Source organism: Micromonospora sp. NPDC049274 (assembly GCF_040678875.1).
GTDB lineage: Bacteria > Actinomycetota > Actinomycetes > Mycobacteriales > Micromonosporaceae > Micromonospora.
In genome coordinates this window covers 521,816-577,045 of sequence record NZ_JBFAQS010000002.1, presented here as the reverse complement: position 1 = coordinate 577,045, position 55,230 = coordinate 521,816, and the positions used below count along the sequence as shown (strand labels likewise).

The 55,230-nt window shown below is 71.3% G+C and carries 55 protein-coding genes and 1 riboswitch (1 of these 56 running past the window's edge); of the genes, 42 read left to right on the top strand and 13 right to left on the bottom strand.

Annotated features, from left to right (window positions below):
• The 24 genes from rpmC to truA form a co-directional block, all read left to right on the top strand.
• Nucleotides 1–85, top strand: the final stretch of a protein-coding gene (rpmC, locus tag AB0K10_RS06280; protein WP_007465283.1) for a 50S ribosomal protein L29. 152 nt of this gene lie to the left of the window's left edge; the window shows 85 of its 237 coding nt (coding positions 153–237); its start codon lies off the left edge, out of view; it ends in the stop codon at nt 83–85.
• Nucleotides 82–360, top strand: coding sequence for a 30S ribosomal protein S17 (gene rpsQ, locus AB0K10_RS06275; RefSeq protein ID WP_030489590.1), 279 nt, complete (start codon nt 82–84; stop codon nt 358–360). The genes rpmC and rpsQ overlap by 4 nt, the downstream gene beginning before the upstream one ends.
• A 101-nt stretch (nt 361–461) precedes the next feature.
• Nucleotides 462–830 carry a 50S ribosomal protein L14 gene (rplN, locus tag AB0K10_RS06270; RefSeq protein WP_007073026.1) on the top strand — a complete coding sequence of 123 codons (369 nt, stop codon included), beginning with the start codon at nt 462–464 and terminating at the stop codon, nt 828–830.
• Complete coding sequence (gene rplX, locus AB0K10_RS06265) at nt 827–1,147, top strand: 50S ribosomal protein L24 (protein WP_355242147.1); 321 nt, start codon at nt 827–829, stop codon at nt 1,145–1,147. The genes rplN and rplX overlap by 4 nt, the downstream gene beginning before the upstream one ends.
• A complete protein-coding gene (rplE, locus tag AB0K10_RS06260; RefSeq protein ID WP_124776994.1) occupies nt 1,147–1,713 on the top strand; it encodes a 50S ribosomal protein L5 in 567 nt (188 codons plus the stop codon). The genes rplX and rplE overlap by 1 nt, the downstream gene beginning before the upstream one ends.
• Nucleotide 1,714: 1 nt before the next feature.
• Nucleotides 1,715–1,900: a type Z 30S ribosomal protein S14 gene (locus tag AB0K10_RS06255; protein ID WP_007465272.1), complete on the top strand. Its 186-nt coding sequence runs from the start codon at nt 1,715–1,717 to the stop codon at nt 1,898–1,900.
• A gap of 116 nt (nt 1,901–2,016) precedes the next feature.
• The gene (gene rpsH / locus AB0K10_RS06250; RefSeq protein WP_007465270.1) at nt 2,017–2,424 is read left to right on the top strand and encodes a 30S ribosomal protein S8; all 408 of its coding nucleotides are present in this window, start codon (nt 2,017–2,019) and stop codon (nt 2,422–2,424) included.
• A gap of 16 nt (nt 2,425–2,440) precedes the next feature.
• Nucleotides 2,441–2,983 carry a 50S ribosomal protein L6 gene (gene rplF, locus AB0K10_RS06245; RefSeq protein ID WP_007465267.1) on the top strand — a complete coding sequence of 181 codons (543 nt, stop codon included), beginning with the start codon at nt 2,441–2,443 and terminating at the stop codon, nt 2,981–2,983.
• Nucleotides 2,984–2,991: 8 nt separating this feature from the next.
• The gene (gene rplR, locus AB0K10_RS06240) at nt 2,992–3,369 is read left to right on the top strand and encodes a 50S ribosomal protein L18 (RefSeq protein WP_344355683.1); all 378 of its coding nucleotides are present in this window, start codon (nt 2,992–2,994) and stop codon (nt 3,367–3,369) included.
• Between the two features lie 34 nt (nt 3,370–3,403).
• Nucleotides 3,404–4,018, top strand: a complete 615-nt coding sequence (rpsE, locus tag AB0K10_RS06235) for a 30S ribosomal protein S5 (RefSeq protein WP_007465263.1) — start codon at nt 3,404–3,406, stop codon at nt 4,016–4,018.
• Nucleotides 4,018–4,200, top strand: a complete 183-nt coding sequence (gene rpmD, locus AB0K10_RS06230; RefSeq protein ID WP_007465262.1) for a 50S ribosomal protein L30 — start codon at nt 4,018–4,020, stop codon at nt 4,198–4,200. The genes rpsE and rpmD overlap by 1 nt, the downstream gene beginning before the upstream one ends.
• Nucleotides 4,200–4,643 (top strand): 50S ribosomal protein L15, encoded by a 444-nt coding sequence (gene rplO, locus AB0K10_RS06225; protein WP_007465260.1) that lies wholly within the window; start codon nt 4,200–4,202, stop codon nt 4,641–4,643. Before rpmD ends, rplO begins: the two co-directional genes overlap by 1 nt.
• A gap of 231 nt (nt 4,644–4,874) precedes the next feature.
• Nucleotides 4,875–6,203, top strand: a complete 1,329-nt coding sequence (gene secY, locus AB0K10_RS06220; protein WP_363680453.1) for a preprotein translocase subunit SecY — start codon at nt 4,875–4,877, stop codon at nt 6,201–6,203.
• Nucleotides 6,204–6,857: an adenylate kinase gene (locus tag AB0K10_RS06215; protein WP_007465256.1), complete on the top strand. Its 654-nt coding sequence runs from the start codon at nt 6,204–6,206 to the stop codon at nt 6,855–6,857.
• An 88-nt stretch (nt 6,858–6,945) separates the two neighbouring features.
• Nucleotides 6,946–7,791 carry a type I methionyl aminopeptidase gene (map, locus tag AB0K10_RS06210; protein ID WP_363680451.1) on the top strand — a complete coding sequence of 282 codons (846 nt, stop codon included), beginning with the start codon at nt 6,946–6,948 and terminating at the stop codon, nt 7,789–7,791.
• A 190-nt stretch (nt 7,792–7,981) separates the two neighbouring features.
• The gene (locus AB0K10_RS06205; protein WP_363680539.1) at nt 7,982–8,548 is read left to right on the top strand and encodes a DUF1707 domain-containing protein; all 567 of its coding nucleotides are present in this window, start codon (nt 7,982–7,984) and stop codon (nt 8,546–8,548) included.
• 377 nt (nt 8,549–8,925) lie between these two features.
• Complete coding sequence (gene infA / locus AB0K10_RS06200; protein WP_007073013.1) at nt 8,926–9,147, top strand: translation initiation factor IF-1; 222 nt, start codon at nt 8,926–8,928, stop codon at nt 9,145–9,147.
• Nucleotides 9,148–9,238: 91 nt separating this feature from the next.
• Nucleotides 9,239–9,352, top strand: coding sequence for a 50S ribosomal protein L36 (gene rpmJ / locus AB0K10_RS06195; RefSeq protein WP_088952025.1), 114 nt, complete (start codon nt 9,239–9,241; stop codon nt 9,350–9,352).
• 267 nt (nt 9,353–9,619) lie between these two features.
• Complete coding sequence (rpsM, locus tag AB0K10_RS06190; protein ID WP_007465236.1) at nt 9,620–10,000, top strand: 30S ribosomal protein S13; 381 nt, start codon at nt 9,620–9,622, stop codon at nt 9,998–10,000.
• An 18-nt stretch (nt 10,001–10,018) separates the two neighbouring features.
• The gene (gene rpsK / locus AB0K10_RS06185; protein ID WP_030329919.1) at nt 10,019–10,426 is read left to right on the top strand and encodes a 30S ribosomal protein S11; all 408 of its coding nucleotides are present in this window, start codon (nt 10,019–10,021) and stop codon (nt 10,424–10,426) included.
• Nucleotides 10,427–10,439: 13 nt separating this feature from the next.
• Complete coding sequence (gene rpsD / locus AB0K10_RS06180; protein ID WP_007465229.1) at nt 10,440–11,066, top strand: 30S ribosomal protein S4; 627 nt, start codon at nt 10,440–10,442, stop codon at nt 11,064–11,066.
• Nucleotides 11,067–11,164: 98 nt separating this feature from the next.
• Complete coding sequence (locus tag AB0K10_RS06175; protein ID WP_007465227.1) at nt 11,165–12,187, top strand: DNA-directed RNA polymerase subunit alpha; 1,023 nt, start codon at nt 11,165–11,167, stop codon at nt 12,185–12,187.
• Between the two features lie 34 nt (nt 12,188–12,221).
• Nucleotides 12,222–12,782, top strand: a complete 561-nt coding sequence (rplQ, locus tag AB0K10_RS06170; RefSeq protein ID WP_363680449.1) for a 50S ribosomal protein L17 — start codon at nt 12,222–12,224, stop codon at nt 12,780–12,782.
• Nucleotides 12,783–12,853: 71 nt separating this feature from the next.
• Complete coding sequence (gene truA, locus AB0K10_RS06165) at nt 12,854–13,684, top strand: tRNA pseudouridine(38-40) synthase TruA (protein ID WP_363680447.1); 831 nt, start codon at nt 12,854–12,856, stop codon at nt 13,682–13,684.
• 94 nt (nt 13,685–13,778) lie between these two features.
• Here truA and AB0K10_RS06160 read toward each other — a convergent pair whose 3' ends face one another.
• A complete protein-coding gene (locus AB0K10_RS06160; protein WP_363680445.1) occupies nt 13,779–14,879 on the bottom strand; it encodes a hypothetical protein in 1,101 nt (366 codons plus the stop codon).
• Nucleotides 14,880–14,981: 102 nt separating this feature from the next.
• Here AB0K10_RS06160 and AB0K10_RS06155 point away from each other — a divergent pair, with 102 nt between their 5' ends.
• The 3 genes from AB0K10_RS06155 to AB0K10_RS06145 are packed head-to-tail and all read left to right on the top strand — an operon-like array spanning nt 14,982 to nt 18,308.
• On the top strand, nt 14,982–15,587 hold the full coding sequence (locus AB0K10_RS06155) for a methyltransferase (protein ID WP_363680443.1): 606 nt from the start codon (nt 14,982–14,984) through the stop codon (nt 15,585–15,587).
• A 41-nt stretch (nt 15,588–15,628) separates the two neighbouring features.
• A complete protein-coding gene (locus tag AB0K10_RS06150; RefSeq protein ID WP_363680441.1) occupies nt 15,629–17,308 on the top strand; it encodes an ATP-binding cassette domain-containing protein in 1,680 nt (559 codons plus the stop codon).
• Nucleotides 17,309–17,345: 37 nt separating this feature from the next.
• On the top strand, nt 17,346–18,308 hold the full coding sequence (locus AB0K10_RS06145) for an aldo/keto reductase (protein ID WP_363680439.1): 963 nt from the start codon (nt 17,346–17,348) through the stop codon (nt 18,306–18,308).
• A 162-nt stretch (nt 18,309–18,470) separates the two neighbouring features.
• Here AB0K10_RS06145 and AB0K10_RS06140 read toward each other — a convergent pair whose 3' ends face one another.
• Together AB0K10_RS06140 and AB0K10_RS06135 are read right to left on the bottom strand one after the other, a co-directional pair.
• Nucleotides 18,471–19,010, bottom strand: a complete 540-nt coding sequence (locus tag AB0K10_RS06140; RefSeq protein ID WP_363680437.1) for a hypothetical protein — start codon at nt 19,008–19,010, stop codon at nt 18,471–18,473.
• A 66-nt stretch (nt 19,011–19,076) separates the two neighbouring features.
• Nucleotides 19,077–24,923 (bottom strand): ThuA domain-containing protein, encoded by a 5,847-nt coding sequence (locus tag AB0K10_RS06135; RefSeq protein ID WP_363680435.1) that lies wholly within the window; start codon nt 24,921–24,923, stop codon nt 19,077–19,079.
• Between the two features lie 290 nt (nt 24,924–25,213).
• Nucleotides 25,214–25,323: riboswitch (TPP riboswitch) on the top strand.
• Here AB0K10_RS06135 and thiE point away from each other — a divergent pair.
• The 7 genes from thiE (at nt 25,318) to thiC (ending at nt 31,437) form a co-directional block, all read left to right on the top strand.
• On the top strand, nt 25,318–25,941 hold the full coding sequence (gene thiE, locus AB0K10_RS06130; RefSeq protein WP_363680433.1) for a thiamine phosphate synthase: 624 nt from the start codon (nt 25,318–25,320) through the stop codon (nt 25,939–25,941). Its footprint overlaps the riboswitch before it by 6 nt.
• Entirely contained in the window at nt 25,938–27,227 is a 1,290-nt protein-coding gene (gene thiO, locus AB0K10_RS06125) for a glycine oxidase ThiO (RefSeq protein WP_363680432.1), read from the top strand. Before thiE ends, thiO begins: the two co-directional genes overlap by 4 nt.
• Nucleotides 27,218–27,418, top strand: coding sequence for a sulfur carrier protein ThiS (gene thiS / locus AB0K10_RS06120; protein ID WP_363680430.1), 201 nt, complete (start codon nt 27,218–27,220; stop codon nt 27,416–27,418). The genes thiO and thiS overlap by 10 nt, the downstream gene beginning before the upstream one ends.
• The gene (locus tag AB0K10_RS06115) at nt 27,415–28,194 is read left to right on the top strand and encodes a thiazole synthase (protein ID WP_363680428.1); all 780 of its coding nucleotides are present in this window, start codon (nt 27,415–27,417) and stop codon (nt 28,192–28,194) included. Before thiS ends, AB0K10_RS06115 begins: the two co-directional genes overlap by 4 nt.
• An 89-nt stretch (nt 28,195–28,283) precedes the next feature.
• Nucleotides 28,284–29,045 carry a thiamine phosphate synthase gene (locus AB0K10_RS06110; protein WP_363680537.1) on the top strand — a complete coding sequence of 254 codons (762 nt, stop codon included), beginning with the start codon at nt 28,284–28,286 and terminating at the stop codon, nt 29,043–29,045.
• Nucleotides 29,042–29,827 (top strand): bifunctional hydroxymethylpyrimidine kinase/phosphomethylpyrimidine kinase, encoded by a 786-nt coding sequence (gene thiD / locus AB0K10_RS06105; protein WP_363680426.1) that lies wholly within the window; start codon nt 29,042–29,044, stop codon nt 29,825–29,827. The genes AB0K10_RS06110 and thiD overlap by 4 nt, the downstream gene beginning before the upstream one ends.
• 17 nt (nt 29,828–29,844) lie before the next feature.
• Nucleotides 29,845–31,437 carry a phosphomethylpyrimidine synthase ThiC gene (thiC, locus tag AB0K10_RS06100; protein ID WP_363680424.1) on the top strand — a complete coding sequence of 531 codons (1,593 nt, stop codon included), beginning with the start codon at nt 29,845–29,847 and terminating at the stop codon, nt 31,435–31,437.
• 104 nt (nt 31,438–31,541) lie between these two features.
• Here thiC and AB0K10_RS06095 read toward each other — a convergent pair whose 3' ends face one another.
• The 4 genes from AB0K10_RS06095 to AB0K10_RS06080 all read right to left on the bottom strand — a co-directional run bounded on the left by AB0K10_RS06095 (nt 31,542) and on the right by AB0K10_RS06080 (nt 36,941).
• Nucleotides 31,542–34,820, bottom strand: a complete 3,279-nt coding sequence (locus AB0K10_RS06095; protein ID WP_363680422.1) for a hypothetical protein — start codon at nt 34,818–34,820, stop codon at nt 31,542–31,544.
• A gap of 77 nt (nt 34,821–34,897) precedes the next feature.
• A complete protein-coding gene (locus AB0K10_RS06090; protein ID WP_266246239.1) occupies nt 34,898–35,206 on the bottom strand; it encodes a cupin in 309 nt (102 codons plus the stop codon).
• Nucleotides 35,203–36,153, bottom strand: coding sequence for an LLM class F420-dependent oxidoreductase (locus AB0K10_RS06085; RefSeq protein ID WP_363680535.1), 951 nt, complete (start codon nt 36,151–36,153; stop codon nt 35,203–35,205). Before AB0K10_RS06085 ends, AB0K10_RS06090 begins: the two co-directional genes overlap by 4 nt.
• Nucleotides 36,154–36,155: 2 nt before the next feature.
• On the bottom strand, nt 36,156–36,941 hold the full coding sequence (locus tag AB0K10_RS06080; protein ID WP_363680419.1) for an ABC transporter ATP-binding protein: 786 nt from the start codon (nt 36,939–36,941) through the stop codon (nt 36,156–36,158).
• Nucleotides 36,942–37,212: 271 nt separating this feature from the next.
• Here AB0K10_RS06080 and AB0K10_RS06075 point away from each other — a divergent pair, with 271 nt between their 5' ends.
• Both AB0K10_RS06075 and AB0K10_RS06070 read left to right on the top strand, forming a co-directional pair.
• Complete coding sequence (locus tag AB0K10_RS06075) at nt 37,213–38,244, top strand: ABC transporter substrate-binding protein (protein ID WP_363680417.1); 1,032 nt, start codon at nt 37,213–37,215, stop codon at nt 38,242–38,244.
• Nucleotides 38,245–38,344: 100 nt separating this feature from the next.
• On the top strand, nt 38,345–39,205 hold the full coding sequence (locus AB0K10_RS06070; protein ID WP_363680415.1) for an ABC transporter permease: 861 nt from the start codon (nt 38,345–38,347) through the stop codon (nt 39,203–39,205).
• Nucleotides 39,206–39,391: 186 nt separating this feature from the next.
• On the opposite strand, the gene AB0K10_RS06065 is transcribed toward AB0K10_RS06070, so the two are convergent.
• Nucleotides 39,392–40,573 carry an ABC transporter substrate-binding protein gene (locus tag AB0K10_RS06065; RefSeq protein ID WP_363680413.1) on the bottom strand — a complete coding sequence of 394 codons (1,182 nt, stop codon included), beginning with the start codon at nt 40,571–40,573 and terminating at the stop codon, nt 39,392–39,394.
• A gap of 446 nt (nt 40,574–41,019) precedes the next feature.
• Between AB0K10_RS06065 and AB0K10_RS06060 the strand changes: the two genes are divergently transcribed.
• From AB0K10_RS06060 to AB0K10_RS06045, 4 genes are all read left to right on the top strand, one after another.
• A complete protein-coding gene (locus AB0K10_RS06060; RefSeq protein ID WP_363680411.1) occupies nt 41,020–44,232 on the top strand; it encodes a sensor histidine kinase in 3,213 nt (1,070 codons plus the stop codon).
• Nucleotides 44,229–44,636 (top strand): roadblock/LC7 domain-containing protein, encoded by a 408-nt coding sequence (locus AB0K10_RS06055; RefSeq protein ID WP_007465177.1) that lies wholly within the window; start codon nt 44,229–44,231, stop codon nt 44,634–44,636. Before AB0K10_RS06060 ends, AB0K10_RS06055 begins: the two co-directional genes overlap by 4 nt.
• 89 nt (nt 44,637–44,725) lie before the next feature.
• Nucleotides 44,726–45,091: a DUF742 domain-containing protein gene (locus tag AB0K10_RS06050; RefSeq protein WP_007465174.1), complete on the top strand. Its 366-nt coding sequence runs from the start codon at nt 44,726–44,728 to the stop codon at nt 45,089–45,091.
• Nucleotides 45,072–45,695 (top strand): ATP/GTP-binding protein, encoded by a 624-nt coding sequence (locus AB0K10_RS06045; RefSeq protein WP_363680409.1) that lies wholly within the window; start codon nt 45,072–45,074, stop codon nt 45,693–45,695. The genes AB0K10_RS06050 and AB0K10_RS06045 overlap by 20 nt, the downstream gene beginning before the upstream one ends.
• A 43-nt stretch (nt 45,696–45,738) precedes the next feature.
• On the opposite strand, the gene AB0K10_RS06040 is transcribed toward AB0K10_RS06045, so the two are convergent.
• The 5 genes from AB0K10_RS06040 to AB0K10_RS06020 are packed head-to-tail and all read right to left on the bottom strand — an operon-like array spanning nt 45,739 to nt 53,315.
• Nucleotides 45,739–46,827 (bottom strand): uroporphyrinogen-III synthase, encoded by a 1,089-nt coding sequence (locus tag AB0K10_RS06040; RefSeq protein ID WP_358141777.1) that lies wholly within the window; start codon nt 46,825–46,827, stop codon nt 45,739–45,741.
• Complete coding sequence (nirD, locus tag AB0K10_RS06035) at nt 46,827–47,174, bottom strand: nitrite reductase small subunit NirD (RefSeq protein ID WP_363680407.1); 348 nt, start codon at nt 47,172–47,174, stop codon at nt 46,827–46,829. The genes AB0K10_RS06040 and nirD overlap by 1 nt, the downstream gene beginning before the upstream one ends.
• Complete coding sequence (gene nirB, locus AB0K10_RS06030; RefSeq protein WP_363680405.1) at nt 47,171–49,705, bottom strand: nitrite reductase large subunit NirB; 2,535 nt, start codon at nt 49,703–49,705, stop codon at nt 47,171–47,173. Before nirB ends, nirD begins: the two co-directional genes overlap by 4 nt.
• Nucleotides 49,702–51,141: an FAD-dependent oxidoreductase gene (locus AB0K10_RS06025; RefSeq protein WP_363680403.1), complete on the bottom strand. Its 1,440-nt coding sequence runs from the start codon at nt 51,139–51,141 to the stop codon at nt 49,702–49,704. The genes nirB and AB0K10_RS06025 overlap by 4 nt, the downstream gene beginning before the upstream one ends.
• The gene (locus AB0K10_RS06020; protein ID WP_363680401.1) at nt 51,138–53,315 is read right to left on the bottom strand and encodes a molybdopterin oxidoreductase family protein; all 2,178 of its coding nucleotides are present in this window, start codon (nt 53,313–53,315) and stop codon (nt 51,138–51,140) included. Before AB0K10_RS06020 ends, AB0K10_RS06025 begins: the two co-directional genes overlap by 4 nt.
• A gap of 781 nt (nt 53,316–54,096) precedes the next feature.
• Between AB0K10_RS06020 and AB0K10_RS06015 the strand changes: the two genes are divergently transcribed.
• Together AB0K10_RS06015 and AB0K10_RS06010 are read left to right on the top strand one after the other, a co-directional pair.
• A complete protein-coding gene (locus AB0K10_RS06015; RefSeq protein ID WP_363680399.1) occupies nt 54,097–54,864 on the top strand; it encodes a helix-turn-helix transcriptional regulator in 768 nt (255 codons plus the stop codon).
• Nucleotides 54,855–55,052, top strand: coding sequence for a DUF397 domain-containing protein (locus AB0K10_RS06010; protein WP_363680397.1), 198 nt, complete (start codon nt 54,855–54,857; stop codon nt 55,050–55,052). The genes AB0K10_RS06015 and AB0K10_RS06010 overlap by 10 nt, the downstream gene beginning before the upstream one ends.
• The last annotated feature ends 178 nt before the right edge of the window (nt 55,053–55,230 follow it).

The following is a 55,230-nucleotide window of genomic DNA, read 5'->3' as shown; positions in this document are numbered from 1 at the left end:
TCGGGAGATCGCCCGGATCTACACGATCATGCGTGAGCGCGAGCTGGGGCTCTCGGCCGCGCCGACTGAGGTGACTGCATCATGACCGAAGAGACCGCCACCGCCGCCGCGCGGTCGCGCCGCAAGGTCCGCGAGGGCCTGGTGATCAGCGACAAGATGGACAAGACCGTCGTCGTCGAGGTCGAGGACCGGGTTCGGCACGCGCTGTACGGCAAGATCATGCGCCGTACGGCCAAGCTGAAGGTGCACGACGAGCAGAACGCCGCTGGCACCGGTGACCGGGTTCTCATCATGGAGACCCGGCCGCTGAGCGCCACCAAGCGTTGGCGGATCGTGGAGATCCTGGAAAAGGCCAAGTAGCGAAGGCTCGAGCTCGCCCGGCGATGCGTCGGGCGTAGGTTCCGCCAGGCTCCGGCCGGCCGCGACGGCGGCCGGAGAACCGGCAGACATAGGAGATAGACGTGATTCAGCAGGAGTCGCGACTGCGCGTCGCCGACAACACGGGTGCTCGGGAGATCCTCTGCATCCGGGTTCTCGGTGGCTCCGGTCGGCGCTACGCGAGCATCGGCGACGTCATCGTGGCCACGGTCAAGGACGCGATCCCGGGTGCCGGTGTGAAGAAGGGCGACGTCGTCAAGGCAGTCGTCGTTCGCACGGCCAAGGAGAAGCGGCGGCCGGACGGCTCGTACATCCGCTTCGACGAGAACGCCGCCGTCATCATCAAGGACGGTGGGGACCCGCGTGGAACCCGCATCTTCGGCCCGGTGGGCCGGGAGCTGCGGGACAAGCGGTTCATGAAGATCATTTCCCTCGCGCCGGAGGTGTTGTGACCGTGAAGGTCAAGAAGGGCGACACGGTCGTCGTCATCGCCGGCAAGGACAAGGGTGCCAAGGGTAAGGTCATCGCGGCCTACCCGCGGCAGGACAAGGTCCTGGTCGAGGGCGTGAACCGGGTCAAGAAGCACACCCGCATCAGCACCACCCAGCGTGGCGCCAAGACCGGCGGCATCGTCACCCAGGAGGCCCCGATCCACGTCTCGAACGTGCAGGTCCTGGACTCCGACGGCAAGCCGACCCGCGTCGGTTACCGCTTCGACGACAACGGCCAGAAGGTCCGCATCGCGCGTAGCACCGGTAAGGACCTGTGATGACCACGGCTACCGAAAAGACCCTGCCGCGCCTCAAGGAGCGGTACCGCAACGAGATCGTGGCCCAGCTGCGTGAGCAGAACAGCTACGGCAACCCTATGCAGGTGCCGCGGCTGGTCAAGATCGTCGTCAACATGGGTGTCGGCGAGGCTGCTCGCGACGCCAAGCTGATCGACGGCGCGGTCCGCGACCTCGCCACGATCACCGGCCAGAAGCCGCAGGTGCGGCGGGCGACCAAGTCCATCGCGCAGTTCAAGCTCCGCGAGGGCATGCCGATCGGCGCGAAGGTGACCCTCCGCGGCGACCGTATGTGGGAGTTCCTGGACCGGCTGCTGTCCATCGCGCTGCCGCGTATCCGCGACTTCCGCGGTCTGGACGGGCGCAAGCTCGACGGGCACGGCAACTACACGTTCGGTCTGACCGAGCAGTCGGTGTTCCACGAGATCGACCAGGACCGGATCGATCGCCAGCGGGGCATGGACATCACGGTGGTCACCACCGCTACGACCGACGACGAGGGCCGGGCGCTGCTCAAGCTCCTGGGCTTCCCGTTCAAGGAGAACTGAGATGGCCAAGAAGGCGCTGATCATCAAGGCGGCCGCGAAGCCGAAGTTCTCGGTTCGCGCGTACACCCGCTGCCAGCGGTGCGGGCGTCCGAAGGCGGTCTACCGCAAGTTCGGGCTCTGCCGGGTCTGCATCCGGGAGATGGCCCACCGCGGTGAGCTGCCGGGTGTGTCCAAGGCTTCCTGGTAAGGGCGACCGCGTCCCGGCTGTCAGCCGGGAACTCCTGCACCGATTAGGTATTGCTCTTCGCCGTAGGCCCGGGGCTGATGCCCCGGGAACCCCGGCGAGAAAGGCTGACGAAATCCATGACGATGACCGACCCGATCGCAGACATGCTCACGCGTCTGCGTAACGCCAACCAGGCGTACCACGATCAGGTGAAGATGCCCTACTCCAAGATCAAGGCGAACATCGCCGAGGTCCTGAAGGCCGAGGGTTACATCGCCACCTGGTCGGTCGAGGAGCCCGAGGAGGGTGCCGTCGGCAAGCGACTGGTCGTCGAGCTGAAGTATGGCCAGAACCGCGAGCGGAGCCTGGCCGGCATCAAGCGCGTGTCCAAGCCCGGTCTCCGGGTGTACGCCAAGTCGGACGGGCTCCCGCGGGTGCTCGGTGGGCTGGGCGTGGCGATCATTTCGACGTCCCAGGGGCTGCTGACCGACCGGCAGGCCCGCAAGCGGAGTGTTGGCGGGGAAGTCCTCGCCTTCGTCTGGTAACGGGAGACTGGTAGAAATGTCGCGAATTGGACGTAAGTCGATCCCGGTACCAGCCGGCGTCGACATCACGATCGACGGGCAGACCGTCAAGGTCAAGGGCCCGAAGGGCGAGCTGCAGCACACGATCGCCGACCCGATCACGGTCGAGCGCGCGGAGGACGGGCAGCTGAACGTCAACCGCCCGAACGACGAGCGCAAGGCCAAGGAGCTGCACGGCCTGAGCCGTACCCTGGTCGCCAACATGATCGTCGGCGTGACCGAGGGCTACCGCAAGAGCCTGGAGATCGCCGGCACCGGTTACCGGGTCACCGCCAAGGGTTCGGACCTCGAGTTCGCGCTCGGGTTCTCGCACCCGGTGGTCGTTCCCGCGCCGGCGGGCATCACCTTCACGGTGGAGCGGCCGACCCTGTTCCACGTGGCCGGCATCGACAAGCAGCAGGTCGGTGAGGTCGCCGCCAACATCCGGAAGATCCGTCCGCCGGAGCCCTACAAGGGCAAGGGCGTGAAGTACCAGGGCGAGGTCATCCGCCGCAAGGCTGGAAAGGCAGGTAAGAAGTGAGCGCCACGCTGCTCAAGCGCCGCCGCGGCGTCGCCGCCAAGCGCGCCGTTGGGCGTGCGCGTCGGCACTTCCGCGTCCGCAAGAACGTCAGCGGTACGGCCGAGCGTCCGCGCCTGGTCGTCACCCGTTCGCTGCGGCACATGGTTGCCCAGATCGTCGACGACACCAAGGGTCACACCCTGGCGTCGGCGTCGACCCTGGACTCCTCGCTGCGCGGTACGGAGGGCGACAAGAGCGCCCTCGCCGGCAAGGTGGGCGCCCTGCTCGCCGAGCGGGCGAAGGCCGCCGGCGTCTCCAAGGTCGTCTTCGACCGCGGTGGCAACCGGTACGCGGGGCGAGTCGCCGCGCTTGCCGACGCCGCCCGCGAAGCCGGGCTCGAGTTCTAACAAACCCCGTCACGAGAGATAAGGAAGGCTGCTGATGCCAGGTCAACAGCGCCGTGGCGGCGGGTCCGGTGGCAACGAGGGTGGTCGCCGCGACAACCGCCGTGAGGGCGGCCGCGGAAACGCGCCCGTCGAGAAGACCCCGCACCTTGAGCGGGTCGTCGCGATCAACCGCGTCGCCAAGGTCGTGAAGGGTGGTCGTCGCTTCAGCTTCACCGCCCTGGTGATCGTGGGCGACGGCGACGGCACGGTCGGCGTGGGCTACGGAAAGGCCAAGGAGGTGCCCGCGGCCATCGCCAAGGGTGTCGAGGAGGCCAAGAAGCACTTCTTCAAGGTTCCGCGGATCGGTCAGTCGATCCCGCACCCGGTGACGGGTGAGGACGCCGCTGGCGTCGTGCTGCTCAAGCCGGCCTCGGCCGGTACGGGTGTCATCGCCGGTGGTCCGGTGCGCGCCGTGCTGGAGTGCGCCGGGATCCACGACGTGCTCTCCAAGAGCCTCGGCTCGTCGAACCCGATCAACATCGTGCACGCCACCGTGGCGGCCCTGAAGGGGCTTGAGTCCCCCGAGCAGGTCGCGGCGCGTCGTGGCCTGCCGGTGGAGGACGTTGCGCCGGCCGCCATGCTGGCGTCGCGTGCGGGGGTGGCGCGCTGATGGCACGCCTGAAGGTCACCCAGCTCCGGTCCGGTATCGGGACCAAGCACAACCAGCGTGAGTCGCTGCGTTCGCTCGGTCTCAAGCGGATCAACGACGTGGTGGTCAAGGAGGACCGGCCCGAGATCCGCGGCATGATCTTCACTGTGAGCCACCTCGTGAAGGTCGAGGAGGTCGAGTAATGACGATCAAGGTGCACCACCTGCGCCCGGCACCCGGTTCCAAGACCGCGAAGACCCGTGTGGGTCGTGGTGAGGGTTCCAAGGGCAAGACCGCTGGTCGCGGTACGAAGGGCTCCAAGGCCCGCAAGAACATCTCGGCGGCGTTCGAGGGTGGGCAGATGCCCATCCACATGCGCCTTCCGAAGATGAAGGGCTTCAAGAACAAGTTCAAGGTGGTCTTCCAGGTTGTCAACCTGGACCGGCTCGCCGAGCTGTTCCCGAACGGTGGCCAGGTTGGCCCGCTCGAGCTGGTCGAGGCCGGCGCGGTCCGCAAGGGCCAGCCGGTCAAGGTCCTCGGCACCGGGGACCTTGGCGGGGTGGCGCTCCAGGTGTCGGCGCACGCGTTCAGCGCGTCGGCCAAGGAGAAGATCGCTGCCGCCGGTGGCTCCGCCACCGAGCTGTAAGGCGTACGACCTCGGCGCCCGTCGGTTGTGAGCAACTGGCGGGCGCCTAGGTCTGCCTGGGCCGTGTGCGCCCGGTAATATCGGATTCGGTTTATGTAGCCGGGCACACCTGCCCGGAGCGGGACAGGGCTGTTAGAGTCCCATCCCAGCCATGGATTGCGGGCACTCGCCCGTGATCCACCCCCACCCGCCAGGGATCACCGGCGGCCCGCCTCGCGCAGGAGGAAGAAGTTGCTGTCCGCCTTTCTCAGTGCGTTCCGTACGCCTGACCTGCGCAAGAAGCTGCTGTTCACAGTAGGCATCATCGCGGTCTACCGGCTGGGTGCCACGCTCCCCAGCCCGGGCGTCTCGTACGGCAACGTGCAGAAGTGCCTCGACTCCATCTCGGGTGACACGACGGGCCCGCTGAATCTGCTCAACCTCTTCTCCGGCGGGGCGCTGCTACAGCTCTCGGTCTTCGCGCTGGGCATCATGCCCTACATCACCGCGTCGATCATCCTGCAGCTGCTGACCGTCGTGATTCCGCGCCTGGAGCAGCTCCGCAAGGAGGGCCAGGCCGGTCAGGCGAAGATCACGCAGTACACCCGCTACCTGACCCTCGGTCTCGGCGTGCTGCAGGCCTCGGCGTTCGTGGCGCTGGCCCGCTCGGGTCAGCTGTTCCAGAACCGCTGCGACCAGTTCCCGATCATCCCCGAGAACACCGGCATCCCGGACTGGCTGACCCTGGCCGTCCTGGTGATCACCATGACCGCCGGCACCGGCATGGTCATGTGGCTCGGTGAGCTGATCACCGACCGGGGCGTCGGCAACGGCATGTCCGTTCTGATCTTCACCTCGATCGCGGCCCGGCTGCCCGGCGAGGGCTGGCAGATCAAGACCCAACAGGGCTGGGGCAAGTTCGCTCTCGTCATCGCGCTGGTTCTGGTGGTCATCACCGCGGTCACGTTCATCGAGCAGGCGCAGCGCCGGATCCCGGTGCAGTACGCCAAGCGGATGATCGGCCGGCGGATGTACGGCGGCACCTCGACCTACATCCCGCTGAAGGTCAACCAGGCGGGTGTCATCCCGGTCATCTTCGGCTCGTCGCTGCTCTACCTCCCGCAGTTGGCCCTGCAGTTCTTCGACCAGAACGATCCGGGCAAGGTCCAGGCGTGGATCCAGAACAACCTGGTCGCACCGAACAGCCCGATCTACATCTCGGTCTACTTCCTGCTGATCATCTTCTTCACGTACTTCTACGTCTCGATCACGTTCAACCCGACCGAGGTCGCGGACAACATGAAGAAGTACGGCGGGTTCGTGCCGGGTATCCGGCCGGGCAAGCCGACGGCCGACTACCTGGACTTCATCCTCAGCCGGATCACCCTGCCGGGCGCGCTCTACCTCGGCATCATCTCGATCCTGCCGAACTTCTTCTTCATCTGGCTGGACAGCCAGCAGTACCAGAACTTCCCGTTCGGTGGCACCGCTGTGCTCATCATGGTCGGCGTCGGTCTGGAGACCGTGAAGCAGATCGAGAGCCAACTCATGCAGCGGAACTACGAAGGGTTCCTGCGGTAGATGAGACTAGTTCTGGTTGGCCCGCCGGGTGCGGGTAAGGGCACGCAGGCAGAGTTCGTCGCCGCGCACCTGTCGGTACCCAAGATCTCGACCGGAGACATCTTCCGCTCGAACGTCACCCAGGGCACGCCGCTCGGCGTCGAGGCCAAGCGTTACATGGACGCAGGCGAGCTGGTTCCGGACGAGGTCACCATCAACATGGTCCGGGACCGGCTGGCCGAGCCCGACGCCAGCGAGGGCTTCCTGCTCGACGGCTTCCCGCGGACCACGCCGCAGGCCGCCGCTCTGGACAAGCTCCTCGCCGATCTGGGCACCGCCCTGGATCTGGTGTTGGAGCTGGTGGTCGACGACGACGAGGTGATCCGGCGGCTCTCCGGCAGGCGTACCTGCCGGGGTTGCGGCAAGATCTGGCACGTCGAGTTCGACGCCACCACCCGGCCGGGCATCTGTGACAGGTGTGGCGCCGAGCTGTTCCAGCGCGACGACGACAAGCCGGAGACCATCGCCACCCGCCTGCGGGAATACAGCGAGAAGACCGCGCCCCTGGTCGACTACTACGGCGCCCAGGGCAAGCTGGTGGGGATCGACGCCACCGGCCCGGTGGAGGACGTCACCACCAGGGCCATCGACGCACTGCGGTCGTACGGCGGCTGAGGTCCTCGCCGCACCGCGGCGGATAGAGTGCGAAGAGCGGGGTACGCGCGACGTGCCCCGCTTTTCGGCAACGAAAGGTAACCGCTCCATGCGTCGTCCCCAGCTGGACATCCAGCTGAAGACCCCTGACCAGATCGACAAGATGCGCGCGGCCGGGCTCGTGGTCGCCGAGGCCCTGCGCCGGATGCGCGAGGCAGTGGCCCCCGGTGTGAGCACGGCCGATCTGGACGCCATCGCCGAGTCGACGATCCGAGAGGCGGGCGCCGTCCCGTCCTTCAAGGGCTACCACGGCTTCCCGGCGTCGATCTGCTCCTCGGTCAATGAGCAGATCGTGCACGCCATCCCGTCGCCGCAGCAGGTGCTCTCCGAGGGCGACCTCATCTCGATCGACTGCGGCGCGGTGCTCAACGGGTGGCACGGCGATTCCGCGATCACCGTCGGGGTCGGCGACGTCGACCCGGCGCTGCTCAAGATGGCCGAGGTCGCCGAGGACGCGATGTGGGCGGGCATCGCCGCGGCGGCGCGTGGTGCGGCCAGCGGCAAGGGGCGGCTCACCGACATCTCGTACGCGGTGGAGACCGCGGTCCGCAAGGGCGGCCGGTACGGCATCGTCGACGGCTACGGTGGCCACGGCATCGGCACCGAGATGCACCAGGACCCGCACGTGCTCAACCACGGTAGGCCGGGCAAGGGGCCGCGTCTGGTCCCCGGCATGGCGCTGGCGATCGAGCCGATGATCACCATGGCGTCGCCGCGTACCGTCGAACTGGCCGACGGTTGGACGGTCGTCACCCGGGACGGGTCGGTCGCCGCGCACGTCGAGCACTCGATGGCGCTGTTGCCTGACGGCGTGTGGGTGCTCACGGCCTTCGACGGCGGCCGCGCCCGCCTAGGCGACCTGGTAACCGCACGCCAACCCGCCACCACCCCCTAACCCCCCACCCCCAACCCCACCCCCAACCCCACCCCCCGCTCGTCGATCATGAAGTTATTGCCCTGACACGCCGATGAGGCTGGCAATAACTTCATGATCAACCGTGCGGGGTGGGGTGGGAGCGCGGACGGGTGGGAGGGTGGACGGGCGGGCCGGACGGGACTGGCGTGGCGGTGGCATGCTTGCCGGCATGGACGGGCGCGACGGGATGCGGGCCGCGGACGCGGACCGTGAGGTGGTTGCCGACCGGCTGCGTGTCGCACTCGGCGAGGGCCGGTTGGACCTGCACGAGTACGACGAGCGGGTGCAGCGGGCCTACGCGGCGCGCACGTACGCCGAGCTGGACGCCCTGCTCAGCGATCTGCCGCCGGTGGCGCCCCCGGAGCATTCGGCCCTGCGGTCGGCCAGCGCGTCGGTCGAGCCGCCCGTCGGTCGGCCCGCCCCGGTCGTGCACGGCCACGTCGGTCGTTGGCTGGCCGAGGTGTGGCTGCCGTACCTGAAGGTGGTCGCCATCGTGGTGACGATCTGGGGCGTGACCTCGCTGCTGAGCCAGCAACTGCTCTATTTCTGGCCGGGCTGGGTGGCCGGCCCGTGGGGCGCGGTGCTGGTGCTCCGGACGGTCGGCGGGCTGGCCGGGGGAGAGCCCCGCCGCCAGGCGATCGAGCGGGAGCGCCGGCGTGAGCGCAGGCGGGCCAAGCGCGAGCGCCGCCGCGAGCTGCACGCCAACGACCCAGAAGACCCCAAACCCGAAACCTGACCCACCGACCCCGTCCGGCCGACCCGCCGCACCGAACCAACCACCGTTGATCATGGGGTTGACGAGGCCGACGGCCGTGTGCCGCCTCGCCAACCCCATGATCAACAGTCGATGTGGGGCGGCGTTTGCGGAGATCATCGGAGGGTTGCGCGGGCGAGCTGGGGGCGACGCGGCGACGCGGTGGGTGGCCGGTTTGGCGACGGCGCGCAGGCCGGCGTACACTTTCTGTTCGGCGCACAGCGTCCACTCCGGCATGCCCACCCTGCGCTTCGGTGGGACCTGGAGCCGCGGCTGGCGCGGGCTTCTGATCTTGGTCAGTTCCCCGTGTAAGGCGTTGTGGGCCGCCCGGAGCAATCGACGTCAGGACAGCGGAGGACATGCCGAAAAAAGACGGAGCCATTGAGATCGAGGGTCGGGTCATCGAGCCCCTGCCGAACGCCATGTTCCGGGTGGAGCTCGCGAACGGCCACAAGGTGTTGGCTCACATCAGCGGCAAGATGCGACAGCACTACATCCGCATCCTGCCGGAGGACCGGGTCGTCGTCGAACTCTCGCCGTACGACCTGACCCGCGGGCGCATCGTCTACCGCTACAAGTAGTCCTGACGGCGGCCGGGAAGTCCCGTGTCCGTCTTCGACGTCTGGTGTCGTGCAACGCGCGTCCCCGGGCCAGATGGGAAGTAAGGCAACCGTGAAGGTCAAGCCGAGCGTCAAGAGGATCTGCCAGAAGTGCCGGGTTATCCGCCGGCACGGCCGGGTCATGGTCATCTGCAGCGACCCGCGCCACAAGCAGCGCCAGGGCTGACTCAGCCCGTTCGGCCGTGACAACGGCCGGGTGGCGTTGGTCCAGGCAGATCCCCTGCGACACACACATCACACATGCTCGTCCCAGCCGCGAGCGGTACGCGAGACGTACTCCTGCGTGGCTGACCCCCGGTCGGAGGCCGGGGCCCGCTTGGGCAGCGACCGATCCCGGTCGCCGGCGCTGACAGCGTCGGAAAGACGGGACGGCCGGTAGCGGGGTGGGACGGGTCCACACCTCCGCCACACATCACGAGGAGTACGCCCGCACATGGCACGTCTAGTCGGCGTGGATCTCCCCCGCGAGAAGCGGATGGAGATCGCGCTCACCTACATCTTCGGGGTCGGTCGCACCCGCGCCCTGGAGACACTCGCCGCCACCGGCATCTCGCCGGACAAGCGCGCTCGGGACCTCACGGACGAGGAGCTCGTGCAGCTCCGCGACCACATCGAGGGCAACTACAAGGTTGAAGGCGACCTGCGCCGCGAGGTCGCCGCTGACATCCGCCGCAAGGTCGAGATCGGCTGCTACGCCGGCATCCGGCACCGCCGGGGCCTGCCCGTGCGTGGCCAGCGGACCAAGACCAACGCACGGACCCGCAAGGGCCCGAAGCGGACCGTCGCCGGCAAGAAGAAGCCCGGCAAGAAGTAATAGGAGCGCAGAAGACTTATGCCACCGAAGGCTCGTGCCGGAGCCGCTGTCAAGAAGGTCCGGCGCAAGGAACGCAAGAACGTCGCCCACGGGCAGGCGCACATCAAGAGCACCTTCAACAACACCATCGTGTCCATCACGGACCCGACCGGTGCGGTCATCTCCTGGGCCTCCGCTGGCCAGGTGGGCTTCAAGGGCTCCCGCAAGTCGACTCCGTTCGCCGCGCAGCTGGCCGCCGAGGCTGCCGCGCGTCGCGCCATGGAGCACGGCATGCGCAAGGTCGACGTTTTCGTCAAGGGCCCCGGCTCCGGCCGGGAGACCGCCATCCGTTCGCTGCAGGCCGTGGGCCTCGAGGTCGGGCAGATCGCCGACGTCACCCCGCAGCCGCACAACGGGTGCCGTCCGCCGAAGCGTCGCCGGGTCTGAGAGGTAGAGAGAGATGGCTCGTTACACCGGTGCAGACTGCCGCCGTTGCCGGCGGGAGAAGATGAAGCTGTTCCTCAAGGGCAGCAAGTGCGATGGTCCGAAGTGCCCGTTCGAGTCCCGGCCGTTCCCGCCCGGGCAGCACGGCCGCGGCCGCACCAAGGAGACGGAGTACCTGCTCCAGCTCCGCGAGAAGCAGAAGGCCCGTCGTGTCTACGGCGTGCTGGAGAAGCAGTTCCGTGGCTACTACGAGGAAGCCGTTGGCAAGCAGGCCAAGACCGGTGAGGTCCTCCTGCAGATCCTCGAGTCGCGGCTGGACAACGTCGTTTACCGGGCCGGCTACGCCCACTCGCGGGACATGGCCCGCCAGCTGGTCAAGCACGGTCACTTCACGGTGAACGGCAAGAAGGTCGACATCCCGTCGTACCGCGTCAAGGAGCACGACATCATCGAGGTCCGGGGCAAGAGCAAGGAGCTCACCCCGTTCGTGGTGGCGCAGGCTCAGGCCGGTTCGAAGACGGTGCCGGCCTGGCTGGAGGCAATCCCCAGCCAGATGAAGGTGCTCGTGCACTCCCTCCCGGCCCGGCAGGTCATTGACACGCAGGTCCAGGAGCAGCTGATCGTCGAGCTCTACTCCAAGTAGTCGGGCTCGTTGCGGTGGCCCGCCCTCCGGGGCGGGCCACCGGAACAGTTTGTGTCGTGGACGTCAAATAGCGGGCGTCCCGGAAGAGAAGAGACAACATGCTCATCAGCCAGCGACCCTCCCTCTCCGAGGAGTCGATCAACGAGACCCGGTCGCGGTTCGCCATCGAGCCGCTCGAGCCGGGCTTCGGCTACACCCTGGGCAACTCGCTGCGGCGCACGCTGCTGTCGTCGATCCCGGGTGCGGCGGTCACCTCGATCAAGATCGACGGCGTGCTGCACGAGTTCACCACGATCCCCGGTGTCAAGGAGGACGTGGTCGAGCTCGTCATGAACATCAAGGAGCTGTGCGTCAGCTCCGAGCACGACGAGCCGGTCAGCATGTACCTGCGCAAGCAGGGCCCGGGCGACGTGACGGCGGGCGACATCCAGCCCCCGGCCGGCGTCTCGGTGCACAACCCGGACCTCAAGCTCGCGACCCTCAACGGCAAGGGCCGGCTCGACATGGAGCTGACCGTCGAGCGGGGCCGGGGCTACGTGACGGCCGCACAGAACAAGCAGTCCGGCGCCGAGATCGGCCGCATCCCGGTCGACTCGATCTACTCGCCCGTGCTGAAGGTGACGTACCGCGTCGAGGCGACCCGCGTCGAGCAGCGCACCGACTTCGACCGGCTCATCATCGACGTCGAGACCAAGCCGTCGATGGGCCCGCGTACCGCGCTGGCCTCCGCCGGTTCGACGCTTGTGGAGCTGTTCGGGCTGGCTCGTGAGCTGGACGAGACCGCCGAGGGCATCGACATCGGGCCGTCCCCGCAGGACGCCCAGCTGGCGGCGGACCTCGCTCTGCCGATCGAGGAGCTGGACCTCACCGTCCGCTCCTACAACTGCCTCAAGCGCGAGGGCATCAACTCCGTTGGTGAGCTCATCGGGCGTACCGAGGCCGACCTCCTCGACATCCGCAACTTCGGTCAGAAGTCGATCGACGAGGTCAAGATGAAGCTCGCCGGGATGGGTCTCGGGCTGAAGGACTCGGCTCCGAACTTCGACCCGGCGCACGTCGTGGACACCTTCGGCGAGGCCGACTACGACACCGACGACTACCGCGAGACCGAGCAGCTCTAGTCCGCGCTGCCGCCACAACTGAGGAGCACCAAAAATGCCCACGCCCACCAAGGGCCCCCGCCTCGGCGGCAGCCCCTCGCACGAGCGGCTGATGCTCGCCAACCTGGCGACCGCGCTGTTCCAGCACGGCAAGATCCAGACCACCGAGACGAAGGCCCGTCGGCTGCGTCCGCTGGCCGAGCAGCTCATCACCAAGGCCAAGCGCGGTGACCTCGCCTCGCGGCGGCGGGTGCTGGGTGTCGTCAAGGACAAGGACGTGGTGTACGCCCTGTTCGACCAGATCGCGCCCCGGTACTCGAACCGCCCCGGCGGTTACACCCGGATCGTGAAGACCGGTCCGCGCAAGGGCGACAACGCGCCGATGGCCATCATCGAGCTGGTGGAAGAGCTTCAGGTCGCCGAGCCCAAGGTGAACAAGAAGACCGCCGCCCGCAAGGCCGCGCAGCAGGACAAGGTCGAGGCGCTCGCCCCGGCCGACGAGACCCCGCAGTCGGCCCCGGCCGACCAGGACTCCGAGGCGCCGGTGTCGGCATCCGGCGACACCGCCGAGGCGCGCGAGGACAGCGACCTCGCCACCGAGGAGAACAAGGCCTGACCTCGGGCATCGTTTCCGGGCCCGGCACCCCTCACGGGGTGTCGGGCCCGACCCGTAACAGGAGGTACGAGGTGGACGAGCGGATCCGGCTGCGGCTGGACGTCTCGTACGACGGCGCCAGTTTCTCCGGCTGGGCGCCCCAGCCGACCCGGCGGACCGTCGCCGGGGTGCTCGTCGAGACCCTGGACCTGGTGCTCGGCGCGGGTACGGCGACAGGTCTGACCGTCGCGGGTCGCACCGACGCGGGGGTGCACGCCACCGGGCAGGTCTGCCACCTGGACCTCCCCGCCGAGGTGTGGCGCGAGCACGAGGGACGGTTGCTGCGCCGTCTCGCGCGGCTGCTCCCCACCGACGTGCGGGTACGGGCGATGTCGGAGGTGCCGGCCGACTTCGACGCCCGCTTCTCGGCAACCTTCCGGCGCTACGAGTACCGGGTGACCGACGCCCCGTACGGCGCCGAGCCGTTGCGCCGACACGAGGTGCTGGCCTGGCCGCGACCGCTGGACCTGGCCGCCCTGAACGCCGCTGCGGCGGGTCTGGTGGGGGAGCACGACTTCGCCGCGTACTGCCGGCGCAAGGAGAACGCGACGACGCTGCGCGAGGTGACCCGACTGGACTGGCGGCGCGACCCGGACGGCATCCTGGTCGCCACCGTGCAGGCGGACGCGTTCTGCCAGGCCATGGTCCGCAGCCTCGTAGGAGCGATGCTGGCGGCCGGCGACGGTCGCCGGACGGTCGAGTGGCCGGGCAGCCTGCTCGACCGGCAGGAACGCTCCAGTGAGGTGACTGTGGCCCCGGCGCACGGCCTCACCCTGGTCGCGGTCGGCTACCCGGACGACCCGGCCGACTACGCCCGTCGCGCGGACCTGACGCGCCGCCTGCGCGTGCCCGTCGAGGGCTGACGACGACGGCCTCGTCGTGGGCTGACGACGGCGGTCGCGGACGACGGCGGGTGTGCCACCCGTCGGCGGCACACCCGGCGCGCGGAGTCGCGGATCAGTCGCCCGGCAGGTCGCCGTCGTCGGTGCTGCCGTTCTGGGTGCCGCTGCCCTCGGTCGGCGCCGCCGTTGGTTGTCCAGCCGTGGCGGTGTCGGCCCGCCGTTGCAGCACGCCTCGACTGAGGTGTATCTCGATCATGTCGTACAGGACGTCCCGGATCTTCGCGTCGCCGGACTTGACCGCGGCCCCGTCCGCGCGGACCACCAGCGCGTACGCCAGGTAGTGGCCCCGGGCCTGCCAGCCGACCCGAGCCGGGGCGCTGGTCAGGACGTCAGCGTCGTCACCGGCGCTCAGACCCCGGAACCGGCCCTGCCGGTTGTCGAGGATGTGCCGGATCTGGTCCCGGACCCGTTCGGCGCTGACCTTGTCGGTGAGGTTGAACAGGCCGGCGGTGACCAGGTAGTCGCCGCCGGGTGCCCGAAGCGTCGCCCGGACGACCTGGTTGCAGCCGAGCCGGAGGAGCAGGTCGGCCACCTCGTCGGTGGCGGCGACGGCGCAACTGCCGCTGGAGTGCGTCTTGAGCACCTGGTAGGCGGGCTGGCCGTCGGCGAGCTTCAACTCCTTGCCGGGAAAGAGCTCCTTCGCGGTGAGCGGCGCCTGGTCGGTGTCCCGCGAGTCGAGGTCCTGCCGTTGCGCGGGAGCGGACGCGCCGACGTTGGGCTGGCTCGTGGCGGTGGCCTGTGGGGCGGGGTCGTCGTCCACGAGCAGCGCGGCCGCGCCCAGGCCGCAGAGCGCCAGTAGGACGAGGACGGCCGCGCCGCCGATCAGCACCTGCCAGAGCCGGCCGCCGCCACGCCGTGTGGGCGACGTTACGGCTTCAGCCGTCGTGTAGACCTGGCTGCGCGGGGCCGCGACCGGGGCGCTGACGCGGGTGACCGGTGGCACCTGGGTCGGTGGCGCCTGGTTCCGTGACTCCTGGCTCCGTGGCGCCTGGGTCGACGGCAGCAGCAGCTGGTTCGGCCGAGGCAGCGACGGGGCGGGGAAGCGTGACGGTGAGGGGCCGGCCGGCGGAGGCGGACCGGCGCCGAGCACGGCCAGGTCGGACCCGGGCTCCGGGTCCTCGAATTCGTCCTCATCGGACTCGTACCGATACACCATGTCGCCCAGAGTAGGAGCCATTGTCCCTTTAGGGGGTAATATTGGGAAATGCGGCTGCGGGCCGTGTCGGGGCCTGACCCGGCCGGTGCGAGAATTGCCGGCGTGACCGGCGACCACTACTTCACCGCTCAACCCGCCAGCGACGCACCGGCGCGCGAGGTCGAGTTCTCCGTCGCCGACCGCGACTACCAGCTCGTCTCGGCCGGCGGCGTCTTCTCCGCCAGCCGCCTCGACGCCGGCACCGCCGTACTCCTGCGCAAGGCCGAGCTGCCCGCCGCCGACACCGTCGGTGACCTCCTCGACCTCGGCTGCGGGTTCGGCCCGATCACCTGCGTGCTGGCCGACGTGGCGCCGACGAGCACGGTCTGGGCGGTCGACGTCAACGCCCGCGCACGCGAGCTGACCGCCGCCAACGCCAGGCGGATCGGCGCCGCCGACCGGGTCCGGGTGAGCGCGCCGGACGACGTGCCGGCGGACCTCCGGTTCGCCCAGCTCTGGTCCAACCCACCGATCCGCATCGGCAAGGACGAGCTGCACGAGCTGTTGCTGCGGTGGCTGCCCCGACTCGCCCCGGACGGCGTCGGCTGGCTCGTCGTCGCCCGCCACCTCGGCGGCGACTCGCTGCAGCGCTGGATCATCGACCAGGGGTGGCAGGTCGAGCGGCACGCCAGCCAGAAGGGCTTCCGGGTGCTGCGGGTCACCCGGTAATTGGATGTCCCTCCCGGCCCTCGCTGGGGCAGGATCCCCGCGTGGGATACGTGGACGTGGCAGCGGTCGGGCACATTCTGCCCGACGGTCGGGAACTCTTCGCCGACGTGTCGTTCCGGGTCGGGGAGGGCAGCAAGGTCGCCCTGGTCGGGCCGAACGGCGCGGGAAAGACGACACTGCTGCGGATGGTCGCCGGTGACCTGCCGGTGCGTACCGGTACCGTCGCGCGGGCCGGCGGGCTGGGGGTGATGCGCCAGTTCATCGGCATGATCGGCGACGAGACGACAGTGGCCGACCTGGCGCTGTCACTGGCCCCGCCGCCGCTGCGCGCGGCCGGCAGCCGGCTCGCCGAGACCGAGACGGCGATGCGGGCCGCCGAGGCCCACGGCAAGTTCAGCAACGCCGCGGGCAAGGCCCAACTGGCGTACGCCGACGCGCTCGGCGCCTGGGGCGAGGCCGGCGGGTACGACGCCGAGGTGCTCTTCGACACCGTCGCCACGATCGTGCTCCACCAGCCCTGGGACGCCGTCCGGGACCGGCCGGTGCGGACCCTGTCCGGCGGCCAGCAGAAGCGCTTCGCCCTGGAGTTGCTGCTGCGCGGCCCCGACGAGGTACTGCTGCTCGACGAGCCGGACAACTTCCTCGACGTGCCCGGCAAACGCTGGCTGGAGGCGCGACTACGCGAGTCGACGAAGTCGGTGCTCTACGTCTCGCACGACCGCGAGCTGCTGGCCCAGAGCGCCGACCGGGTGGTCGCCGTGGAGGGGGGCAGCGCCTGGGTGCACCCCGGTGGCTTCGCCAGTTGGTACGAGGCGCGGGTGGCCCGGCACGCCCGCCTCGACGAGCTGCGTCGACGCTGGGACGAGGAGCACCAGAAGCTGCGCGAGCTGATGTTGATGTACAAGCAGAAGGCCGCGTACAACGACGGGTTGGCCTCGCGCTACCAGGCCGCGCAGACCCGGTTGCGCAAGTTCGAGGAGGCCGGGCCGCCGCCCGTACCGCCGAAGGACCAGGACATCCGGATGCGGCTGACCGGCGGGCGGACCGGCAAGCGCGCGGTTGTCTGTGACCAGCTGGAGCTCGACGGCCTGACATTCCCCTTCGACCTGGAGATCTGGTACGGCGACCGGGTGGCGGTGCTCGGTGCCAACGGCACCGGCAAGTCGCACTTCCTGCGGCTGCTGGCCCGCGGCGGCACCGATCCCGACCCGGCGAACGGGCCTGTCGACGGGGCGGGTGCGCTCGCCCCGGTGACGCACGACGGCACGGCCCGGCTCGGCGCCCGGGTCCGACCCGGGCACTTCTCCCAGACCCACGATCGGCCGGAGCTGATGGCGAAGACGCTCGTCGAGATCCTGTGGCGGGGTGACGAACATCGCCAGGGGATGGACCGGCACGCGGCGATGGGCGTGCTCAGCCGCTACGAGCTGGCCGGGCAGGGCGACCAGCGCTTCGGCACCCTCTCCGGTGGGCAGCAGGCCCGATTCCTGGTGCTGCTGCTGGAGCTGTCCGGGGCGACCCTGCTGCTGCTCGACGAACCCACCGACAACCTCGACCTGGCCAGCGCGGAGGCCCTCGAAGCGGGCCTGAACGCGTTCGAGGGGACGGTGGTGGCGGTCACCCACGACAGGTGGTTCACCCGCTCCTTCGACCGGTTCGTGCTGTTTCGGGGCGACAACGAGGTGGTGGAGACCCCGGAGCCGGTCTGGGACGTGGGCTGAGCCGTCACCGGGCAGCGGTGCGCCCGGCCGGCATAGGGTGGATCTCGTGACTGAGATGACCTATCGCCGGCTGGGCGACTCCGGGCTCGTGGTGTCCGTCGTCGGAATCGGCTGCAACAACTTCGGCCGCAAGCTCGACCTCGACGGCACCCGCGCGGTGGTGGACGCCGCCCTGGACGCCGGGATCAACCTGTTCGACACCGCCGACATCTACGGCGAGCCGCAGGGCGGCTCCGAGGAGCTGCTCGGGCAGGCGCTCAAGGGACGCCGGGACGACGTGGTGGTGGCCACCAAGTTCGGCATGGACATGTTCGGCCTGAACGGGCCGGACTACGGCGCGCGGGGTGCGCGGCGCTACATCGCCCGCGCGGTGGAGGCGTCGCTGCGCCGGCTCGGCACCGACCACATCGACCTGTACCAGATGCACGAGCCCGACCCGGGCACCCCGATCGACGAGACCCTCGCGGCCCTGGACGACCTGGTCCGCGACGGCAAGGTCCGCTACCTGGGCAACTCCAACTTCGCCGGCTGGCAGATCGCCGACGCCGACTGGGTCGCCTCGTCCAACGGCCGGTCCCGCTTCATCAGCGCGCAGAACCACTACAGCCTGCTGGAGCGGTCCGTGGAGACCGAGATCATCCCGGCCTGCGAGCGGTTCGGTCTCGGCATGCTGCCGTTCTTCCCGCTCGCCAACGGCCTGCTCACCGGGAAGTACAAGCGTGACGGTCAGCCGCCGGCCGGCAGCCGGCTCTCCGGCGGTGGGCGGTACGCGGAGCGGCTCGCGGCGGCCGACTGGGACACCATCGAGGCGATCGAGGCGTACGCGGCCGAGCGGGATCTGACGATGCTCCAGGTGGCGATCGGTGGGCTGGCCGCCCAGCCGGCGGTGACCTCGGTGATCGCCGGCGCCACCACGCCCGACCAGGTGCACGCGAACGCCGCAGCCGGCACCTGGGAGCCCAGCGACGAGGATCTGGCGGCGCTGCGCGCCGTCCTCTGAGCGCGCCGGCCGCTCGGCGCGTCGTGATCCACTCGCGTTCTTGTAAAGCGGCGTGACCTGCGGTCGGGGATGGGCCGACTTCAAGGAACGCGAGTCGATCACGGGCCGGGCCGCTCGTCGCGGCCCGGCCCGGTCGTCGCAGTGGCGCTGTGCGCCGGTAGGTCAGTCGTTCGGCGTCGAGGGGCGGCGGCGGCCCCACAGCATGGCCACTCCCATCGCCGCGACGACGACCATGAGGCCGGCCGCCGCGAACGGCCACCAGTCGCCCGTCCCGCCCTCGTCCGCGGGCCGGGTCACCGCGACCGGCCTGGGCGCCGGGGGCGACTGTGCGGCCTTCGCCTGCACCGTGGCGGTGGCCTTGCCCGCCAGGGGAGCGGGGGAGTTCACAGTGACCTTCCACGTGCCGGTGGAGAGCACCGGGCCGCTGCTGTAGAAGCCCTGCCCCTCGGGCTGCGGCTCCAACTGCACCGGCCCGACCCGCTGCCCGTCCGGGCCGGTGGCGGTGAGCACCAACCGCACCACCTGGTCCAGCCGGCGACCATCGGCGTAGGTGGCCTGGATGGTGACGCCCTCGGCCCCATCGCCGGCCACCGTCAGTTTGAGCTTGTCGGCCTGGGCGGCCGCCGGGGCAGCGGAGAGCAGGGTCAGGACCAGTCCGGCGAACACGGCGGCCACCACCTTGCGGATACCCGTCACGGACATCTCCTCACTACGGATGAGGGAGGCCCCTCCCCGACACCTGAGCGTCGGGGAGGGGCCTCGATCGGATCAGAGCTGGCGACCGGGTGCCAGCCGGGTGGCGTCGCCACCGAGCCGTCCGGTGCCCTTGACCGGTTCGCCGTCGTTCGCCTTGACCCCGGCCTTGCTGGCCGTGCCGCCGAGCCGAACGATCATCGCGTCGGCGTCCCGGATCAGGACGTCCCGAACCTCGGCCTCCGGCACCAGTGTGGCGTCGGCGGCGAGGTCACGGAGTGCGGTCAACTGCTTGATCGCCTTGTTGTCGTTGCCGGCAGCCTCGGCCTGACGGGCCGCGTCGAGCTTCGCCGTCAACTGCTTGTGCGCCTTGGCCGAGAGCCGCCCCGTCGCCTTGAACCGGTCCAGCAGGTTCTGCATGTCCCGGAACGAGGTGGTGACGAAGAACCGGACCGCCGAGGTCGTCGTGTTGCCCGCCTTGTCGGTCGCGGTGACGGTCAGCTCGTGCAGGCCGAGCGGGAGCTCGTACATGGCCTGCAGGGTGCCGCTGGCGTACGCCTTGCCGTCCAGGTCGCCCACCACGGACGCGATGCCCGAGGTCGGGTCGACGGCCTGCCAGGACACCCGTACGTCCTGGCTGTCCCCGTAGAGCTGGCCGTCGGCGATCCCGGACACCAGCAGCGTCGGCTTGGTGCCGTCGATGCGCAGCACCGCCGACTTGAGCGTCTCGGCGTTGCCCGCCTTGTCGGTCGAACGGAACAGCAGCTCGTGCTGCCCGTCACCGGTCACGGAGACCGGAGCCGTGTACGGCGTCCACGCGCCGCCATCCAGCGACCACTCGACCGTCTTGACGCCGGAACCGGCGTCGGTCGAGGTCAGCACCACCGGGATGGTCCCGTTGTGCCAGCCTGCGTCGTTCGCCGGAGCGAACGTCGCAGTGGTGACCGGAGCGGTGGCGTCGATCTTGACCGAGACGGTCTTCGTCGACTCCACGTTGCCGGCCTTGTCGGTCGAGCGGTACCGCAGCTCGTGCTCGCCGTCGCCGCTCACCGCCACCGGGGCGGTGTACGCCGTCCAGGTGGTCGCCCCGTCGAGCTGGTACTCCGTACCGGCCAGACCGCTGCCGCCGGCCTCGTCGGCGGCGGTCAGGGTGACAGTCACCGGACCGGTGTACCAACCCTCGGTCGGGGTGCCGGACAGCGCAGCCGTCGTGACCGGAGCGGTCTCGTCGGTGACCACCTCGGTGCTCAGCCGGAAGTAGTCGAACGAGGCGGTCTTCGACGCCGTCTGGTTGGCGCCGAGGGTGAACAGACCGACCTTCGGGGTGGCCCCGACCGCGCTGTTGGTGAGCGCCTCCAGCGTGGTCCAGGTGGTCCCGTCGGCCGAGTACGACGCCGTGAAGGTGTCGCCCGTGCGGGCCAGCCGCAGGTGCCACACCGCCGAGGTGAGGCTTGTCGCCTCCGGCTGCGGGTTCTGGACGACGCCGCCGACCTCGCTGCGGAACTCGATCCGCCGCGTCACCGTCTGGCCGGCCTGGTTGTCCGCGATGAAGTCGAACTTCAGGTAGTTGTCGTCGTCCGCCTGCACGAGCAGACCCGCCTGCTGGTACTGCTCGTTCAGCAGGCTGCCGTCGACCTTCGTCTCCAGGGTCCAGTCGCCCGAGGGCGCGGTCTGGAGGATGAAGTTCTTCGGCCCGGTGTTGTCGGTGCCGTAGATGTCACCGTTCGGCACGTCGATCCGCAACGCGCCACCGGTGACCCGGTAACCGTTCGGGTCCTCCCGCGTCACGGCGTCCCACCGGCACTTGTCCAGCGTGTCACCCGTGAATTCGTCCGACGGGTCGACCGGGCCGGCCGGGGCGTCCGGCGTGACCACGAACGAGTCGAACGCGGCGTCGACCACTGGCGCCTCGGTGCCTCCGTTGAGCGCGAAGACCCCGATCCGCGGGTTGGTGATGCCGGCGAGCGCGGCCGAACGGCCGACCGGGCTGAACGTCTGCCCGTCGCCCGAGGCGGACGCGGTCAGGTTCGTCCCGTCGCTGGTGATCCGCAGGTACACGGTGTCACCCGCCGGTGCGGCGGTGCTGTCGCCGGCGTCGTTGCGCGGCGTGGCGGCCGTCTCCCGGATGAACTCCACCGAGCGGCTGCCGTTGTAGAGCAGGTCCACCTTGGCGTAGTTGTCGTCGTCGCCGTACACCAGCAGGCCCGCCTGCTGGTAGTTGGCCGTCACCGGCAGAGTGACCTTGGTGGTCATCTCCCAGGCGCCGGTCGGCGCCGCCTGGAGGACCAGGTTGGTGGCGTCGTTGCGTGCGCCGTAGAGGTCGCCCACCCCGGTGGGCAGCCGCAGCGCGCCATCCGACACCGAGTAGAGCTGGTTCTCCCGGACCACGCTGGTCCACCGGCCCTTGTCGAGGCTGGTGCCGTTGAAGTCGTCCGAACGCGCCCCGAAGCAGGACGTGTCCGGCGCGTTCACCCGCACCGGCACCGTGGCGTACGACTTGGCACCCTTGCTGTCGGTCACCGTGAGGGTGGCCGTGAAGGCACCCACGCTCGTGTACGTGTGGCTGGCGTCCAGGGTGGACGCCGTGCCGCCGTCACCGAAGTCCCAGGCGTACGTCAGCGGGGTGTCGCCCTCGGCGTCGGTGGCCGTGCCGTCGAACTCGACGGTGACCGGCACGGTGCCGGTGGCCGGGGTCGCGGTGGCGGTGACCACCGGCGGCCCGTTCTCGGTGACGCCGCGGCCGACGAAGTCCATCCAGTTGACATTGAACAGCGAACCGGTTCCGCCGTTCGGATCGCGGGCCACGAAGTACAGCGATCCGCTCGCGGGACCTGTCACAGGCGCGCTCACGTCCGTGTACGTCTGCCACGCGCCGGTCGTCGGAACGATGGCCGTGGCCACTACCGGTCCGTCGACGGCGCCCGCGTGGACCTCGATCCGACCGCCGGCGGCGGCCGAGGCGGCCCGGAACCGGATCTCGGTGATGTTCGTCAGGTCCGCCGGGACGACCGACCACCAGTCGCCGTCCTCGATGAACGCGATGCTCTGGCCGCCACCGGCGGTGTCGGCCCCGGCCTCGCGCTGCACGCCTGCGTCTCCGCCGCCGGTGCCGCCCGGCACCCGCCCGGTGGCCGTGAAGTACTCGGCCTGCTTCTGCTTGGGCTGCAGGATCTCGATGTCCCGGCCGGTGAGCGCGCCCGCGCCGCCGGCACCACCGTCGTCGGTGTAGGTGGCCTCGAAGACCGCGAAGACGTTCGCCTCGGCGCCATGCCCGGAGGCGAGCGACGTCTGGACCGTGCCGGTGCAGCCGGTGTGCTGCTCCAGCGGGTGGGCGTGCTCGTCGTGACCGAGCAGCACCTGGAGGTTCACCCGGTCGCAGTCGATCTGCCCGTCCTCGGGGTCGGTCACCTTGACCGTGTAGCGGACCTGGTCACCCCAGTTGAAGAAGCCACCGTCCGGCGGGAACTCGATGCTCACCGTCGGTGCGGTGTTGCCCACGGTGACCGGCACGTTGGCCACCGCGGTACGGCCCTTCGGGTTGGTCACGGTGAGCTGGGCGGTGTAGTTGCCCGCCGTGGCGTACGTGTGCGTCGGGTTGGCCTCGGTGGAGGTCTGCCCGTCGCCGAAGGTCCAGGAGTAGGTGAGCGCGCCGCCGTCCGGGTCCCGGGAGCCAGTGCTGGAGAAGGTGACAGTCAGCGGCGCCGGGCCCGAGGTCGGGTTGGCGGACGCCGCGGCGATCGGCGCGAGGTCACCGGCGGTGTAGTCGATCCGGTAGATGCCGGAGTCGTCGTTGTTACCGCCGAACCCGGTGCCCCACTCGATCAGGTAGAGCGCGCCGTCCGGACCGAACTCGAAGTCCATCGGCCGGATCATCTTCATGCCGGTGAGCAGCTGGTTGATGTCCACCAACGACTTGCCGTCGGCGGTCATCTGCATCGTGTACATCTTGTTCTGGTTCCACTCGCCGAGCAGCGCCTTGCCGTCGTAGTAGGCCGGCCACTTGCGCGGGGAGTCGAGGTCGGCGTCGTACCGGTAGGCCGGGCCGCCCATCGGGGCGCCACCGCCACCGATCTCCGGATACCGCGCGTCACCGGCGTAGCCGTAGTCGACGGTGGCCGGGACGACAGGCGGGAGGTTGGTCAGGCCCGTGTTGTTGGGCGAGTTGTTCACCGGCGCCGCGCAGTCGAACTTCGGCCCGCTCGGGCCGGACGGGAACGTGTAGTCGTTGTACGCCTCGTTCGTCCCGGTGCAGTACGGCCAGCCGTAGTTGCCGGGGGTGACGACGTTCCACTCGACCAGGCCACGGGGGCCCCGGTCCGGGTTGTTCGCGTTGGCGTCCGGCCCGTAGTCCCCGACGTACAGCGTGTCGGTCTTCGGGTCGGTGCCGATCCGGAACGGGTTGCGGAAGCCCATCGCGTAGATCTCGGGACGGGTCTTCGCGGTGCCCGGCGCGAACAGGTTGCCCGTCGGAACGGTGTACGTCCCGTCGTCCTCCGGGTGGATCCGGATCACCTTGCCGCGCAGGTCGTTCGTGTTCGCGGAGGTGCGCTGCGAGTCGTAGTCCTGACGGCCCGCCCGCTCGTCCAGCGGCGCGTACGCGTTCGACTCGAACGGGTTGGTGTTGTCGCCGGTGGCCAGGTAGAGGTTGCCGGCGCTGTCGAAGGTCATGCTGCCGCCCGCGTGGCAGCAGGTGTTGCGCTGGGTGTCGACCCGCAGCACCTGCTTCTCGCTCGCCGGGTCGATGGTGTCGCCGGTCACCGTGAACCGGGACAGCAGGTTGCGCGTGACGCCGTCGTTCGGGGCGTAGTAGAGATACACCCACTTGTTGGTGGCGAAGTCCGGGTCGAGCCGGATGCCGATGAGGCCGTCCTCGTTGCCGGTGAAGACGTCCAGGTCGACGGCGGTGACGGTGCTACCGGTGTCCGGCTTGATGATCTGCACCCGGCCGTCGCGCTCGATGTAGAAGACCCGGCCGTCGGGCGCGATGTCCAGCTCCATCGGATTACTGGTGTTGCTGTCCAGGGTGATCTTCTCGAAGCTGGAGGTCTTCGAGGCGCCGCAGTCGGCGTCGACCACGCCGGCCGCCGTCTGGATGCCGCCGAGCAGGTGCTTGAGGAATTCGGGCTCGGCGTACGACTCCCGGGTGTGCCCGCCCCCCGTGTACCAGGAGCGGCCACCGTCGAAGTCCTGGCACCACGCGGTCGGGTGGTCGGCGCCCATCGCGCCGGCGCCCGGGGTGTAGCTCTTCTCGTCCAGGCTGGCCAGCACGTGCACGTCCGGCCGGGGGTTGGTCTGGAAGTTGTACCACTCGTCGAAGCGGGACCAGCGGTCCGGCAGTCCGGCGGTGGACGGGTGGGCATGGTCCTCCACCTTGACGGTGGCCTGCTGGTTCTGGGGGTGGTTGGCGAAGTACGCGCCGACCAGTTCGCCGTACCAGGCCCAGCTGTATTCGGTGTCCGAGGCGGCGTGGACGCCTGCGTAACCGCCGCCGGCCTTCACGTACCGCTCGAAGGCCGCCTGCTGGTCGGCGTCGAGGACGTCACCGGTGGTGGAGAGCCAGATCACGGCCTTGTACTTGGCGAGGTTGGCGTCGTTGAACGCGGCGCCGTCCTCGGTGGTGTCCACAGTGAACCCGTTGGCCGCGCCGAGTTGCTGGATGGCGGCGATGCCTGTGGGAATTGCGTCGTGCCGGAAGCCTGCGGTCTTCGAGAAGACCAGGACGGAGTAGGGGTCGGCCGCTGCGGCCTTCGGCGCCTTCGGCGCCACCTGGGAGAGCGGAGCCGCGACAGGCACGTCTCGCGCGGGGATCTGCGCTCCGGCCGGAGCGGCCTGCGCCGGCGACCCGAGCAGGGTCGTCGAGGCGAGCGCTAGGGAGAGCAGGGTAGCGGTGAGTGGTAAACGGGCACGACGAGAACGGGACACGCCGCCTCCAATGTCGCGGTGGACAGGAATCGCGGGGGCCGGCTCGCCGAAGACCGTCCCGGATGGAGCCGGTGGGGACGCCGTGCCAGGGCGTCCACGCCGGCATTTTGTCGAATCGCTGAACAAATTAATTCTGGTGTATCGATGTCGGGCAAGATGCCGGCGGGTAACGGTTCTGCAACGGCGGGCGACATTCCGAACAGGACCGGAGAAAGCGCCCCATCGATGGAGCCGTGGTGGCCGACGACCCCTCCCTTGGCAGACCCGGGGATCTGTCGTACGGTGACACGCAAGTAACCCACGGGAGCCCGGTGTACCGGGCTGAGAGGGGGGCTGACAGCCCCCGACCGTCGAACCTGATCCGGGTAATGCCGGCGCAGGGAGGAGCGTTGCCGTGCCGTCCCTTGGACGACTGCATCTGATCACCGACACCCGACCCGGGCGCGATCCACTCACAGTGGTCCGGGCCGCCCTCGCGGCGGCCCGCGCCGACCTCGTCGTGCAGGTCCGGGTGGAGGACTCCGCGACCGACCGCGAGGCGTACGACCTGGCCGGCCGGGTGTTGGCGCTCTGCGCCCCGTACGGAGCGACCTGCCTGGTCAACGACCGGCTGCACGTGGCGCTCGCGGTGGGCGCCGCTGGAGGGCACGTCGGGGCCGACGACCTGCCGGTCGCCGCCGCCCGGCACGTGCTCGGCCCGACCGGCGTGCTCGGCGCCACCGCACGCGCACCGCAGACGGCGGTCGCGGCGGTTGCCGCGGGCGCCACCTACCTGGGCGTCGGACCGTGCCACGCCACCACCACCAAGGACGGCCTGCCGGATCCCATCGGGCCCACCGGTGTGCGCGCCGTCGCCGACGCCGTCGACGTGCCGGTCATCGCGATCGGCGGGGTGACCGCCGACCGGGTGCCGGCGCTGCGGGCCGCCGGGGCGTACGGGGTGGCCGTGGTCGGTGCGCTCTCCGCCGCCGCCGACCCGGCCGGCGCCACCGCCGAGCTGCTCCGGGCCCTGGCGTGACGGGATCGGCCGCCCCCACCGTCGACGTAGCGGTGGTGGGCGCGGGGCCGATCGGGCTCGCGATCGCCTGGCGCTGCGCCACGCGCGGACTACGGGTGGCGGTGCACGACCCGGCCCCCGGGTCGGGGGCGTCGGCGGTCGCCGCCGGAATGCTCTCCCCGGTCGCCGAGGCGTACTTCGGTGAGCGGCGGCTGACCGAGCTGCTGGTGGCGTCCGCCGCCCGCTGGCCCGGGTTCGCCGCCGAGCTGACCGAGGCGAGCGGCACCGAGATCGGCTACCGCACCGAGGGCACCCTGATGGTCGGGCTGACCGGCGACGACCTGGCCGAGGCGCGCCGGCTGTGGGCGTACCAACAGGGGTTGGGTCTGCCGGTGACCCCGCTGCGCCCCAGCGAGCTGCGCGACCGCGAACCGGCGCTCGCCCCTCGGGTGCGCGGCGGCGCGTTCGCGCCCACCGACCACCAGGTCGACCCCCGGCTGCTGGTGCCGGCACTGCGCACGGCCGCGCAGCGGGCCGGCGCGGCGTTCGTGCCGCGGCCGGTCCGGAAGCTGTCCGATGTGGACGCGCGACTCACCGTGGTCGCCGCCGGCTGCGGGGCCGCCGTGCTCACCGGCCTGCCCGTGCGGCCGGTGAAGGGCCAGATCCTGCGGCTGCGCGCGCCCGGCGGCGTCACGCCGGGCTTCCGGCACGTGATCCGGGGGTACGCCGACGGCGAGCACGTGTACCTGGTGCCCCGCGCCGACGGCGAGGTGGTCCTCGGCGCGACCGTCGAGGAGCGTTCCGACACCACTGTCACCGCCGGCGCCGTGCAGCGGCTGCTGCGTGCCGGCGTCGACCTGCTGCCCGAGCTGACCGAGTACGACCTGGTCGAGGCGGTCGCCGGTCTGCGGCCCGGCACTCCGGACAACGCGCCGATCCTCGGGCCGCTGCCCGGTCGGCCGGATGTGCTGGTCGCCACCGGTCACCACCGGCACGGCATCGTGCTCACCCCGATCACCGCCGACACGATCGCCGACCTGGTGACCACAGGCGTGCCCGACCCGCTGCTCGCATCCTTCGGCGCGGGCCGATTCACCGACACGCCACCGCCCGGATCCGGCGACGTGGGCCGGTTCGCTGACACGCCACCGGTCCGTCCCGGCGACGTGGCGCGGCCCGGCGCGGGTGACCTGGGCGGACGCCGGTGCGCCGTCGCGTCGTCGGCCGGGATCGACGACGTGATGCCGGCTGGCGCGGGGGACCCGAGCGGACCTGCACGAACGACCGAGGAGGACCTGTGGAGTTGACGGTGAACGGGACCGGGCGCAGCGTCCCCGGCGGCGCGTCGGTGGCCGACGTCGTCCGTGACGTCGCCCCGCACCAGCGTGGCGTCGCGGTCGCGGTCAACGGCGAGGTGGTGCCCCGGGCCGGCTGGCCGGTCACTGTGCTGCGCGACGGCGACCGCGTCGAGGTGCTCACCGCCGCGCAGGGCGGGTGAGCGGCGTGTCGTTCGACCTGGGTGGGGTGGCCTTCACGTCGCGGCTGATTCTCGGCACCGGCGGCGCCGCGAACCTGCACGTTCTGGAACAGGCGATCCGGGCGTCCGGCACGGAGCTGGTCACGCTGGCGCTGCGCCGGGTGGACACCGCCCCGGGCACCGCCGGAGGGCTGCTCGACCTGATGGACCGGTGCGGGGTGCGGCTGCTGCCGAACACCGCCGGCTGCCACACCGCCACCGAGGCGGTGAAGGTGGCCCGGCTGGCGCGCGACGCGTTCGACACCGACTGGGTCAAGCTGGAGGTGATCGGCGACGAACGGACACTGCTGCCCGACGGCGTGGAACTGCTCCGCGCCGCCGAGGAACTGGTCGCCGACGGCTTCACGGTGCTGCCGTACACCAGTGACGACCCGGTGCTCGCCCGCCGCCTCGCCGATGTGGGGTGCGCCGCGGTGATGCCTGCCGGCGCGCCGATCGGCTCGGGGCTCGGAATCGGCAACCCGCACCACATCCGGCTGATCCGTCAGAGCGTGGACGTGCCCGTGATCCTGGACGCCGGCATCGGCACGGCTTCCGACGCGGCCCTGGCCATGGAGCTGGGCTGCGACGCGGTCCTGCTGGCCAGCGCGGTGACCCGGGCCGCCGACCCGGTGGCGATGGCGACGGCGATGCGGTACGCGGTCGAGGCCGGTCGGCTGGCCGCCGGTGCGGGTCGGATCGCCCGTCGCTTCCACGCCCTCGGATCCACCCCCGACGAGGGAAGACCAGACCTGTGACCGGGCGGACGGGCTCGGCGGCGCCGACGGGCTCAGTGACTCCAGATCTTGGTACGAAACGGCCCTCGGAGGGGCGCTTTCTCACCAAGATCTCGGCGATCCGGGGGATCGTCGTGCTGACCGACCGCCGGCAGGCACGGCGACCACTTGTTGACGTCGTGGCGGCCGCCGTGGCCGGAGGAGTGCGGGCCGTTCTGCTGCGCGAGAAGGACCTGCCCCGAGCGGAGCGTGCCGCCCTCGCGGTCGATCTGCGCCCGATCCTCACGGAGGCGGGCGGGACGTTGATCGTGGCCGGCCCGGATCCGCTCGACGGCGACGCCGTGCACTTGCCGGCCGCCGGTCCCTACCCACCACCGCGGTGCGGCCTCGTCGGCCGCTCCTGCCACGACGAGGCGGAGTTGCTCCGACTCACGAGTGAGGACTACGTCACCCTGTCGCCCGTCTTCCCGAGCCGCAGCAAACCCGGCTATGGCCCGCCCCTGCGACCCGACGGTCTCGCGAGCCTGATCCGGCGTAGCCCGGTGCCGGTCCTGGCCCTCGGGGGAGTGGAGACACCAGAGCAGGTAAGGGCCTGCGTCCGTGCAGGAGCCGCAGGGGTGGCAGTGCTGGGCGCGATCATGCGAGCCAAAGACCCCACCGAAACAGCCGCCACACTCTGCGGCGCCTTTCGAGAGGCGGTCACCCCCAAGCTGCCCGAAAGCTGGCACGGGCTCATGGAGGTCTCCCGGTCAGGGCTGCGGCCGACCGTGCCCACGCAGGGATCAAGCCTGACCGCCCGGAGTGGGCACGGGCGGCCGCAGCCCCAAACCCCAACCACATACAGCCAGACCGCAACCGAGGAAAGCCCGTGACCCCGAAGACCATCCTCACCATCGCCGGCTCCGACTCCGGCGGCGGCGCTGGCATCCAGGCCGACCTGAAGGTCTTCGCGGCGCTCGGGGCGTACGGAACCAGCGTCCTCACGGCGGTCACCGCCCAGAACACCCGTGGCGTCGATGCCGTCCTGCCGCTGCCGCCGCGCACGGTCACCGAGCAGTTGGACAGCGTCCTCGCCGACTTCACGGTGAGCGCGGTCAAGACGGGAATGCTCGGCACGCCCGCCGTCGCCGATGCGGTGGCCCAGGCCGCCCGGGACGGCCGGCTGCCCCAACTCGTCGTCGATCCGGTGCTGGTCGCCACGAGCGGCCACCGGCTCGGCGTGGTGGGCGCGGTGGAGCGGCTGCTTCCGTACGCCCGGGTGGCGACGCCGAACTGCGCGGAGGCCGCGGCCATCACCGGACGCGGAGTGGACGACGTGGCCGGGATGGTCGTCGCCGCGGAGGCCCTTGCCGCCGGCGGCCCGGAGTACGTGGTGGTCACCGGCGGTGACCTCGGTGGGGACGAAGCGGTCGACGTGCTGCACGGGGACGGCGTCACGACCGTGCTGCGCGGGCCACGGGTGGACACCCGGCACACCCACGGCACCGGGTGCTCGTTCTCGGCGGCGATCGCCGTGCGGCTCGCGCTGGGCGATCCGGTGCCGGCGGCGGTCGGGGCCGCCAAGGAGTACGTGCTCGGCGCGCTGTCCGGCGCGCGGGGTTGGGAGCTGGGCGCGGGGCGCGGGCCGCTGGATCACTTCGGCTGGTCCGCCTGATCACCAGGGAGGTTGTCATGCAGGCACGAGGCAAGGTGTACGTCGAGGGGTCACGGCCGGATGTGCGGGTGCCGTTCGCCGAGGTGGCGCTGACCGGGGACCTACCGCCGGTGCGGCTCTACGACACGTCCGGCCCGGGGTCGGACCCCGAGGTGGGGTTGCCCGCGATGCGCGGACCGTGGATCGCCGAACGGGGTGACGTGGCGCCGGTGCGGGGCGCGGGTACGCCGCTCGCCGGTGTGGACGGACGTCGTCCGACGCAGCTGGCGTACGCGCGGGCCGGTGTGGTGACGCCGGAGATGGAGTTCGTGGCGATCCGGGAGAACGTCGACCCGGAACTCGTGCGGGCCGAGATCGCCGCCGGTCGGGCGGTGCTGCCGCTCAACGTCAACCACCCGGAGTGCGAGCCGGCGATCATCGGTAAGGCGTTCCTGGTCAAGGTGAACGCCAACATCGGCACGTCGGCGGTCAGCTCGTCGGTCGCCGAGGAGGTGGAGAAGCTCACCTGGGCCACCCGCTGGGGCGCCGACACCGTGATGGACCTGTCCACCGGCAAGCGGATCCACGAGACCCGCGAGGCGATCGTGCGGAACTCGCCGGTCCCGATCGGTACGGTGCCCATCTACCAGGCCCTGGAGAAGGTCGGCGGCGACCCGGTGAAGCTGAGCTGGGAGGTCTTCCGGGAGACCGTGATCGAGCAGGCCGAGCAGGGCGTCGACTACATGACTGTGCACGCGGGGGTGCTGCTGCCGTACGTGCCGCTGGCCGTGGACCGGGTCACCGGGATCGTCTCCCGGGGCGGCTCGATCATGGCGGCGTGGTGCCTGGCCCATCACGAGGAGAACTTCCTCTACACCAACTTCGCCGAGCTGTGTGCACTGCTGGCGAAGTACGACGTGACGTTCTCCCTGGGTGACGGGCTGCGCCCCGGCTCGATCGCGGACGCCAACGACGAGGCGCAGTTCGCCGAGCTGCGTACGCTCGGCGAGCTGACGAAGATCGCCTGGGAGTACGACGTCCAGGTGATGATCGAGGGCCCCGGCCACGTGCCCATGCACAAGATCAAGGAGAACGTGGACCTCCAGCAGGAGTGGTGCCACGAGGCGCCGTTCTACACGCTCGGTCCGCTGACCACCGACATCGCGCCCGCGTACGACCACATCACCTCGGCGATCGGCGCCGCGATGATCGGCATGTTCGGCACCGCGATGCTCTGCTACGTCACGCCGAAGGAGCACCTCGGCCTGCCGGACCGCGACGACGTGAAGGCGGGCGTGATCGCGTACAAGATCGCGGCGCACGCGGCGGACCTGGCCAAGGGCCACCCCGGCGCGCAGGAGTGGGACGACGCGCTGTCGAAGGCGCGGTTCGAGTTCCGCTGGGAGGACCAGTTCAACCTCTCGCTGGACCCGGAGACGGCGCGGTCGTACCACGACGCGACACTGCCCGCCGAGCCGGCGAAGACGGCGCACTTCTGCTCGATGTGCGGCCCGAAGTTCTGCTCCATGAAGATCACCCAAGAGCTCAAGGAGTACGCGGCCCGCGGCATGAAGGACAAGTCGGAGGAGTTCGTCTCCGGGGGCGGCAAGGTCTATCTGCCGCTCGCCTGACCTGGTGCAGCATGATCGACTCGGGTTCACGGAAGTCGGGGTGTCCGGGAGCGGTGGACAGCCCGGGTTCCAGGAACCCGAGTCGATCATCCGGGATCGGGTGGTCAGTCGCGGTGGTGACGGCCGGTGGAGCGCAGCGAGCGACGGCCGTTCTCCTGCTCCGGCTCGTTGTCCGCGATCGGCTTGCCGAGCCCGGCGACCCAGTCGACGAACTCCTCGTCCTGCGTGGGCAGCGACTCTGCCTCATCCGCTGCGGGCCGCTTCTCCTCCTCGGCCCGAGCCCTGTTACGCCGGAACAGGCCACCGAGTCGTCCCCGCCGGGAGGACTGCTCCACGTCGTCCGTGGACGCCGGCGCGGCCCGCCGAGCAGCGCTGTCCGGCCCGTCGCTGTCGGCGGCGCCGGACGCGCCCCTGTCGGTGGTGCCCGATGCGCCGCCCTGCTCAGGTATGCCCGGACCAGCCGACGCCGGCAGGACAGATCCCACCACGGCGGACGCGCCGGTAGCCTCGCCGACCCGACCGCGCCGGCCGACGCCTTTGTCGGCCGTGCCGACGCCTTGGTCGGTCGCGCCGACGCCTTGGTCGGTCGTGCCGACGCCCTGGTCGGTCGTGCCATTGTCCCGGTCGGTCGTGCTTGAGGCGCGGTCTCTCGACCGGCCCCGGCCGAGTTTGGCGGCGGTCGGGCTGCCCTGGTCCGGCATGCTGGCAACCTGGTCGGTCGGCCCGCCTCGGTCTGCCCCGCTGATGGTCGGACCTGTCGGCCCGCTCTGGTCCGGTGTGCTGGCGCTCTGTTCCGGCGTGCTGGTGGTCCGATCCGATTCGGCGCGCCGACTGGTGTTGAAAGCGTCCCAGGTGCTGGCGCGGCTCAGGTCCGGCAGCGGCGCCCGGTGCCGGAAGCGGGGCGTCCAGTCCGACTCCTCCGCGGCGACGGGAGCATCCGGAGCGGCCGGTTCGGGTTCGGTAGTCCCCGTCGCCGGTGTGGTGGTCCACGCCGAGGTGACCGGCCAGGCCGGTGCCGCTGGAGTCCAGCGGTCGGTCGCCGGGCCGTCGGCAGTCGCCTCGCGGAACAACGAAGCGTCGCCATCGCCCTCGGTCGCGGCCGGTTCGGCGCGGCCCGTCCCGAACGCGTCGACTGGGGCGGGATCAGCAGCCGGGACGGTGGTGCCCTCCGGCTCGGCGCTGGCGGCAGAGCCGCGCGGGCTCGTCCCGCCGTTTCCGATGGCCTGATCCTGCGGATCTTTCCCGCTGGTCTGCTCTCCCTGGCTGGGTTCGGTGCCCTGGCCGGGCAGTGCAGCGTCCTGGTCGACGGGTCCTGCGAAGTCAACGCCGGTGCCGTCGGTGGCCGCGCCGGAGCGGGCCGGCCGCCTGGTGCGCCCACCGGTCGATCCGGCGGCTGCTGCTGTGCGGTCGGCGGTCGGTCCGGTTGTTGGCGCATTGTCAGCGGTGGCCTCAGCCGGTGCGTGGGCGTCGCCGTCGGCGAGGTTCGGTTCCGAGCCGACGGGAGTGGGAAGGCCCGCGCCAGTCGCGGGCGCGTGCGGTCCCGGCGTGCTCGGCTCGACCGGCGTGGACTTCGATTTGCGCGTACGGCGTGGCTTGGGTGCCGGTGCGTCGGCCGTGCCGTCACCCGCGCTGCCCGTGCTCGACGTGCCCGCGCTGCCCGTGCTCGGCGTGGCCGCGCTGCCCGTGCTCGGCGTGGCCGCGCTGCTCGCGGCCGGCGTGCTCGCGCTGCTCGCGGCCGGCGTGCTCGCGCTGCTCGCGGCCGGCGTGCTCGCGCTGCTCGCGGCCGGCGTGCTCGCGCTGCTCGCGACCGGCGTGCTCGCGCTCGGCGTGCCCGCGCTCGGCGTGCCCGCGCTCGGCGTGCCCGCGCCGCTCGCGCTCGGCGTGCCCGTGACCGTTTCGGGTGTCACCTGGGCCGTCGGGCCGCTTGTCGTGTCGTCGCTGCCCGGCTTGTCGCCACCGGCCGTGGTCGTCGTCGTGCTGCCGGTCGGGTCGTCGGCCTCCGTGACGGGTGTCGGTTTGGCGGCACCGATGGTGTCCCCGTCCCGGCTCGACGGGGTCGACTGTCGCCCGGCGGTGAACTCGCCCGTCGGGTCGGTCAGCCAGGAGGCGGGGGCCGGCGGGTTGGTCGCGCGGTCGTGCTGCCCGCTCGGGAGAAGCACGTCCTGGGTCGGGGCAACCGTCGTCGGCAGGGCCCCGGTGGTGTCGGCGTGCTGGCGGCGGCCGGCCGGCCGGGAAGCCTCGCGCGGGCGCGCCGCGTCGGCGGGGACCGGGCCGTGCTGGCCGCTCGCCGTGGTCGCCGGCCAGTCCCAGTGGGCGGGGACGGTGCGTACGGTGGCGGTGTCGTCGGCGGCGCGCGGACCCGGACCGGTCGTCGCCAGTTGCCCGCCGGTGCGGGTCGCGTCGGTGGTGGGCTCGGTGTCGCGGTGGTCGTCACCCGTCGACGGTGCCGCTTCGGTGCCCGGCAGCGGCGGGCCGGCCGGCAGTGGGCGCAGGATGTCGCTCGGCTCGATCGCCTGGGAATCGGCGCTGCGCGCGCCGACGGGCCAGCGCAGCAGGGCGGCGGCAGCGGCGCCGAGGGCGCCGGCGAGGATCGCGATCAGCGCGCCGTAGTAGGGGGTGGTCTGGTAGCGGTCCACCGCGTCGCCGGGGCCGGCGGTCAGGTAGGCGAATGCCAGCAGCACCGGGCCGGCCACCCCGGTCGCTGCGCTGACCAGCGGGACCTGGCCGCGCCAGCGGGCAAGCCCGGCGGTAGCCGCGCCCGCGAGCAGCGCCACCATGGGCAGCAGGAGCAGCGCCAGGCGCTGGGCGGCGGCGTCGTCCAGCCAGTTCGGTTCGAGTACGCCGAGTCGGACGGTGGGCAGCGGGCCGGCCGTGCCGAGCGACGGCAGGACGGAGATCAACGCCAGCAGCCAGACCGCCCCGGCCACGGCCGCCATGTTCCAGCCCAGTTCCGGTCGGAACAGCACGGCGATGGCTGCGCCCGCTCCGATGACCGCCCCGAGGATGGCGCAGATACCGACCGCCCAGACCGGGTCCACCGAGATCAACTCGGCGGCGCGGGCGGGCTGCATGCAGAGTGGGGCCACGGCGGTGGCGCCGAGCGCGGCCGCACCGCCGATGGCCAGTTGCCGGCCGGTGCTGGCCGGCGGGGCGTCCCGGCGGGCCAGGCGCCCGGTCAGGACGGCGCCGGCGACGGCGGCGTTCGCGGCGAACCAGCCCACCCAGACGAGCTGGGCCGGCCACTGGTTGACTGTCGTGCCGGTGAAGGCGCCGGTGAGTCGTACGATGCCGAAGCCGTACGCGACACCGAGCTGGCCGGCTCCGGCCAGCACGCTCACCCCGAGCGCCGTGAGCAGTAGTCTGCCCCAGGTCCGAAAGGCCATGTCCGGCACGTTACGCACCTGGTACACCCGATCGCCACCGGCGCGCCGCGCGGCGTGGTGGCCGGCCCCCGGCGCGTCTACTTGAGTTCGACCAGCCGGGCCAGGTATGTCGTGTCCCCGACATTGGTGAGCATGTGTACGGCACCGGGGTCCCGGTAGACGACCCCACCGGTTGGCTCGTCGGCGTCGATCCGAGTGCCGTCGATGGTCTGGACGACGTTCTTCGCGCCCTGGATCGCCACCACCAGGTAGGGGTGGTCATGCCGGTGCAGGGGCTGCCGCTCGCCCGGTTCGAGCCGGATGTGCCAGACCCGGACCCGGTCGTTCTCGTACACGATCTCCTGGCCCACCGGCCCGAGTTCGGTGCCGTCGATCACGTCGGTCATCGTCCAGCCTCCAGTTGGGGGAGCACCTCGGCGGCGATCAGTTCGAGGTGGTCGAGGTCGTCGAGGTCGGTCATGCGCAGGTGCACCCGGGTGGCGCCGATCTCGGCGAACTCGCCGATCCGCTGCACGAGCTGCGCGGGCGAGCCGACCACCGGGTCCTCCGGTGGCAGAGCGCTCTTCTCGTGCAGGGGCGCGGCCCGGAGCTGCGCCTCGGCGTCGGTACGGCCGATGGCCACCACGATCCCGGCGGAGAGGACCAGCGGCGCCCGGCCGGCCTCGGTCCGACCCACGCGGTCGCACGCCTCCCGCACCCGGTCGTACGCCGTGGCGGTCTCGGCCACGGACTTGAACGGCATGTTGAACTCGTCGGCGTAGCGGGCGGCCAGTTCGGGGGTCCGCTTGGGACCGCGCCCGCCGACGATGATCGGCGGTCCGGGCACCTGCACCGGCTTGGGCAGCGCGGGCGCGTCCACCAGCCGGTAGTGGTCACCGGTGAAGCTGTACGTCTCGCCCACCGGGGTGGCCCACAGCCCGGTGATCACCTCAAGCTGCTCGGCCAGTCGGTCGAAGCGCTCGCCGACGGCCGGGAACGGGATGCCGTACGAGGTGTGCTCGCGCTCGTACCAGCCGGCGCCGATGCCGAGGTCGACCCGGCCGCCGCTCATCTGGTCGACCTGCGCGACGAGCACGGCGAGCGGGCCGGGCAGTCGGAAGGTCGCCGACGTGACCAGGGTGCCGAGCCGGATCCGGCGGGTCTCGCGGGCCAGCGCGGCGAGGGTCAGCCAGGCGTCCGTCGGGCCGGGCAGGCCCGGGTCGGCGCCCATCGACTGGTAGTGGTCGGCGCGGAGGAAGCCCTCGTAACCGCCATCCTCGACCAGTCGGGCGAACCGGAGTTGCGTGTCGTAGTCGGCGCCTCGGTGCGGCTCGGTGAAGACCGACACCCGCATGGTCATCGTCCCTCCATGCCGGCCGCGGCCGGCTGGTCGCGTTCCATCAACAGCTCGTGCAGGTCGGCGCTGACCCGGGCGACGTCGGCGAGATGCGCGTTGCGGCCCAGGGTGCGGGGTCGGGGGATGGCCACCTCGACGACCTTGCGGATCCGCCCGGGGCGAGGGCTCAGCACGACCACCCGGTCGGCGAGCAGCACCGCCTCGTCGATCGAGTGGGTGACGAAGACGATTGTCGGCTTGTTCTCCATGTGCACGCGCTGCAGTTCGCCGGAGAGTTCCTCGCGGGTGAGCGCGTCGAGCGCGGAGAACGGCTCGTCCATCAGCATCACCCGGGGTTCGCCGATGAGCGACCGGCACAGCGACACCCGCTGCTGCATGCCACCGGAGAGTTCGTGCGGCAGCCGCTTCTCGAACCCGGCCAGCCCGGCCACGTCGAGGAGTTCCCGGGCACGCTCGCGGTGCTTGGCGCGGCTCCAGCCGAAGATCTCCACCGGCAGCAGCACGTTGTCCAGCACGCTGCGCCACGGCAGCAGCGCCGGCTTCTGGAACAGCATGGCGATGTCGCGGCGGGGCCGGGTGATCGGCGTACCGGCCACGGTGATCTCACCGGAGGTCAGCGGAAGCAGCCCGGCGATCAACCGCAGCAGGGTCGACTTGCCGCAACCGGAGCGCCCGAGCACGGCGACGAACTCGCCCTCGGCGACGTCGAGGTCGATGCCGCGGAGGGCCTCGACCTGGCCGGATCGGCCCTCGAAGGTACGCGACACCCCGGACAGTCGGATCATCTGCGGCGTACCTCCGCTGAGTGGACGGTCAGGAATCCGACAAAGGCTAGCTGCACCGTTGACATCTCGCACCGTCCGGGGTCGTCGTCAGGTTGTTTCCGTTCCGCAACCCGATACGCCTGGCGTCACAACTGTGGACTTCTCGTACGCTGTGCCCGCGAAGAGTCCCCTCACGATGGCGGTGCCCGGCTTCGACCCCTCCCGCCGGTCCCGTCGCGACAACCCCCTCCGGTGGCCTGCGGCCCCGGTCGGAAAGGACATGGTGCTACTGATGAGAAGGCTGACCCGTACGGTCGCTACGGCCGCGCTGGCCACCGCCCTCGCCCTCGTCTCCGCCTGCAGCAGCGGGTCGGACAAGTCCGACGACGCCAAGGGCGGCAAGGGCGAATCGTTGCAGAAGGTGACCTACCTCACCTCATTCGGCAACTTCGGACGTGACTCCTACGCCTGGGTGGCGAAGGACAAGGGCTTCTTCAAGGAGGCCGGCTTCGACGTCGACATCAAGGCGGGTCAGGGCACCGGTGGTGTGATCCAGACCGTCGTCGGCGGCAAGGCGGACTTCGGGCCGATCGACCTCACCGGTGGTCTGCTCCAGCTCGGCAACGGCCAGGCCAAGGACTTCACGGCCGTGGCCGCGATCCAGCAGCGCACGATGGCCGGCATCGCCACGGTCGAGGGCAAGAACATCAACTCGCCCAAGGACCTGGAGGGCAAGAAGCTCGCCGACACCCCCGGCTCCGTGGTCCGCAACCTGTTCCCGACGTACGCCCGGCTCGCCGGTGTGGACGCCAGCAAGGTGACCTGGGTCAACGGTGAGGCGCAGGCGCTGATCGGCACCCTGGCCAGCGGGTCGGTGGACGGCATCGGTCAGTTCGTCGTCGGTCAGCCGACCATCGAGGCGGTGGCCCACAAGAAGGCCGTCATGCTGCCGTACAGCAACGTGATGCAGGACCTCTACGGCAACGTGCTGATCACCTCCTCGAAGACCGCCAAGGAGAAGCCCGAGATGGTGAAGCGGTTCACCGCGGCGCTGCTCAAGGGCCTGGAGTACAGCCTGGCGAACTCCAAGGAGGCCGGCGAGATTCTGAAGAAGAACGTCGACGCCGCCAACCCGGTGGCTGCTGCCGCCGAGCTGGACCTGATGGCCGCGTACGTGCGTTCCGGCAACTCCGGCACCGCCATCGGCACGCTGGACAGCGGCCGGGTCGCGAAGAGCATCGCGATCCTGCAGGGCGCGGGCGCGCTCAAGCAGAACATCACCCCCGAGCAGATCATCGACTTCAGCCTCGCGCCGAAGGCCTGATCGTCCGGTCGTCACCAGGGGGTACGTCCCGCCGGATCCGGTGGGGCGTACCCCCGTCGCTCGTCGGCCCCCAGGGCCGTCGAATTTCGAGGAGGACAAGATGGCCGACGTCCGGTCAGCCGAGCCGGCGGTGACGGCGCCCCCACCCCCGGGCGCCGGCCGGGAGGCACGTCGGGCGGGTCGGGGCGCCGGCCTGCGTGCGGGGGCCGGGGCGGCGCTGCTGCCCGCGGCCGGCCTCGTGGTGGCCCTGGCCGCCTGGTGGCTGATCGCCCGGCTGGAGCTGGTCCACCCGGCCGCCCTGCCGCCGCCGGGTGACGTGCTCACCGCGTTCGTCGACAAGCCCGCCCAGATGCTGGAGCACACCTGGGCCACCCTGCTGGAGATCCTGGTCGGCTTCGTCCTGTCAGTCGCCGCCGGTGTCCTGATCGGACTGTCTCTGGCCAGCTCCCACACGGTCGAGCGGATGTTCACCCCGCTGCTGGTCGCGGTGAACGCCGTGCCGAAGATCACCCTGGGCCCGCTGCTGGTGGTGGCGCTGGGCTGGGGCCAGAAGCCGATCCTGACGATGGTGTTCCTGCTCTGCTTCTTCCCCATCGTCCTGTCCACCGCGACGGGGTTGACCACCACGCCGGCCGACCTGGCCGAGCTGGTCCGATCGTGGAACGCCTCCCGCTGGCAGGCGTTCCGCAAGGTCCGGTTCCCGGCAGCGCTGCCGCAGATCTTCGTCGGGCTCAAGGTGGCCATGCCGCTGGCGGCCATCGGCGCGGTGATCGGTGAGTTCCAGGCCGGCGAGAGCGGCCTGGGTTACGTGATCACCCAGTACGCGGGCGTCGGCGACACCGCCACGGCCTGGGCGGCGATCATGCTGGTGGCGCTGGTGAGCATCCTGCTCTACTCCACGCTCGTGCTCGTCGAGCGGATCGCCCTGCCCTGGGTGCGCGAGACCACAAGCAGCCGCTAACCCCGTCCGGCAGAGCAAAGCGAACAAAGGCAACGCAAAGGGCCGGCCCCCACGAGGAGGCCGGCCCTTTCCACTGACAGTGACGCGGAGGGGTTGTGGCCTACCGTGCCCGGCGGAGGGATCAAGCCTGACCGCCCGGGGCCGGGCGCGGTAGGCCAAACCCCACCTGGAGCACGACGAACCGAGCTACCCCGCCAACCGCCAACGACCGTTCCGGGCGACAAGCGTGGTGAGCGCCTGCGGCATGAGGCCGGAGTGGTTGTCGGGCGTCATGCGGATCGGGCCGGAGAGACCGTCGATCTGGGACGTCTCCAGCACGTCGCGGATGCCGTCCCGGTCGACCTTCCCGGCCGGCCCGCCGGCACGCAGTTCGGCGTCGGCGATCAGTTGGATGGCGTCGGCGGCGAAGGACGAGGACCCGTTGTAGCCGCCGAAGCGCGCCGTGTAGTCCTGGAACCACTGCCGCCGGGCCGCCTTCGCCGGCGTGGTGGCGATCACGTCATCGATCACCATGGTCTGGGTGAAGATCAGCGTGGCTCGCTCGGTGGCCCGGGCGGCGGCGCCGAGGAAGAGGTCGCCGGCCGCTCCCGCGTCGAAGAAGAGCGATCCCCGGAACGCGGCCTGCTGGGCGCTGGTCGCGGCCAGCGCGGCCTGCTCCGGCGGGGTCCAGACGACAAGCGCGTCGAGCTTGAGCTTGGTGAGCTTGCCGACCTGTTGGGAGACCTCGGTGTCGGTGGTCTTCACCGACTCCTCTCCGGCGACCTTGATGTTGGCCTTGGTCAGCTCGCGGCGCAACGCGAGCACACCCTCGCGGCCGTAGTCGTCGTTGCTGGCGAGCAGGCCCACCTTGCGGACGTTCTTACGACGCAGTTCGGTGGTGAGCGCGGCGGCGCTGTCCGCCGCGTTCGGGCCCAGCTTGAACACGTAGCGCCGATCGGCGACCGGGCTCGCGATCGCGCCGGAAGCCGCGAGCGCAATGGTCGGAATCCGCTTGTCGTTGATGACACCGACGGCGCCGACAGCGCATTCGTTACAGCCGCCCATGACGATGGCGCTTACTTGGGAATCGCTGCTGAAGTCGGCGATGTTGCGCAGCGACTCGGCGGCGTCGGAACGGTTGTCCTTGACCCTCAGATCGATCTTCCGGCCGTTCAGTGCTCCGGAGGCGTTCAACTGATCGACCTTGAGTTTCAGGGCCCGCTGGTATGTCTGACCGACCTGGGCAGCGGCGCCGGAGAGTTCGAGATCGGCGGCGATCACGATCGGACTCGTGTCCTGCTCCGCTCCGCCGAACTGGCAGCCGGTGAGCGTGGTGGCCACTACGGCCGATGCGAGCGCCGCGATGGTCGCGGAGCGGATGGGGCTCAACTCAGTCCTCCAGGTGCGGGCGCGGGCGCTGCCCGGTCACCGCCGCTAATCCGTCCTCAGTGGAGGGCGGGATCTCGTCTGCCGTACGGTGTGTGCGCGAAGCCTGCAAAACCTTGCCAATGGCCGGCGCTGTGGTCAAGCGCGGACCCCGGTTGCATTTTCGGGACGGCCATCCCACATGCTGGGGTAACGCAATGTTTGCAAAACCTCACTTTGCACACACGCGTGACCACTCTGGAGTTACATGCCCTGTTCAGGGGCTTGCGGAAATGAAGGTATCAGTTGACCGGATCACGGGTTCCGCGCCGTCCGACCGTTTCCTACCTCACTGCGGCTTCCCAAACTCGATCTTCTCTGATGAAATCGCGGCCGTGCCGCGCGTGGTCCCCTCCGCTTACGGCACGGTTCGGCGGGCCAGGCGGGGAAGAAACGACGGAGGCGATGTCGTGAGCACCGGACCGACGACCCTGCCCGCGCTCGGCGAGAATGCTCGGCCCGCGCGCCGGCGTCTGCCGAGACTGCGGGACGCCCGGATCCGGTCCAAACTGGCGCTGATTCTGGTCGTTCCGGTGGCCGCCGTGATCGCGCTGGCCACCGTCCGACTCATCTCGGTGGGCGAGGGTGCCTACGACGCCACCCAGGCCCGGTCGCTCACCGCGCTGTCCATCGACGTCAGCGCGCTGACCCAGGATCTCCAGGCCGAGCGGATGGCCGCGGCGGCCTACCTGGCCGCTCCCCAGCAGCCCGCCGACGCGTACAACCTGCGGGTGCGCCAGACGCAGCAGCGCGTGGACGAGTACCGCGCCGAGCGGGGCCGGATCGGCGAGGTCCCGGCCGCCCTGCGGGACCGGCTGGATGCCATCGACGACCACCTGGCCACGCTGGACGGCACCCGCCAGGAGGTACTGGGCCGCCGGCAGATGGCGGTCGCCGAGTCGGTCCTGCGCTACGGCGTCATCCTCACCGACCTGGTCTCCTACGGCGACGGGCTGGCCCAGCTGCCCGGCGACGAGAGCCTGTCGGACAGCCGCCGGGCGGTCGCCGCGTTCGCCCGCGCCAAGGCGTCCGTGGCCGAGGAGGAGGCGGTCGCCTTCACGGCGCTGAGCGCCGGCCAGCTCGACCCGGAGCAGTTCTCCTCCTTCGTGGCCACGCTTACCAGCCAGCAGGAGGCCCTGGTCGCCTTCTCGCTCGCCGCCGACCCCGTGCAGCGGGCCCTCGTCGACAGCACCGTCTCCGGTGACGCCGTCGGTCTCTCCGACCGGGTCGCCAGCGACATCACCCGCTCCGTCGGGCAGCGCCCGCTGGTCACCGCGCAGGACGCCACCGCCGCCATCGGCGCGGTCAACGACCTGATGCGCTGGGCCGAGACCCAGCTTCAGGACCGGCTGCTCGAACAGGCCGACCAGGCGCGTTCGGACGTCATCCGGCAGGCCGTGGTCGAGTCGATCCTGGTGCTGCTCACCCTGATCATCGCCGTCTCGCTGGCCGTGGTGCTGGCCCGGTCGCTGAACCACTCGCTGCGCCGACTGCGCGAGGGCGCGCTCTCGGTGGCCAACCACGACCTGCCCGACGCTGTGCAGCGACTGCAGAACATGGGCAGCGTGGGTGACGGTGGCGTGGACGAGATCGTCCGTCAGGTCCGGGACCCGATCCAACTGAACAGCCGTGACGAGGTCGGACAGGTGGCGTTGGCCTTCAACGTCGTCCACCGGGAGGCGGTGCGGGTCGCCGCCGAGCAGGCCGCACTGCGCACGAGCGTCTCGGCGATGTTCCTCAACCTCGCCCGCCGCAGTCAGACCCTGGTCGACCGGATGATCGGCGAGCTGGACGCGATCGAGCGCGGCGAGGAGGACCCGAAGCGGTTGGCCCAGCTCTTCGAGCTGGACCACCTGGCCACCCGAATGCGCCGCAACGACGAGAACCTGCTGGTCCTGGCCGGCGCAGACTCCGGTGCACCGCGTCGCGACGACGCGCTGGTCGTGGACGTGCTGCGCGCGGCACAGTCGGAGGTGGAGCTCTACAACCGGATCGAGTTCGGCACCGTCGACACCGACATCTCGGTGGCCGCGCACGCGGTGAACGACGTGGTACGTCTCGTCGCCGAGCTGCTGGACAACGCCACCCGGTTCTCGCCGCCGAACACGACAGTGGTCGCCGACGGTCGCCGCATCCGCGACTATGTCCTGATCCAGATCGAGGACCGCGGGCTCGGCCTCACCGACGAGCAGCTCGACTCGCTCAACCGCCGGCTGGCCGCTCCGCCGAGCGTGGACGTCGCCGCGTTCCGACTGATGGGTCTGGCCGTGGTCAGCCGGCTCGCCTCCCGCTACGGCATCCGGGTGGAGCTGCGCCGCAACGTGGAGGGCGGCACCGTCGCCCAGGTGACGCTGCCCGCGGCCACCGTGATCCTGCCCAGCAACCGCGGCCGCGAGCAGGTGCTCACCCGTCCGCGCCAGCCGATGGCTGTCGAGCAGACGCCGCTCACCCCGATCGGCCACGCCGAGTCGTACGCCGGCGCCACCACCGCGGCGGCGACCCTACCCGACCAGTGGCGGACCAACGTCCCGGCGCCCGCGCAGTGGCAGTCTCCGGTCGACGCGCGGGACACCGCCCCGGCCGTGCAGGCCGGCGGCTACACGGGGGCTCGCCCGTCGGCGCCGCCCGCCGCCGCGCCGGCCACTTCGGTCCCGCCCGCCCGCCCGGCGTACAGCAACGGCGCGGGCACCTCGGTGGGCAGCCCGACCGTGGCGTACCCGACTATCGACGCGCTGCCCCGACGCGGTTCGACGGCCGACACCACTGACGGTCGGAGCGCGCCGGTGCTGCCCGTCGGGCCGGTCGCCGGCCCCGGCGCGGTCGCCCCGCCGGCCCCGCCCGTGACGCCGGCCCCGCCGGTGCAGCCCGCCGCGCCCGTGCGACCCGCTCCGCCGGCCACGCCGCCGACACCCGCCGCGCCGATCAGCACCCGGCCGGAGTTCCCCGCCGAGGCGCCGATCTTCCGGGAGATGGAAGCGGTCTGGTTCCGATCGCACGGCGACGACGCCACCGCGATCTTCACCCGGCCGCAGTTCGACACACCGCCCGCGGCCGCCGATGCCGGCCCGCGCACGGCCAACGGCGGTCAACCAGCCACCGCGTCCGCGCCGGCGACCGCGCCGGCCCGACCGCCACTGCCCACCCGTACCCCGGGCAGTTCCGAGGGCACCGGAGCACAGAGCGTGGGAAGCATGGACGGATTCGGCGGTGCGAACACCGGCGGTCGTGGCGCCTCGACGCCGAAGGCCCCGCCGTCGTACACCCCGCCGCCGCCGGCCGCCCGGCCGGCGCCTGTCGCGGCCCCCGCCCCCACCGCCGCCCCGACCACGCCCCCGCGTGCCACGGACCCGGACGCCTGGCGGACGGCGGCCGACGAGGGCTGGTCGCTGGCCAGCCGGGCCGCGGAGCCGGCCGCCGCCGGCACCACCCGCTCGGGTCTGCCCAAGCGGGTGCCGCAGGCGCAGCTCGTGCCGGGCGGCATCGAACCGAAGGGTGGCCGGGACCGCAGCCGGCGCACCCCCGATGAAGTACGCGGCCTGTTGTCGGCCTACCACCGCGGCGTGCAGCGCGGCCGGACGGCCGGGACGGACCAGAACAGCACCTCGACCAAGGAGAGCCGATGAACAGGCCAGCTGCCATGCAGGACATGGGTTGGCTGCTCACCAACTTCGCCGACAGCGTGGCGGGTATCGCCCACGTGGTGGCGGTGTCCGCCGACGGGCTGCTGCTCGCGTCCTCCCGGGACCTGCCGGGGGACCGGGCGGACCAGCTCGCCGCGATCACCTCCGGCGTGGTGAGCCTGACCGAGGGCGCGGCCCGGATGTTCAGCGCGGGCGGGGTGTTGCAGACCGTCATCGAGATGGACAGCGGTTACCTCTTCCTCATGTCGATCAGCGACGGCTCGTCGATGGCCGTACTGGCCGCGCGGAGCTGCGACGTGGGCCAGGTGGGCTACGAGATGGCACTCCTGGTGGAGCGGGTCGGTGCCGCGCTGGTGCCGCTGCCGAGGGACGCGGTGCGCTCGTAGTGGCGGAATCCGACGCGCGGAACGCGCGCCGGAACAGGGATGGGAGGCGGTGTGGGCCGGCTCCGCTGGGGACGAGGAGGTGATCGGGGATGGACCAACGACGCGCTGACCCGCGCGGAGCTCTGGTGCGCCCGTACGCGGTCACCCGTGGTCGTACCGAGCCCCGGCAGGACATCGCCCTCGAGGCGGTCCTCACGGCCTCACCCACCCAGGTTGCCGAGTCCCGCTTCGCGGGGCACGACAAGCACCGCATCGCCACGGTCTGCGAGGGCCGTGCACAGTCGCTGGCGGAGATCGCCGCGTACACCCGGATGCCGCTGGGCGTCGCCCGGGTACTGGTCGCCGACATGGTGGCCGAGAGCCTGCTGACGTTACACACTGCTGCTCCCGCCGAGGGGTTCGAGGAGCGGATGGAACTGCTTGGAAGGGTGCTAAGTGGACTTCGCAGGCTATGACCCCGCTGGGGGGCGGCCGAGCCGGGGAATCGTCTCCGCGAAGATCGTCGTCGCGGGCGGCTTCGGCGTCGGTAAGACGACCCTCGTCGGCTCGATCTCCGAGATCACGCCGCTGACGACCGAGGCGGTGATGACCGCCGCCGGTGTCGGCATCGACGATCCGTCCAAGGTGCCGGGCAAGGAGACCACCACGGTCGCCATGGACTTCGGCCGGATCACCATGGCCCAGGACCTGATCCTGTACCTGTTCGGTACGCCGGGTCAGACCCGCTTCTGGTTCATGTGGGACGAGATCATCCGAGGTGCGGTGGGCGCTGCCGTCCTGGTGGACACCCGCCGGATCACCGACGCGTTCGCCCCGCTGGACTACTTCGAGAACCGCAACCTGCCGTACGTGGTGGCGCTGAACCGGTTCGACGGCGCTCCCCAGTACGAGCTGGACGAGGTCCGTGAGGCGCTGGCCATCTCGCCGCAGGTGCCGCTGGTGATGACCGACGCCCGGCACCGGGACTCGGTCAAGCAGGTGCTGGTGACGGTGGTCGAGCACGCCATGCTCCGGCTGCAGGCCGAGCACGGTCGGGGCTTCCCCACGCCGGTCGGCTGAACCGCCGCGTCGCGGTCGGCACACAAGGGCCGGCCGCGACGCGTCAGTCGACCCGGAGCCGGTAGCCGCGCTTGACCACGGTCTGCACCACGCGCGGCGCGCGCAGGCCGGCCCGCAGGCGCGCCACCGCCATCTCCACCGCGTGCTCGTCGGCGCCCCGGGGGAGGGTCCGCAGCAGCGCCGTGCGCGACAGCACCCGCCCGGGGGCCTGGGCCAGCGCCCGCAGCACCGCCATCGGGGCGGGAGCGAGCGGGCGTAGCTCGCCGTCGATCACCGCCGCGTGCCCGCGCAGGGTGAGCAGGTGCCCGGCGGCCTTGAACGTCACGGTCCGGCGGGGCAGTTCGTCGACGATGGTCCGCACCAGCGCGCCCAGCCGGGCCCGGCCAGGCGCGCTCACCGGTACCCCGTGGCGCAGCAACGGCTCGGCGGTCACCGCGCCCACGCAGCTCGCCAGCACGTCGGTGCGCAGCGCGGACACCACCGCGTCGGTACGGTCCCCGGCGGCCCGCAGCAGCGCCTCCGCCGCCGGCGCCGAGGTGAACGTCACCGCGTCCACCAGACGGCCGGCGATCAGGTCGATCAGCCGGTGCAGCGGCGCCGGGTCGGTCGGCGGCGCCCAGCGGTAGACCGGCACCTCGATCACCGTGGCGCCGGCCGCCTCCAGCGCGAGCGTGCACTCGGGTTGCCGTTCACCGTGCAGCTGCATGGCGATCACCTGCCCGGCCACGCCGCGTCGGCGCAGGTGATCGACCACCTCGTCGCAGCTCTCCGACGCCGGTGACCACTGGTCGTGCAGGCCGGCCGCTCGGATCGCGCCACGGGCCTTCGGGCCGCGGGCGACGACGTACGAGCTGGCGAGCACCGAACGCAGCGGTTCGGCCAGCCCCCAGCCCTCGGCCGCCTCCAGCCACCCGCGCATCCCGATGCCGGTGTTGGCCATCAGGATGTCCGGTGGCTGGTCGAGGCAGGCGCGGGTCGCCTCGCGCAGTTCCGTGTCGTCGGACAGCGGCACGATCCGCAGCGCCGGGGCGAGCACCACGCGGGCGCCCCGGCGTTCGAGCAGCGCAGCCAACTCGTCGCGCCGCCGGTCGGCGGTCACCCCGATGGTGAAGCCGGCCAGTTCTTCCCGCATCAGCCCTCCCGTCGCAACCGCACTTCGACGATCCCGTCATGGCAGCGCGTGTCGTGCCGGGCCACTGTCACCCCGGGCAGGTCGAGGCAGTCGCCGGTGCGCAGGTCGTACACCTGCTTGTGCAGCGGCGAGGCGACCGTCGGCACGCCGCCGCGGCTGCCCACGATGCCCCGCGACAGCACGTACGCCCCGGAGACCGGGTCGCGGTTGTCGATCGCGAACAGCCCGTCCACGGTGTGGAAGAGGGCGACCTGCACGCCGTCGACCAGGGCGGCGACACCCCGGTTCGGCTCCAGTCGGTCGAGGGTGCAGACAGCGGTCCAGTCGAGCGTGGTCGTGTGGCTCATCGCCGTACCTCCGGAAGGCCGAGTGTGACGGGCTGCCGGCGGGCGTCGGCCGGCTCGGATCGGGTGGTCGCCAGGGCGCGTGCCGGCACCGGTTGGCCGCGTTCCACGGCGAAGGTGATCGACGGGTCGGGCACGTCGGGGGCGTTGACGAAGGAGGTGTAGCGGCGCAGCCGCTCCGGGTCGTCCAGCACGTCACGCCACTCGTCGGAGTACGACGTCACGTGTCGGGCCATCGCCGCGTCCAGGTCCGCGCAGAGCCCCAGCGAGTCGTCGACGATCACCGCGCGCAGGTGGTCCAGGCCGCCCTCCATGGCCTCGATCCACCCGGCCGTGCGTTGCAGCCGGTCGGCGGTGCGGATGTAATAGATCAGGAACCTGTCGATGAGCGTGACCAGTTCCTCGGTGGACAGGTCGGTGGCGAACAGGTCGGCGTGGCGGGGCCGGAAGCCGCCGTTGCCGCCGACGTACAGGTTCCAGCCGGTCTCGGTGGCGATGATGCCGAAGTCCTTGCTGCGGGCCTCGGCGCACTCCCGGGCGCAACCGGAGACCGCCGACTTGAGCTTGTGCGGCGCGCGCAGCCCGCGATAGCGCAGCTCCAGCGCCACGGCCAGCCCCACCGAATCCTGCACCCCGTACCGGCACCAGGTCTCGCCGACGCAGGACTTCACCGTGCGCAGCGCCTTGCCGTACGCGTGGCCGGACTCGAAACCGGCGTCCACCAGACGTCGCCAGATCTGCGGTAGCTGCTCCACCCGGGCACCGAACAGGTCGATCCGCTGCCCGCCGGTGATCTTCGTGTAGAGCTGGAAGTCCCGAGCGACCTCGCCGATGACGATCAGCTTCTCCGGGGTGATCTCGCCGCCGGGGATCCGGGGCACCACCGAGTAGCTGCCGTCGCGTTGCAGGTTGGCCAGGAAGTGGTCGTTGGTGTCCTGCAACGACGCCTGCTCGCCGTCGAGGACGTGCCCGCTGCCCAGCGACGCGAGGATCGACGCCACCACAGGCTTGCAGATGTCGCAGCCGCGCCCCCGACCGTGCTCGCCGATGAGCTGGGAGAAGGTGCGGATGCTCCGGACGCGGACGATCTCGAACAGTTCCCGCCGGCTCACGTCGAAGTGCTCGCACAGCGCGGTGGACTGCGCCACCCCGGCGGCGTCCAGGAGCTGCTTCAGCATCGGCACGCAGGAGCCGCAGCTCGTGCCGGCACGGGTGCACGCCTTCAGCGCCGGCACGTCCGCGCAGCCGCCCGCGATGGCGTCGTCCACGTCGCCGCGGGTGACCGCGTTGCACGAGCAGACCTGGGCGGTGGCGGGCAGCGCTCCGGCGTCCGCGCCGCCGCCCTCGGGGGCGAGCAGCGCCAGCGGGGCGGCCGGCAGCGGGCCGCCCACACTGGCCCGCAACGTCGGGTACGCGCTGGCGTCGCCCACCAGCACCCCGCCCAGCAGGGTGTGCGCGTCGTCGGAGAGCACCAGTTTCGCGTAGACCCGGGTGGCCGGGTCGGTGAACGTGACGTCCAGGCAGCCCTCGGTCGTGCCGTGCGCGTCGCCGAACGACGCCACGTCCACCCCGAGCAGCTTCAGCTTCGTCGCGGTGTCCGCACCCGGGAAGGTCGCCGCGCCGCCGACCAGCCGGTCGGCCACCACCTCGGCCGTCGCGTACCCGGGGGCGACCAGGCCGTGGCAGGTGCCGTCGACAGCCGCGCACTCGCCGACGGCCCAGACGTGTTCGTCGGCGGTGCGGCAGGTCTCGTCGACAAGCACCCCACCGCGCGGACCCACCGACAGGCCGGCGGCCCGCGCCAGCTCGTCGCGGGGCCGGATGCCGGCGGCCACCACGACCAGCTCGGCGTCGACCACGCGGCCGTCGGACAGCTCCAGAGCGTCGACCGCGCCGTCGGCCCCGGCGCGGATCGCGGTGGTGGCCACCCCGAGGTGGGTACGCACACCCAGCTCCTCGACGTAGCGGCGCAGCATCGCGCCACCGGCCTGGTCCACCTGCACCGGCATGAGCCGGGGCGCGAACTCGACAACGTCGGTGCTCAGGCCGAGCAGGCGCAGGGCATTCGCCGCCTCCAGCCCGAGCAACCCGCCGCCGATAACCGCGCCGACCCGCCGACCCTGCGCGTACGTCCGGATCGCCGCCAGGTCGTCAAGCGTGCGGTAGACGAAGACCCCGGGCAGGTCCGCGCCGGGCACCGGCGGCACGAACGGGTACGACCCGGTGGCCAGCACCAGCGCGTCGTAGGCGTACTCGCCCACGGCGGTGGTCACCACTCGACGGGCGCGGTCGATGGCGGTGGCCGGCTCACCGAGGCGCAGCCGCACACCGTCGTGCGGGGTGTGCACGTTGAGCTCGTCCTCGCTCACCCCGTCGAAGTACGCCGAGAGCCGCACCCGGTCGTACGCCGGACGCCCCTCCTCGGCCAGCACTGTCACCCGCCAGCGCCCCTGCGGGTCGCGGGCGCGCAGCGCGTCGACGAAGCGTTGCCCCACCATGCCGTTGCCGATGACGACCAGGTCCTGAACGCTCATCGCGTCACCTCCACAGATTCCGCTTCGGAGAGCCAGTCGACGATGCCGCCGACCGCATCCCGGCATCCGCCGCACCCGGTGCCGGCCCGGGTCGCCGCCACCACGGCGTCGACCGTCCGCGCGCCGGAGCGCCAGCAGCGCACCAACGCTCCCTTGGTCACCGTGTTGCACTGGCAGACGACTGCCGCGTCCGGCATCAGCGCCGGTGACGCGCTCGGTGCCGCACCAGCCCCGCCGAGCGCCCGGCCCAGCAGCAGGGCCCGCCGGTCGGCCGGCACCGGGTGTCCCCGGTCGAAGAGCTGGATCACCGTGCCGACCGCCGGGTTGTCGCCGAGCAGGATCGCGCCGATCAGTCGCTCGTCGCGGATCCGCAGGCGGGCGTACGTACCCCGGGCCGGGTCGGTGAAGGTCAGCTCCTCGCCCGGCCCGCCGCCTGCCGCGTCGCCCATCGCCGCCAGGTCGATCCCGGCCGCCTTGAGTCGGGTCACCACCGGCCGGGGCCGGTAGCGGGCCAGCGGGTCGGTGCCGGTGAGCACATCGGCGAGCACCCGGGCCTGGGCCCAGGCGGGGGCGACCAGTCCGGTGAGCGCGCCGTCGTGCTCGGCGCAGTCCCCGATCGCCGAGATGCTCCGATCGCTGGTGCGGAGCCGGTCGTCCACCACCACACCGCGTCGCACGGTCAAACCGGCGGCCTGCGCGAGGGCGGTGTCGGGGCGTACCCCGCAGGAGAGCACCAGCAGGTCGGCGTGCAGTGACCGGCCGTCGGCCAGGTCGAGGCGGACGCCGTCGTCGTCGGCGACGACTCCGGTCGCCGGCACCGCGAGCTGGATGGTGACGCCGAGCCCGGTGAGCGTGCCGGCGAGCACCGCGCTGGCCGCCGGATCGAGCTGCCGCTCCATCAGGTGCCCGGTGTGGTGCACCACAGTGGTGGCGAGCCCCCGGGTCGCCAGGCCCCGGGCGGCCTCCAGGCCGAGCAGCCCGCCGCCGAGCACGAGGGCGCTGCGCGCGCCGTCCGCGACGGCGAGGATCCGGCGGCAGTCGTCCAGGGTCCGGAAGGGAACGACCCGCCGTGGCAGGTCTGCCGGGTCGAGGCCGGGCAGCGGCGGCACCACCGCCCGCGCGCCGGTGGCCAGCACCAGGTGGTCGTAGGAGATCCGTTCGTCGTCGCCGGTGCGGACCTCGCGGGCGGACCGGTCCACAGCGGTCACCTGCACGCCGGGACGCATGTCGATACCGTGCCCGGCGGCCTCGGTCAGCTCCACGTCCGGTTCGGCGATCCGGCCGGCCAGCAGCGTGGAGAGCATGATCCGGTTGTACGCGCGGTGCGGCTCCGCCCCGAGCACTGTGACCTTCCGGTCGCCCTCGCGGGCGTGCAGCTCGGCCGCGAGCCGCGCACCGGCCATCCCGTTGCCGACGATCACCACCCGGGCCGTCATGCCTTCTCCACCCGGACCGCGCAGATCTTGAACTCGGGCATCCCGGAGATCGGGTCCACCGCGTCGTTTGTCACCGAGTTGGCCCGGCCGGCGCCGGGCCAGTGGAACGGCGCGAAGACCGTGTCCGGTCGGATCCCCGGGCTGAGCCGGGCCGGCGCTCGCAACTCACCCCGTCGGGACGTGACCCGCACCGGGTCGCCGTCGTCGATGCCCAGCCGGGCCGCCAGGTCGGGGTGCAGCTCGACGAACGCCTCGGGTGCGGCGCGACGCAGCGCGGGCACCCGGCGGGTCTGCGTGCCCGACTGGTACTGGGTGAGCACCCGCCCGGTGGTGAAGTGCAGGGGATACGTGGCGCAGACCTCCTCGGCCGCGGGCCGGTGGTCCACCGGGTGGAACCGGGCCCGGCCGTCCGGGGTGCCGAACCGGTCGGCGAAGAGCCGTGGCGTGTCCGGCCCGTCGGCGCTCGGGCAGGGCCAGAAGACGCCGTCGGCGTCGTCGATGCGGTCCCAACTGATCCCGGCGTAGTCGGCGACCCCACCGGCGGAGGCGCGGCGCAGCTCGGCGAACACGGTGGCCGGATCGACCGGGAACCGCCCCGCCGCGATCTCGGCTGCCGTGGTGGCGGCGGCTGGTTCGGCACCCGCCGGCGCGGTGTCGGTTGCTTCGGCGGCGGCCAGTCGCGCCGCCAGGTCGGCGAGGATGGCCAGGTCGGTCCGGACGCCCGGCGGTGGTGGGCGCAGCGCCCGTCGACGCAGCACGCGGCCCTCCAGGTTTGTCATCGTGCCGTCCTCCTCGGCCCACTGCGCGGTGGGCAGCACCACGTCGGCCAGCGCCGCCGTCTCGGACAGCAGCAGGTCGGCGACGACCAGCAGGTCCAGGTCGCGCAGCCGGCCCTCGATCCGCGCCGCCCGGGGAGCGGAGACGACCGGGTTCGAGCCGAACACCAGCAACGCCCGGGGACCGCCCGCGGTGCCGAGCGAGTCGAGTAGTTGGTAGGCAGGCACGCCGGGGCCGGGCAGGTCGTCGGCCGGCACGCCCCAGACAGCGGCGACGTGCTCCCGGGCCGCCGGGTCGTCGATCTTGCGGTAGCCGGGGAGCTGGTCGGCCTTCTGCCCGTGCTCGCGCCCGCCCTGACCGTTGCCCTGGCCGGTGAGGCAGCCGTACCCCGAGCCCTCGCGACCGGGCAGGCCGAGAGCGAGAGCGAGATTGACATACGCGGTGACGGTGTCGACGCCCTTGGCGTGCTGCTCGGCACCGCGTGCGGTCAGGATGATCACCCGGCCGCCGGTGCCCAGCGCTCGGGCGGTCGCCTCCAGGTCGGCCACCGGCACGCCGGAGAGCTGTTCCGCGCGGGCCGGCCACCAGGCGGCGACGCTGCGTCGGACCGCATCGAAGCCGGTGGTGCGCTCGGCCACGTACGCCTGGTCGACCCAGCCTTCGGTGAGCGCGATGTGCAGCAGCGCGTTGGCCACCGCGAGATCGGTGCCGGGCAGCGGTTGCAGGTGCAGGTCGGCCTGGCGGGCGGTGGCGGTGACGCGGGGGTCGACGACGATGAGCTGGCCGCCGCCCCGGCGCTGCTCGGTGAGCCACCGCACCAGCGGCGGCATGGTCTCTGCCGGGTTGGCGCCGACCAGCAGCAGGGTGTCGGCCCGCCCGAGGTCGGCCAGCGGGAACGGCAGCCCCCGGTCGACGCCGAAGGCGCGCATCCCGGCGGCCGCCGCCGAGGACATGCAGAACCGTCCGTTGTAGTCGATGTTGCGGGTACGCAGCGCCACCCGGGCGAACTTCCCCAGCGCGTACGCCTTCTCGTTGGTCAGCCCGCCGCCGCCGAAGACGGCGACCGCGTCCCGACCGGAGCTGCCCTGGATGGCGCGCAGGCCGCTGACGATCCGGTCCAGCGCGGCGTCCCAGGTCGCCGGGCGCAGCTCGCCGGTGACCGGGTCGCGCAGCAGCGGAGTGGTCAGCCGGTCCGGATGGTCGAGCAACTCGGCGGACGTCCAGCCCTTCTGGCAGAGCCCGCCCCGGTTGGTGGGGAACTGGCGGGGGAGCACGCTCACCCCGGTGTCGTCCTCGCGCAGCGTCATTCCGCACTGAAGGGCGCAATACGGGCAGTGCGTCGCCACCTCCCGGGGGGTTCGCCCCGGTCGAGTTGCCGGCCGTGCACCGTCTGTCATGTCCAGAAAGCGTGCCGCCGGGCGGTTTCCGGTCCGGGTCCCTTCTGTTTCGGTCCTGTCAAGTGGGGCTCACACCGCACAGGGGCAGCGCGAAGAACGGCTGGCTGACGCGTACGGACGCTCGACCAGCGCGGCGGTAGCGGCCTTCATCCCGTGGGGGCGGTCAGCGCACGTCGGCGCGATGTGGTCGGCGGGTCAGGGACAGCCACCCAAGGAACCGGGCGTGCAGTGCTCGGGGGTCAGGACGCAGGCCCAGGGAGTACAGGTCGGCGACCGCGTCGTGCATGTTCGCTGCCAGATAGAACGCCAGGGCGATCGAATGGCCGTAGAACTCGGTCGCGAGGTGAAGCTGAGCCGGCGCACACGGCCAAGGAGCAGCACAGTTGCGACAGAGCCACGCCGGGCGCATCGGATGGTGTGGACGGGGGCGGCGGGTCATCCGACCCTCACTGGCCGTCGCCTGACGGGAGCGCGCGTGGTTGAGCGACGGGCGCGCGTCAGGTGCAGGACGTCGCCGGTGTGCGGCTTCGCCGCTTGGGCCCCGGCTTGGGATTCCGATCGGGCGGCTCGTCCGGCACGGTGTTCTCCCCTTGGTCGTCATCCTGGGAAGGGGCCGCCCCGTGCGGGCGAGCAGGGGCGGCCCCAGTACGAACGCGTCCGCCGGGTTCCGTGATCCCTACCGGCCGCGCCGTCTGATTCCCACCTTGCGGGCAGTAATGGGGCAAGAACAGCCCGTAGCGATATGGTCGCGAGACATTCCGCGCATCCGATGGAGGAAGTCGTGAACGATGCGCTACGCGCCGCGCTGGCCGAGACGGGGCACTCGATTGAGTCCCTGGCAGGGTCGGTCGGGGTCGATCGAAAGACGGTCGCGCGCTGGCTGAACCACGACCACATTCCCCACCCCCGGCACCGGGAGGCGGCGGCGAGTGCGCTCCGACGGCCCATAGGGGACATCTGGCCGGACACTTCAAGACGCCGCGAACCAGTTTGGTTTCGACCATGGCAGGAGATCGAGCGCGAGGCGATCTCGCTGCGATCGTTTCAGTCGACAGTCCTCCCCGGCCTGCTCCAGACCGAGGCATACGCTCGAGCCGTGCTCGCCGGAGCCGACGTCATCGCCCGCAGCGACGTCGAGCGGCACCTGGCCTCACGACTCGCCCGGCAAAGCATCCTGACCCGTGAAGACCCGCCACACTTCACGGCCGTTGTTGACGAAGCTGTGTTCCGGCGGCCGGTCGGCGGACGAACCACCATGCGCGAGCAGGTGCAAGCCCTCCTCGTCGCGTGCGAAGCTCCGCACGTCCGTGTACACATCGTGCCCTCAATTGTCGGTGCGTACGCTGGCCTGAACGGCCCCTTCGTGATCGCAGTGGGTTCCGAGCATCGGATTGCCGGCTACCTCGACAATCAGCTTCAGGGGCAAGTCGTTACCGGTGCCGAGGACGTAGCGGCGATGCTGGCCGCGTGGGAGAACGTACGCGGTGAGGCGCTGTCCCACTGGCAATCCGTCGATCTACTTACGGAGATGGCGAAGACATGGAACTGACCGGCGCACAGTGGCGTAAGAGCACTCGCAGCAGTGGCAATGGCGGCGACTGCGTCGAGGTTGCGGACAACCTGCCTGGCATCGTTTGCGTGCGGGACTCGAAGGACGCGGCAGGGCCGGCGTTGGTCGTCGGCCTGACGGCCTGGCGGGCGTTCGTCGACATGGCGAAGTCCGACAACCTGGCCTGACCAGCAGCGCGCAGAGGCCCCCGGTTCGCCGGGGCTTTTGCCTGTTCGGGGGCCAGGAACGCTGGCGTGGGAACGGGAGCGCCGCAGCGGTCGCCCGTTCGTCGGCGCGGTTCACCTCGTACGCAGCGGCACTCTTTAACGCACAGCGCTTATAATGTGGGACAACAGTCTCAACGCT

What these genes read in the sequence shown, in the direction of transcription:
- AB0K10_RS06090 (WP_266246239.1), bottom strand. Translation starts at nt 35,206, where the DNA reads ATGACCGACGTGATCGACGGCACCGAACTCGGGCCGGTGGGCCAGGAG.
- AB0K10_RS06075 (WP_363680417.1), top strand. Translation starts at nt 37,213, where the DNA reads ATGAGAAGGCTGACCCGTACGGTCGCTACGGCCGCGCTGGCCACCGCC.
- rplE (WP_124776994.1), top strand. Translation starts at nt 1,147, where the DNA reads ATGACCACGGCTACCGAAAAGACCCTGCCGCGCCTCAAGGAGCGGTAC.
- AB0K10_RS06085 (WP_363680535.1), bottom strand. Translation starts at nt 36,153, where the DNA reads ATGCGGGTGTCGGTCTTCACCGAGCCGCACCGAGGCGCCGACTACGAC.
- rpsM (WP_007465236.1), top strand. Translation starts at nt 9,620, where the DNA reads ATGGCACGTCTAGTCGGCGTGGATCTCCCCCGCGAGAAGCGGATGGAG.
- AB0K10_RS06255 (WP_007465272.1), top strand. Translation starts at nt 1,715, where the DNA reads ATGGCCAAGAAGGCGCTGATCATCAAGGCGGCCGCGAAGCCGAAGTTC.
- AB0K10_RS06080 (WP_363680419.1), bottom strand. Translation starts at nt 36,941, where the DNA reads ATGATCCGACTGTCCGGGGTGTCGCGTACCTTCGAGGGCCGATCCGGC.
- rpsK (WP_030329919.1), top strand. Translation starts at nt 10,019, where the DNA reads ATGCCACCGAAGGCTCGTGCCGGAGCCGCTGTCAAGAAGGTCCGGCGC.
- map (WP_363680451.1), top strand. Translation starts at nt 6,946, where the DNA reads ATGCGTCGTCCCCAGCTGGACATCCAGCTGAAGACCCCTGACCAGATC.
- AB0K10_RS06215 (WP_007465256.1), top strand. Translation starts at nt 6,204, where the DNA reads ATGAGACTAGTTCTGGTTGGCCCGCCGGGTGCGGGTAAGGGCACGCAG.
- AB0K10_RS06070 (WP_363680415.1), top strand. Translation starts at nt 38,345, where the DNA reads ATGGCCGACGTCCGGTCAGCCGAGCCGGCGGTGACGGCGCCCCCACCC.
- nirD (WP_363680407.1), bottom strand. Translation starts at nt 47,174, where the DNA reads ATGAGCCACACGACCACGCTCGACTGGACCGCTGTCTGCACCCTCGAC.
- rpsQ (WP_030489590.1), top strand. Translation starts at nt 82, where the DNA reads ATGACCGAAGAGACCGCCACCGCCGCCGCGCGGTCGCGCCGCAAGGTC.
- rplQ (WP_363680449.1), top strand. Translation starts at nt 12,222, where the DNA reads ATGCCCACGCCCACCAAGGGCCCCCGCCTCGGCGGCAGCCCCTCGCAC.
- rplF (WP_007465267.1), top strand. Translation starts at nt 2,441, where the DNA reads ATGTCGCGAATTGGACGTAAGTCGATCCCGGTACCAGCCGGCGTCGAC.
- AB0K10_RS06025 (WP_363680403.1), bottom strand. Translation starts at nt 51,141, where the DNA reads ATGACGGCCCGGGTGGTGATCGTCGGCAACGGGATGGCCGGTGCGCGG.
- AB0K10_RS06140 (WP_363680437.1), bottom strand. Translation starts at nt 19,010, where the DNA reads ATGTCCGTGACGGGTATCCGCAAGGTGGTGGCCGCCGTGTTCGCCGGA.
- thiC (WP_363680424.1), top strand. Translation starts at nt 29,845, where the DNA reads ATGCAGGCACGAGGCAAGGTGTACGTCGAGGGGTCACGGCCGGATGTG.
- AB0K10_RS06205 (WP_363680539.1), top strand. Translation starts at nt 7,982, where the DNA reads ATGGACGGGCGCGACGGGATGCGGGCCGCGGACGCGGACCGTGAGGTG.
- rpmD (WP_007465262.1), top strand. Translation starts at nt 4,018, where the DNA reads ATGGCACGCCTGAAGGTCACCCAGCTCCGGTCCGGTATCGGGACCAAG.
- rplO (WP_007465260.1), top strand. Translation starts at nt 4,200, where the DNA reads ATGACGATCAAGGTGCACCACCTGCGCCCGGCACCCGGTTCCAAGACC.
- AB0K10_RS06020 (WP_363680401.1), bottom strand. Translation starts at nt 53,315, where the DNA reads ATGACAGACGGTGCACGGCCGGCAACTCGACCGGGGCGAACCCCCCGG.
- rpsH (WP_007465270.1), top strand. Translation starts at nt 2,017, where the DNA reads ATGACGATGACCGACCCGATCGCAGACATGCTCACGCGTCTGCGTAAC.
- rpsD (WP_007465229.1), top strand. Translation starts at nt 10,440, where the DNA reads ATGGCTCGTTACACCGGTGCAGACTGCCGCCGTTGCCGGCGGGAGAAG.
- AB0K10_RS06050 (WP_007465174.1), top strand. Translation starts at nt 44,726, where the DNA reads ATGGACCAACGACGCGCTGACCCGCGCGGAGCTCTGGTGCGCCCGTAC.
- nirB (WP_363680405.1), bottom strand. Translation starts at nt 49,705, where the DNA reads ATGAGCGTTCAGGACCTGGTCGTCATCGGCAACGGCATGGTGGGGCAA.
- AB0K10_RS06040 (WP_358141777.1), bottom strand. Translation starts at nt 46,827, where the DNA reads ATGCGGGAAGAACTGGCCGGCTTCACCATCGGGGTGACCGCCGACCGG.
- AB0K10_RS06095 (WP_363680422.1), bottom strand. Translation starts at nt 34,820, where the DNA reads ATGGCCTTTCGGACCTGGGGCAGACTACTGCTCACGGCGCTCGGGGTG.
- AB0K10_RS06160 (WP_363680445.1), bottom strand. Translation starts at nt 14,879, where the DNA reads ATGGTGTATCGGTACGAGTCCGATGAGGACGAATTCGAGGACCCGGAG.
- rpsE (WP_007465263.1), top strand. Translation starts at nt 3,404, where the DNA reads ATGCCAGGTCAACAGCGCCGTGGCGGCGGGTCCGGTGGCAACGAGGGT.
- AB0K10_RS06010 (WP_363680397.1), top strand. Translation starts at nt 54,855, where the DNA reads ATGGAACTGACCGGCGCACAGTGGCGTAAGAGCACTCGCAGCAGTGGC.
- AB0K10_RS06175 (WP_007465227.1), top strand. Translation starts at nt 11,165, where the DNA reads ATGCTCATCAGCCAGCGACCCTCCCTCTCCGAGGAGTCGATCAACGAG.
- infA (WP_007073013.1), top strand. Translation starts at nt 8,926, where the DNA reads ATGCCGAAAAAAGACGGAGCCATTGAGATCGAGGGTCGGGTCATCGAG.
- AB0K10_RS06055 (WP_007465177.1), top strand. Translation starts at nt 44,229, where the DNA reads ATGAACAGGCCAGCTGCCATGCAGGACATGGGTTGGCTGCTCACCAAC.